This window comes from Parabacteroides sp. AM08-6 (assembly GCF_003473295.1).
In the GTDB taxonomy this organism is placed as follows: domain Bacteria; phylum Bacteroidota; class Bacteroidia; order Bacteroidales; family Tannerellaceae; genus Parabacteroides.
The window spans coordinates 346,029-403,699 of the sequence record NZ_QRMP01000001.1; the positions used below are offsets into that span (position 1 = coordinate 346,029).

51 protein-coding genes and 1 pseudogene (2 of these 52 cut by a window edge) are annotated in these 57,671 nt (G+C 40.6%); 25 read left to right on the forward strand and 27 right to left on the reverse strand.

Annotated features, from left to right (window positions below):
• From DW103_RS01335 to ppdK, 7 genes are all read right to left on the reverse strand, one after another.
• A protein-coding gene (locus DW103_RS01335; protein WP_122273861.1) for a serine/threonine-protein kinase crosses the window boundary here: on the reverse strand, positions 1-1,433 show its 5' portion. 424 nt of this gene lie to the left of the window's left edge; the window shows 1,433 of its 1,857 coding nt (coding positions 1-1,433); it begins with the start codon at positions 1,431-1,433; its stop codon lies beyond the left edge, outside the window.
• Positions 1,434-1,475: 42 nt separating this feature from the next.
• A complete protein-coding gene (locus tag DW103_RS01340; protein ID WP_122273862.1) occupies positions 1,476-2,279 on the reverse strand; it encodes a PP2C family serine/threonine-protein phosphatase in 804 nt (267 codons plus the stop codon).
• Positions 2,280-2,293: 14 nt separating this feature from the next.
• Positions 2,294-2,809: an FHA domain-containing protein gene (locus tag DW103_RS01345; protein ID WP_122273863.1), complete on the reverse strand. Its 516-nt coding sequence runs from the start codon at positions 2,807-2,809 to the stop codon at positions 2,294-2,296.
• A complete protein-coding gene (locus tag DW103_RS01350; RefSeq protein ID WP_122273864.1) occupies positions 2,806-3,045 on the reverse strand; it encodes a hypothetical protein in 240 nt (79 codons plus the stop codon). The genes DW103_RS01345 and DW103_RS01350 overlap by 4 nt, the downstream gene beginning before the upstream one ends.
• Positions 3,046-3,173: 128 nt before the next feature.
• Complete coding sequence (locus DW103_RS01355; RefSeq protein WP_122273865.1) at positions 3,174-3,830, reverse strand: FHA domain-containing protein; 657 nt, start codon at positions 3,828-3,830, stop codon at positions 3,174-3,176.
• A complete protein-coding gene (locus tag DW103_RS01360) occupies positions 3,820-4,218 on the reverse strand; it encodes a LytTR family DNA-binding domain-containing protein (protein ID WP_122273959.1) in 399 nt (132 codons plus the stop codon). Before DW103_RS01360 ends, DW103_RS01355 begins: the two co-directional genes overlap by 11 nt.
• A 185-nt stretch (positions 4,219-4,403) precedes the next feature.
• The gene (gene ppdK, locus DW103_RS01365) at positions 4,404-7,124 is read right to left on the reverse strand and encodes a pyruvate, phosphate dikinase (RefSeq protein ID WP_122273866.1); all 2,721 of its coding nucleotides are present in this window, start codon (positions 7,122-7,124) and stop codon (positions 4,404-4,406) included.
• A 362-nt stretch (positions 7,125-7,486) separates the two neighbouring features.
• On the opposite strand from ppdK, the gene rlmD reads away from it, so the two are divergent.
• Complete coding sequence (gene rlmD / locus DW103_RS01370; RefSeq protein WP_122273867.1) at positions 7,487-8,899, forward strand: 23S rRNA (uracil(1939)-C(5))-methyltransferase RlmD; 1,413 nt, start codon at positions 7,487-7,489, stop codon at positions 8,897-8,899.
• A 31-nt stretch (positions 8,900-8,930) separates the two neighbouring features.
• On the forward strand, positions 8,931-10,331 hold the full coding sequence (locus tag DW103_RS01375) for a transglycosylase SLT domain-containing protein (RefSeq protein ID WP_122273868.1): 1,401 nt from the start codon (positions 8,931-8,933) through the stop codon (positions 10,329-10,331).
• 4 nt (positions 10,332-10,335) lie between these two features.
• Here the strand turns inward: DW103_RS01375 and DW103_RS01380 are convergent, their stop codons facing one another.
• Positions 10,336-10,863 (reverse strand): sensor histidine kinase, encoded by a 528-nt coding sequence (locus DW103_RS01380; RefSeq protein ID WP_122273869.1) that lies wholly within the window; start codon positions 10,861-10,863, stop codon positions 10,336-10,338.
• 85 nt (positions 10,864-10,948) lie between these two features.
• On the opposite strand from DW103_RS01380, the pseudogene DW103_RS01385 reads away from it, so the two are divergent.
• The 13 genes and pseudogenes from DW103_RS01385 to DW103_RS01450 all read left to right on the forward strand — a co-directional run.
• Positions 10,949-11,172: pseudogene (locus tag DW103_RS01385) on the forward strand (MBL fold metallo-hydrolase); the annotation flags it as partial.
• 295 nt (positions 11,173-11,467) lie between these two features.
• Positions 11,468-11,932 carry a tetratricopeptide repeat protein gene (locus DW103_RS01390; RefSeq protein ID WP_122273870.1) on the forward strand — a complete coding sequence of 155 codons (465 nt, stop codon included), beginning with the start codon at positions 11,468-11,470 and terminating at the stop codon, positions 11,930-11,932.
• A 23-nt stretch (positions 11,933-11,955) separates the two neighbouring features.
• Positions 11,956-13,167 (forward strand): 6-bladed beta-propeller, encoded by a 1,212-nt coding sequence (locus DW103_RS01395; RefSeq protein WP_233545579.1) that lies wholly within the window; start codon positions 11,956-11,958, stop codon positions 13,165-13,167.
• Positions 13,168-13,321: 154 nt separating this feature from the next.
• The gene (locus DW103_RS01405) at positions 13,322-14,122 is read left to right on the forward strand and encodes a hypothetical protein (protein ID WP_147381159.1); all 801 of its coding nucleotides are present in this window, start codon (positions 13,322-13,324) and stop codon (positions 14,120-14,122) included.
• 53 nt (positions 14,123-14,175) lie between these two features.
• The gene (locus tag DW103_RS01410; protein WP_122273873.1) at positions 14,176-15,342 is read left to right on the forward strand and encodes a 6-bladed beta-propeller; all 1,167 of its coding nucleotides are present in this window, start codon (positions 14,176-14,178) and stop codon (positions 15,340-15,342) included.
• An 86-nt stretch (positions 15,343-15,428) separates the two neighbouring features.
• Positions 15,429-16,550: a 6-bladed beta-propeller gene (locus DW103_RS01415; protein ID WP_122273874.1), complete on the forward strand. Its 1,122-nt coding sequence runs from the start codon at positions 15,429-15,431 to the stop codon at positions 16,548-16,550.
• A 168-nt stretch (positions 16,551-16,718) separates the two neighbouring features.
• Positions 16,719-18,383 (forward strand): 2-succinyl-5-enolpyruvyl-6-hydroxy-3-cyclohexene-1-carboxylic-acid synthase, encoded by a 1,665-nt coding sequence (menD, locus tag DW103_RS01420; RefSeq protein ID WP_122273875.1) that lies wholly within the window; start codon positions 16,719-16,721, stop codon positions 18,381-18,383.
• Positions 18,384-18,390: 7 nt separating this feature from the next.
• Positions 18,391-19,362, forward strand: coding sequence for a hypothetical protein (locus DW103_RS01425; protein ID WP_147381160.1), 972 nt, complete (start codon positions 18,391-18,393; stop codon positions 19,360-19,362).
• A 6-nt stretch (positions 19,363-19,368) separates the two neighbouring features.
• Complete coding sequence (gene menB, locus DW103_RS01430) at positions 19,369-20,193, forward strand: 1,4-dihydroxy-2-naphthoyl-CoA synthase (protein WP_122273877.1); 825 nt, start codon at positions 19,369-19,371, stop codon at positions 20,191-20,193.
• A 3-nt stretch (positions 20,194-20,196) separates the two neighbouring features.
• Positions 20,197-21,228, forward strand: coding sequence for an o-succinylbenzoate synthase (locus DW103_RS01435; protein ID WP_122273878.1), 1,032 nt, complete (start codon positions 20,197-20,199; stop codon positions 21,226-21,228).
• A gap of 40 nt (positions 21,229-21,268) precedes the next feature.
• Positions 21,269-22,303, forward strand: coding sequence for an AMP-binding protein (locus DW103_RS01440; RefSeq protein ID WP_122273879.1), 1,035 nt, complete (start codon positions 21,269-21,271; stop codon positions 22,301-22,303).
• 12 nt (positions 22,304-22,315) lie between these two features.
• Positions 22,316-24,280 carry a DUF3857 domain-containing protein gene (locus DW103_RS01445; protein WP_122273880.1) on the forward strand — a complete coding sequence of 655 codons (1,965 nt, stop codon included), beginning with the start codon at positions 22,316-22,318 and terminating at the stop codon, positions 24,278-24,280.
• A 30-nt stretch (positions 24,281-24,310) separates the two neighbouring features.
• Positions 24,311-26,002 (forward strand): DUF3857 domain-containing protein, encoded by a 1,692-nt coding sequence (locus DW103_RS01450; protein ID WP_233545580.1) that lies wholly within the window; start codon positions 24,311-24,313, stop codon positions 26,000-26,002.
• Positions 26,003-26,089: 87 nt separating this feature from the next.
• Here DW103_RS01450 and dnaB read toward each other — a convergent pair whose 3' ends face one another.
• Positions 26,090-27,616: a replicative DNA helicase gene (gene dnaB / locus DW103_RS01455; protein ID WP_122273881.1), complete on the reverse strand. Its 1,527-nt coding sequence runs from the start codon at positions 27,614-27,616 to the stop codon at positions 26,090-26,092.
• Positions 27,617-27,815: 199 nt separating this feature from the next.
• On the opposite strand from dnaB, the gene DW103_RS01460 reads away from it, so the two are divergent.
• The 4 genes from DW103_RS01460 to DW103_RS01475 all read left to right on the forward strand — a co-directional run bounded on the left by DW103_RS01460 (position 27,816) and on the right by DW103_RS01475 (position 31,671).
• The gene (locus DW103_RS01460; protein ID WP_122273882.1) at positions 27,816-28,742 is read left to right on the forward strand and encodes a magnesium transporter CorA family protein; all 927 of its coding nucleotides are present in this window, start codon (positions 27,816-27,818) and stop codon (positions 28,740-28,742) included.
• Between the two features lie 374 nt (positions 28,743-29,116).
• Positions 29,117-29,362, forward strand: a complete 246-nt coding sequence (locus tag DW103_RS01465) for an RNA-binding protein (RefSeq protein ID WP_122273883.1) — start codon at positions 29,117-29,119, stop codon at positions 29,360-29,362.
• A gap of 181 nt (positions 29,363-29,543) precedes the next feature.
• Positions 29,544-30,962, forward strand: coding sequence for a sensor histidine kinase KdpD (locus DW103_RS01470; protein WP_122273884.1), 1,419 nt, complete (start codon positions 29,544-29,546; stop codon positions 30,960-30,962).
• 25 nt (positions 30,963-30,987) lie between these two features.
• Positions 30,988-31,671, forward strand: coding sequence for a response regulator transcription factor (locus tag DW103_RS01475; protein WP_122273885.1), 684 nt, complete (start codon positions 30,988-30,990; stop codon positions 31,669-31,671).
• On the opposite strand, the gene DW103_RS01480 is transcribed toward DW103_RS01475, so the two are convergent.
• Positions 31,661-31,930 (reverse strand): TIGR03905 family TSCPD domain-containing protein, encoded by a 270-nt coding sequence (locus DW103_RS01480; RefSeq protein WP_122273962.1) that lies wholly within the window; start codon positions 31,928-31,930, stop codon positions 31,661-31,663. The two genes, DW103_RS01475 and DW103_RS01480, sit on opposite strands and share 11 nt — an antisense overlap.
• An 87-nt stretch (positions 31,931-32,017) precedes the next feature.
• On the opposite strand from DW103_RS01480, the gene DW103_RS01485 reads away from it, so the two are divergent.
• From DW103_RS01485 to DW103_RS01500, 4 genes are all read left to right on the forward strand, one after another.
• Positions 32,018-33,325: a folylpolyglutamate synthase/dihydrofolate synthase family protein gene (locus DW103_RS01485; RefSeq protein WP_122273886.1), complete on the forward strand. Its 1,308-nt coding sequence runs from the start codon at positions 32,018-32,020 to the stop codon at positions 33,323-33,325.
• A gap of 23 nt (positions 33,326-33,348) precedes the next feature.
• Positions 33,349-34,788, forward strand: a complete 1,440-nt coding sequence (locus DW103_RS01490; RefSeq protein ID WP_122273887.1) for an MFS transporter — start codon at positions 33,349-33,351, stop codon at positions 34,786-34,788.
• A 124-nt stretch (positions 34,789-34,912) separates the two neighbouring features.
• Positions 34,913-35,722, forward strand: a complete 810-nt coding sequence (gene ispE / locus DW103_RS01495) for a 4-(cytidine 5'-diphospho)-2-C-methyl-D-erythritol kinase (protein WP_122273888.1) — start codon at positions 34,913-34,915, stop codon at positions 35,720-35,722.
• Positions 35,719-36,348 carry a class I SAM-dependent methyltransferase gene (locus tag DW103_RS01500; RefSeq protein WP_122273889.1) on the forward strand — a complete coding sequence of 210 codons (630 nt, stop codon included), beginning with the start codon at positions 35,719-35,721 and terminating at the stop codon, positions 36,346-36,348. Before ispE ends, DW103_RS01500 begins: the two co-directional genes overlap by 4 nt.
• Positions 36,349-36,424: 76 nt before the next feature.
• Here the strand turns inward: DW103_RS01500 and DW103_RS01505 are convergent, their stop codons facing one another.
• From DW103_RS01505 to DW103_RS01520, 4 genes are all read right to left on the reverse strand, one after another.
• Positions 36,425-38,680 (reverse strand): hypothetical protein, encoded by a 2,256-nt coding sequence (locus DW103_RS01505; protein WP_122273890.1) that lies wholly within the window; start codon positions 38,678-38,680, stop codon positions 36,425-36,427.
• A 30-nt stretch (positions 38,681-38,710) separates the two neighbouring features.
• Positions 38,711-40,087, reverse strand: a complete 1,377-nt coding sequence (locus tag DW103_RS01510; RefSeq protein WP_122273891.1) for a hypothetical protein — start codon at positions 40,085-40,087, stop codon at positions 38,711-38,713.
• A 20-nt stretch (positions 40,088-40,107) separates the two neighbouring features.
• Complete coding sequence (locus DW103_RS01515; protein WP_122273892.1) at positions 40,108-41,133, reverse strand: FimB/Mfa2 family fimbrial subunit; 1,026 nt, start codon at positions 41,131-41,133, stop codon at positions 40,108-40,110.
• Positions 41,134-41,243: 110 nt separating this feature from the next.
• The gene (locus DW103_RS01520; protein WP_122273893.1) at positions 41,244-42,797 is read right to left on the reverse strand and encodes an Mfa1 family fimbria major subunit; all 1,554 of its coding nucleotides are present in this window, start codon (positions 42,795-42,797) and stop codon (positions 41,244-41,246) included.
• Positions 42,798-43,197: 400 nt separating this feature from the next.
• Here DW103_RS01520 and DW103_RS01530 point away from each other — a divergent pair, with 400 nt between their 5' ends.
• Positions 43,198-44,175, forward strand: coding sequence for a helix-turn-helix domain-containing protein (locus tag DW103_RS01530; protein ID WP_122273895.1), 978 nt, complete (start codon positions 43,198-43,200; stop codon positions 44,173-44,175).
• Between the two features lie 98 nt (positions 44,176-44,273).
• Here the strand turns inward: DW103_RS01530 and DW103_RS01535 are convergent, their stop codons facing one another.
• The 3 genes from DW103_RS01535 to DW103_RS01545 all read right to left on the reverse strand — a co-directional run bounded on the left by DW103_RS01535 (position 44,274) and on the right by DW103_RS01545 (position 46,119).
• Positions 44,274-45,275, reverse strand: a complete 1,002-nt coding sequence (locus DW103_RS01535; protein WP_122273896.1) for a malate dehydrogenase — start codon at positions 45,273-45,275, stop codon at positions 44,274-44,276.
• Between the two features lie 183 nt (positions 45,276-45,458).
• The gene (locus DW103_RS01540) at positions 45,459-45,659 is read right to left on the reverse strand and encodes a helix-turn-helix transcriptional regulator (RefSeq protein ID WP_122273897.1); all 201 of its coding nucleotides are present in this window, start codon (positions 45,657-45,659) and stop codon (positions 45,459-45,461) included.
• Positions 45,652-46,119, reverse strand: coding sequence for a hypothetical protein (locus DW103_RS01545; RefSeq protein ID WP_147381161.1), 468 nt, complete (start codon positions 46,117-46,119; stop codon positions 45,652-45,654). Before DW103_RS01545 ends, DW103_RS01540 begins: the two co-directional genes overlap by 8 nt.
• 161 nt (positions 46,120-46,280) lie before the next feature.
• Here DW103_RS01545 and DW103_RS01550 point away from each other — a divergent pair, with 161 nt between their 5' ends.
• Complete coding sequence (locus DW103_RS01550; RefSeq protein ID WP_122273899.1) at positions 46,281-48,095, forward strand: YgiQ family radical SAM protein; 1,815 nt, start codon at positions 46,281-46,283, stop codon at positions 48,093-48,095.
• A gap of 204 nt (positions 48,096-48,299) precedes the next feature.
• On the opposite strand, the gene DW103_RS01555 is transcribed toward DW103_RS01550, so the two are convergent.
• The 10 genes from DW103_RS01555 to dnaN all read right to left on the reverse strand — a co-directional run.
• Positions 48,300-48,680 carry a RidA family protein gene (locus DW103_RS01555; RefSeq protein WP_122273900.1) on the reverse strand — a complete coding sequence of 127 codons (381 nt, stop codon included), beginning with the start codon at positions 48,678-48,680 and terminating at the stop codon, positions 48,300-48,302.
• Positions 48,681-48,705: 25 nt separating this feature from the next.
• On the reverse strand, positions 48,706-49,452 hold the full coding sequence (gene rlmB, locus DW103_RS01560; protein ID WP_122273901.1) for a 23S rRNA (guanosine(2251)-2'-O)-methyltransferase RlmB: 747 nt from the start codon (positions 49,450-49,452) through the stop codon (positions 48,706-48,708).
• Positions 49,453-49,643: 191 nt separating this feature from the next.
• Complete coding sequence (locus DW103_RS01565; protein ID WP_122273902.1) at positions 49,644-50,078, reverse strand: hypothetical protein; 435 nt, start codon at positions 50,076-50,078, stop codon at positions 49,644-49,646.
• 9 nt (positions 50,079-50,087) lie between these two features.
• Entirely contained in the window at positions 50,088-50,726 is a 639-nt protein-coding gene (locus DW103_RS01570) for a hypothetical protein (RefSeq protein ID WP_122273903.1), read from the reverse strand.
• A gap of 66 nt (positions 50,727-50,792) precedes the next feature.
• Positions 50,793-52,457 carry a DNA repair protein RecN gene (recN, locus tag DW103_RS01575; RefSeq protein WP_122273904.1) on the reverse strand — a complete coding sequence of 555 codons (1,665 nt, stop codon included), beginning with the start codon at positions 52,455-52,457 and terminating at the stop codon, positions 50,793-50,795.
• An 11-nt stretch (positions 52,458-52,468) separates the two neighbouring features.
• Positions 52,469-53,374 (reverse strand): DUF4835 family protein, encoded by a 906-nt coding sequence (locus tag DW103_RS01580; RefSeq protein ID WP_122273905.1) that lies wholly within the window; start codon positions 53,372-53,374, stop codon positions 52,469-52,471.
• Positions 53,371-54,573 (reverse strand): bifunctional phosphopantothenoylcysteine decarboxylase/phosphopantothenate--cysteine ligase CoaBC, encoded by a 1,203-nt coding sequence (coaBC, locus tag DW103_RS01585; RefSeq protein ID WP_122273906.1) that lies wholly within the window; start codon positions 54,571-54,573, stop codon positions 53,371-53,373. The genes DW103_RS01580 and coaBC overlap by 4 nt, the downstream gene beginning before the upstream one ends.
• A 97-nt stretch (positions 54,574-54,670) precedes the next feature.
• The gene (locus DW103_RS01590; RefSeq protein ID WP_122273907.1) at positions 54,671-55,822 is read right to left on the reverse strand and encodes an iron-containing alcohol dehydrogenase; all 1,152 of its coding nucleotides are present in this window, start codon (positions 55,820-55,822) and stop codon (positions 54,671-54,673) included.
• Positions 55,823-55,827: 5 nt separating this feature from the next.
• Entirely contained in the window at positions 55,828-56,598 is a 771-nt protein-coding gene (locus tag DW103_RS01595) for a 3'-5' exonuclease (protein ID WP_122273908.1), read from the reverse strand.
• Positions 56,599-56,609: 11 nt separating this feature from the next.
• Positions 56,610-57,671, reverse strand: the 3' portion of a protein-coding gene (dnaN, locus tag DW103_RS01600) for a DNA polymerase III subunit beta (protein ID WP_122273909.1). The gene runs 63 nt beyond the window's last position; only the last 1,062 of its 1,125 coding nucleotides appear in the window; the start codon falls outside the window, past its right edge; its stop codon occupies positions 56,610-56,612.

Genomic DNA, 57,671 nt, shown 5'->3' on the forward strand with positions numbered 1-57,671 from the left:
GCAGGCTGTGCGATTGTCTCGTCCGCATTCTCCTTCACTACCGGTTTTGTATTTGTCACCGGCTTACTAACCGGAGGTGTATCTACTTTTTTTTCCGTTTCTTTCTTAACTGATGAAGGAGCTTGTTTTTCCTCTGTCTTTTGAGTAGTAGTTACAGCCTCTTCAACCTTTTCAGAATCTATTTGAGAAGGTATAATCTCAAGTTTTTCCGGTATTTGCTCCGGAGCCATGCTTACCATATCAGTTTTATCCGACAAAGGCCTGTTTCCTTGAACAAAGAAAGCAACAGCAGAACCAACGCAGGCAAATATAGCAATAACTACAGATATAATGACTCCTTTTTTCTTCTTCTTTTTCTCTTTGCCTTTAAAAGAAGTATGAATTATTTCCGTATTATTATTTACAATTGTATTTTCTTCATCATCTTCCGGCTGTGATACCCGTCCGGAAGCATACAGAACAGTTGTATCTCCTTCATCCTGTGCATTCCGCACATCCGTATCCGGCAATTTTTTTTCAGCATTTTCATTATCTGCCGGAAAGTCCAGGGCTGCAAGCATCTCTGATACCGATTGAAAACGTTCCGCCGGAATAATCTGCATTGCTTTGATAATTGCAGCATCGGTTTTGGGGCTAATGGCCGGATTCAATTCTCTCGGATTAAGCAAAGGCCGGGTTGCCCGCAAAATGGATTCCGTCGGTATCTTACCGGTAAGCAAATTATACATGGTTGCCCCCAGTGAATATATATCAGGACAAGGTGAGAAATTCAGCGTGCCTTCATTGTCATATTGCTCTATCGAAGCAAATCCTTTCGATAAAGTCAACATGGTCGTACTGGTTTCCTGTTGCTCTATATCATACCGCTTGCTCACACCAAAGTCAATCAACCGTGCTTTTCCTTCGGCATCAATCAAAATGTTGCTCGGCTTGATATCCAGATGCAAGATATTATTCTCGTGAACAAACTGCAAAGCTTCCCCTATCTGGCGGACATACCTTAAAACGGTATTTTCCGAAAGCATTCCCTCCCTGTCAAGCAAATATTTCAGAGAGTTACCGGAAATATATTCCATTGCAATATAAGCCGTTCCATTCTCCTCGAATACCTCTAATACATTTACTATATGGGGATGATGAACCTCAGAAAGTATTTTAGCCTCTTTGATAAGTTTTTCCTTAAACTTGTCAAAAAGCACCCTTCCTGTTTCAGAATGTACCTGTACCACACATGAATCAGTATCCCTATAGCAATAATCCTTGAAGAAATACTCTTTTATACAGATCGGAACTTCAGTTTTCACTGTACCTAAAGCCCCTTTAACCTCTGTAAACCAGATGCCTTTGTAAGTTATACCAAAGCCGCCCTGACCGATTACACGAGTGATTCTATATTTTCCATTCTGAAGAATATGTCCGTTTGGCAAATTCATAACTACTTTCGCAATTCTATTAATCTGCCAAAATTACGTTATTTATATAAAAGAATAAAGGAAAGAAAGAATATTTTGCTTAAAACCTGTAGAATCTAACACATTTTGTATCGGTATTATGTAAAAAGAGAAGTTATCCCGGGTTTTACCGCTACAAGAAACCATCAAATCGTTTTTTATATTTTCCGGTGAACCGTTTTTTCTAAAAATAGAGGTTAATTCCTGATTACTGACACGTTCCAATACGCCATCCGTACACATAAACAAATAATCACCGGCTTGAATATTATCCAACAGAACGACATCTGCCTCCGTTGGATGTTCCGTTCCCTGAATAGCGCGTAAAATCACGTTTTTTTGAGGATGATGGGCAGCTTCATCTCTGGTTATTTTGCCTAATCTTACTAAAGAATTAACAAGCGAATGGTCTTCCGTTTGATAGAGTATTTCTCCTTGTCGAAGATGATAAATCCGGCTGTCCCCAACATGTGCCAACGTAATACCATTTTTTCCCACCGATACCATTGTCAGAGTTGTAGCCATACCTTTAGCTTCCGGATGAACCGAGACATAATCGTCGAAACGGGCCTCCGTATAACGAATCGCCTTATTAATAAAATCTTCGGTAGCTTCGCCGTTCAGAAAAGTTGAAAAATAAGTTTGGAAAGACTCACAAGCCAAAGCGCTGGCAATTTCGCCTTTTTCCGCTCCGCCGACTCCATCACAAACCAAAAACAATTGCTGATTGGCATTTATCCTTTCCGGTAAGGGGTAGATGGAATCTTCATTATTCTGTCTGCCTCCCTTTTCACATACAGCCCAAGGTTTACCAATTGTTATATTCATAGCATAACTGACTTTTATTCATTAAAACGAAGAACTGTGTGACCAATAACGATTTCATCATTATTACTCAACACAACTATTTCTCCATGCTTTAAGTAATTGCTATTATATAACGTATTATTTTTACTATTATTATCAGAAAGATAATGTTTATAGCCTCCTTTTGCATCTTTTTTCACTTCTATCCGAATATGTTCCCGGCTCATTGATTTGTCGGCTGTAACAATACCGAACTGCGCTTTGGATGCATTGGATTTCCGGCCGATAATTATAAGTCCCTCATAAAGAGAAAAGACTTGTTCCGGCGTATCGTCATTTGCGATGACAGAAAGCCGGCCGGTTGTGGTTTTGATAGGTCGGATAAGCACAGTATCGGATTCCGGCATATTTTGCCCCTTACCCAAAGAAAGCATGGAAACCGGTATCGGCTGCTTACATTTGGGACAATTAAAAAAGGTAATATCGAGGGGAATTTTCCCCTCGTCTACCTTTAACCCTACATGGCAATGTGGACATTTTACGGAAATCATATAATGAATGATATGTCAGAACCATCCATGTCCGTCGAGTATGTATCCAGCATATCTGCATCGGACAGCATAATCGTATCGTCAGATAAAGTAATAAAATCCGAAACATCCAGATTTTCGTCAATCATCACAACATCTGCCAAATCGTTTCCTCCATCCACATCCACTACCACGACATCCGACAACATCGCATCATCGGTGTCCAGAGTTACGAATGTGTAATCCTCTTCTTGCATTGTATTGTTTGTTTAATAAATTTGTAGCAAAAATAGAGAAAGTAATTGATTAGGAAACATAGAATTGTATCTTATAATCAAAGGTTTGGAGTTTCTGTACGAAAGTATTACTTTTACATACAAACACACTATTCACTCACCCATTTTGCCTTACAAGATGAAACAGGACATTGTTTTCTATTTCGTAACGATTCCCATGGGATTTCACCCAGAAAGGTACCGCATTTCGGACATACATAATCTATCTTGAACTGATTGGCAATATCTTGTAGCAACTGAGGCGTCTTAGCCGACTGTTTTGCACCCAGGTAAATACCGACGGTCGGGGCACAAACGGTAATGAACAAACTCAAGCCAAACAGCTCGGGACTACCCTTTCCTAAAAAACCAATCACAACCCCGACAACTCCCGGTATCGCAAAAGGAAGCGATTGGAATAGCCTGGTTTTAAATTGATTAGATGATTGTATCTTAATCTTTGCTTGAATATAATTATCATATACTTTTTTCAAAGCAGCAAACTCTTCGCTATAATCATTATTATATTTCAGTACTTCCGACACATCCAGCACATAGTTGTCACCCAACGTAATCACGTCTTTCAACGCCACACGCTTTTTTACTATCTGTACACCATTCACGAAAGTCCCGTTAGTAGAGCCTAAATCTTCCAATAGCCAACAATCGTCATCTTCACGAATCAGACGTGCATGATGTCTGCTTACATGAGGATGCTCCCTGACTACAAAATCGTTATCTTCCGCTTTTCCTATTTTAATTACCATCCTTTACTTCTTTTGGTTCTTCCGGTTTACCCATTTCCTTTTCGAGTGTGTCTTTCAAGACCTTCAAAGGATCTTTCGATATGACCAATTCCCTGGGTTTTCCATCAGCCGTAAGCAATAACAGTTTTTGCTTCGGCAAATTAATTTGCAAAATATGGTTCTTATTAATGATATGGCTTTTGCCTACACGCATAAGTATCGCATTACATCCGGCCACTTGTCTTTCCAAAATTTCTTCGATTTTTCCTATATTTATTGCAAACGTAAATTGAATCCCGTTGGATAACAACAATCTGGTATAATTTCTGTCGGCTTCAAAATATAGGATTTGCCCTATTTTGATACGCAACAACTCATCTCTTGTCTTAATTATTAAATACCGCTCCATACGTAGATATTGTTTTTTTGTTTCTCTTTCAAAACAAATATACATGATTTTATCTTTAAACCGAATACTTTTTATAAAGAATTTACCCTTTTAACAGAAAAGAGAGATATCTAAAAAGCCAAAAGAAGGATTCCCTATTAAGGAAATCCTTCTTAAGTAGCTTAAATTCTTATTATTATCGGGAATCAATCTTCAATCGCTGCCTGGGCTGCCGCTATACGTGCGATAGGCACGCGGAACGGGGAGCAGGATACGTAATTCAGGCCAACTTTATGGCAGAATTTAACAGAAGAAGGTTCACCGCCATGTTCACCGCAAATACCGCATTTCAAATCCGGACGGACCTTACGACCTTTTTCCGTAGCCATACGGATTAACTGGCCGACACCATTCTGATCTAAAACTTGGAAGGGGTCTACTTTCAGGATTTTCTTTTCCAGATAAACCGGCAAGAAAGAAGCAATATCGTCACGCGAGTAACCGAATGTCATCTGTGTCAAGTCATTTGTCCCGAACGAGAAGAACTCTGCTGAAGAAGCGATACGGTCGGCAGTCAAAGCCGCACGAGGAATTTCAATCATTGTACCAATCTTAAAATCAATCTTGTCGCCCATTTCGTCGAATAATTCCTTGGCTGCCTTACGGATAACCTTTTCCTGTTCTTGGAATTCATACAAAATACCGGTCAGCGGAACCATAATTTCCGGTTTGGCTTCCACACCTTCTTTCTTCAATTCCAATGCTGCTCCCAAAATAGCACGTGTCTGCATTTCTGTAATTTCCGGATAAGTATTACCCAAGCGGCAACCACGATGGCCCAGCATCGGGTTATGTTCGCAAAGCGATTCTACACGCTTTTGGATTTCTTTCACAGACACACCCATTGCTTCAGCCATCTCTTCCTGACCTTTCAAGTCGTGAGGAACGAACTCATGCAAAGGAGGATCGAGTAAACGTACAGTTACAGGACATCCGGCCATTGCCTTGAATATACCCTTAAAGTCTTCTTTCTGATAAGGTAAAATTTTTGCCAATGCCAATTTGCGACCTTCCGCATTTTCTGCCAAAATCATCTCACGCATGGCCTTAATTTTCTCACCTTCGAAAAACATATGTTCCGTACGGCACAGTCCGATGCCCACAGCACCAAAACCACGGGCGATAGCAGCATCATGAGGAGTATCCGCATTTGTACGAACCTGTAATTTGGTATATTTATCTGCCAACTTCATCAATTCGGCAAAATCACCGGACAATTCGGCGGCACGGGTTTCAACCTGGCCGACATAAACTTCACCGGTCGTACCGTTTATAGAAAGATAATCACCTTCTTTCAATGTAACTCCGTCAACATCCACCGTTTTATTCTTATAATCGATTTCCAAAGCACCGGCACCGGATACACAACATTTACCCATACCACGAGCCACAACCGCAGCATGAGAAGTCATACCTCCGCGGGCAGTCAGAATACCTTCGGCTACAGCCATACCGGCCAAATCTTCCGGAGAAGTTTCAATACGCACCATCACGACTTTCTTTCCGTCGGCATGCCATTTGGCGGCATCATCAGCGAAAAATACAATCTGTCCGGTAGCAGCTCCCGGAGATGCGGGAAGACCTTTTACCCAAACTTTCGCATTTTTCTGAGCTTGTTTGTCGAATACCGGATGAAGCAGTTCGTCCAATTTGTTCGGCTCGATGCGCTGCAAGGCCTTTTTCTCATCAATCATACCCTGGCGGAGCAAATCCATGGCAATCTTAACCATCGCCGCACCGGTACGTTTTCCGTTACGGGTTTGCAGGAACCACAATTTACCTTCCTGAACCGTGAATTCCATATCCTGCATATCGCAATAGTGGTTTTCCAGCTTCGTCTGGATAGCATCCAACTGTTTGTAGATTTCCGGCATTGCTTCTTCCATGGACGGATATTTCGCTATACGTTCTTCTTCCGGAATACCGGCACGTTCAGCCCAGCGCTGAGAACCGATTTTTGTAATCTGCTGCGGAGTACGGATACCGGCTACCACATCTTCACCCTGTGCATTAATCAGGTATTCACCATTAAACAAGTCTTCACCGTTTCCTGCATCGCGGGAGAAGCAAACACCTGTAGCGGAAGTTTCACCCATATTTCCGAATACCATTGCCTGGACAGATACGGCCGTACCCCATTCGGCAGGAATACCTTCCATTTTACGATAGAGGATAGCACGTTCGTTCATCCAGCTATCAAATACGGCACAAATAGCACCCCAAAGCTGTTCGTAAGCAGAAGTCGGGAAATCACGACCGGTTTGCGCCTTAACGGCTGCTTTAAATTTAGCAACCAATGTTTTCAGGTCGTCAACATCCAGTTCGTTATCCAGTTTCACACCTTTTGCTTTCTTCACCTCTTCAATGATTGCTTCAAACGGGTCGATATCCTCCTTGTTGGTCGGTTTCATGCCTAGCACTACGTCGCCATACATCTGAACAAAACGACGATAAGAATCCCATGCGAAACGCGGGTTATTCGTCTTAATGCTCAAACCTTCCACCACTTCGTCATTCAATCCCAGGTTCAGGATTGTATCCATCATACCCGGCATGGAAGCGCGGGCACCGGAACGTACAGATACCAATAGAGGGTTTGCCACATCTCCGAATTTGGAGTTCATCAGCTTTTCGATATTGCCTATAGCCTTCTCTACATCCGATTTCAGCAACTCAACCACTTTGTCTTTGCCTAAATCGTAATATTCGGAACAAACTTCTGTGGTAATAGTGAAACCCGGAGGAACAGGAACACCTATTAAATTCATTTCAGCAAGGTTTGCACCTTTTCCACCCAGCAGATTTCTCATATCTGCTTTACCTTCGGCTTTTCCATCTCCGAACGTGTAAACTCTTTTTCTTTCCATTTCCATATTCGACAGTAATTTATTCAAGTGTCATTATTCGTATTTTCAATGTCAATTTTGCAATGTAGAGATTGCAATGCTGCAAATATATTGTATTTACGGCTTGTTGATACAATTGAGGTTAAATATTTTTACATGTTTTATAACCATTCTTTACTTTAGTATCAAATTAATAAGTATATTTGCGTGGCGAAAATTTTAAAAGAGAGATTTCTTATGATTTAACAACGATTTTTCCCGGAAACTCCCGCTCCTTGATTCTCCTTTCCCACAGGCAACTCTCCTCCTCTACCCGGCAAACATTTTTTATTTAAAAGAATTGTCTGTATTTTTGCCTCACAAAAATTTAAATATCAACGACATTGGCAAGAAATAAAAAGCAATTACCTTTATTGGAAAAGGTAACGATAACGGATGTGGCCGCCGAAGGCAAGGCTATCGCAAGAGTGAACGATATGGTAGTATTTGTTCCCTATGTAGCTCCGGGTGATGTAGTGGACATTCAGTTAACCCGTAAGAAACACAGTTATGCCGAAGGTAAAGCCGTTTACTTCCATGAATATTCTCCCGAACGAACAACTCCTTTTTGTGAACATTTCGGTGTTTGCGGCGGTTGCAAATGGCAACATCTGCCTTATGAGGCGCAAATCCGGCACAAGCAGAAGCAGGTGATAGATAACCTGACACGTATCGGGAAAATCGAAATGGAAGAAATTCTTCCTATTAAAGGTTCCGAACATACGACATTCTACCGGAACAAGTTGGAGTTTACTTTTTCCAATAAGAAATGGTTGACGGAAGACGAAGTCAAATCGGGAGCCAAATTCGACTGTATGAACGGAGTCGGTTTCCATATACCAGGCATGTTCGACAAAGTGCTGGATATAAATAAATGCTGGCTGCAAAACGATATTTCGAATCGTATCCGGCTATGTATCAAGGAATATTGCCTCACGCACGAAGGTTATCCGTTTTTCGACCTGCGCAATCAGGAAGGTTTTGTCCGTACTCTGATGGTCCGTACGGCATCTACCGGTGATTTGATGATTGTCGTCGTGTTTTTCTATGAAGACAAAGAACGTCGTGAAGCCCTCCTTTCGCATGTGGCCGGACAATTCCCGGAAATCACCTCTTTATTATATGTAATCAACGAAAAATGCAATGATACGATTACGGACCAGGAAGTATTGACATTCTGTGGCAAAGACCATATAATAGAAGAGATGGAAGGATTGAAGTTTAAGGTCGGCCCGAAATCTTTCTATCAGACAAACAGCGAGCAGGCTTACGAATTATATAAAGTAGCCCGCGAATTTGCGGGATTGACCGGAAAGGAAATGGTGTACGACCTGTATACCGGAACCGGAACAATTGCCAATTTCGTGTCCCGTCAAGCCAAAAAAGTAATCGGCATCGAATATGTACCCGAAGCCATTGAAGATGCGAAAGTCAATTCCGCCCTGAATAATATTGAGAACACCTTGTTTTATGCCGGAGATATGAAAGATATCCTGACACAAGACTTTATCAACCAACATGGTCGTCCGGATGTTATTATCACGGACCCTCCACGTGCCGGCATGCACGATGATGTAATCAATACGCTCCTGTTTGCCGAGCCTGAACGCATCGTTTACGTAAGCTGCAACCCGGCTACCCAAGCTCGCGACTTAAGTCTGTTGAGTGTAAAATATGCGGTAAGGAAGGTTCAACCGGTAGACATGTTCCCCCATACGCATCATGTGGAGAACGTCGTCCTGCTTCAAAAGAAATAAGATGAAAACAAAAGCATAAAAAGCTATCAAAATGAATAAGAACATCATCCCTTTCTTTCTGCTGTTTCTTCTTTTATCCGGTTGTACCCCCCATAAAAAGGAAACCCGGGAAAGGGATGATGTGACAATGGACTTGCCCCAACTGAAAGCAGCAGGCGAAATCACGGCCGTGACCCTTTACAGCTCAACTTCATACTTCCAATATAAGATGCAGCCTATGGGGTACGAATATGATTTGATTAAAGACTTTGCACGTTCGGAAGGCCTGAAATTAAACATTAAAGTCGCAGAAAACCCGACTCGCCTGATAGAAATGCTCGAAGCCGGAGAAGCTGATGTCGTGGCCTACCCCATCCAAATCAACACCAAACTGAAAGACCGGGTTCTTTATTGCGGACGCGAAGAGCAAGATTGCCAGGTTTTGGTTCAACAGGCCAATAAAGGCGATACCATTATTAAGGATGTAACGCAGCTGATTGATAAAGAGGTTTATGTAAAACCCGGAACCAAGTATTTCGAGCGGTTGAAAAACCTGGACACCGAACTGGGCGGCGGCATCAAAATCCATGAGGTAGAACAGGATTCTATTACAACCGAAGATTTGATTGGCATGGTTTCGCAAGGTCAAATCCTTTATACAGTCAGCGATGAAAACATCGCACGCCTGAACAAAACTTATTTCTGGAATATCAACGTGGCCTTAAAAATAAGTTTCCTGCAACGTTCTTCCTGGGTGGTACGCAAGACCAGCCCCAAGCTGGCTGAAGCTATCAATACCTGGGTTTCCGATAAAGCCGGGACACACGTCTACAAAGCTGTCACGAAAAGATATTTCGAACTGAGTAAACAGCCTTTCAGTATCGAGATGCCGGAAATAAAAAACGGACATATTTCTCCTTACGATGACTTATTCCGTAAACATGCTAAAAATATCGGTTGGGACTGGCAACTGTTAGCATCCATAGGCTATCAGGAATCACGCTTCAATCCGAATGTCGTATCGTGGGCCGGAGCAGAAGGACTGATGGGCATCATGCCAAATACGGCCAAGGCATTGGGCGTCACCCCCCACGAATTGAAAGACCCGGACACCGGTATCCGTACCGGTGTGGACTGCCTGCGACGGTTTCGTCAGGGTTTCAACAAAGTGACAGACCCGACAGAAAAGATTAAATTTACACTGGCCGCCTACAACGCTGGTATCGGGCATATTTATGATGCCCAGCGCCTGGCCGAGAAATATGGGAAAAACCCGAATGTATGGGACGATAATGTAGCCGAATATATTCGCCTGAAGAATGATCCGGTATACTACAACGATCCGGTTTGTAAACACGGATACTTACGCGGTTCGGAAACATATAATTATGTACGTGAGGTCATGGAACGATATAAATATTACGAAGAAAAAACCGGACACAAAAAATCCTGACAACTTATTTCCCAATATTCCCGCTTATCATCTCTTTCAGCAATAACATGACTTTCGGATGGCTTACCGGTATTCCGTACATCACTTCCCGGACAGCCTCCGTACTGATTGCATACGAATAGTCATCAGACAAATAGGAAAAACGGAGATTTATTTCCGGATTACCGGAGATTAGGAGTGCAATCGTTTCAGGTAAATCCCCCCACGGCGGACAATCGATATGAGAGGCATTAAAACAAGCTGTCACTATCGTTCCCTTCCCCGGTTCAGACTGAATCGAAACCGTTCCGCCTGTCTGTTCGGCATTTTGTATCAGAAAAGGAAGCCCCAACCCCACTTTGCGGGTAGTACGGGTGGTATAAAAAGGATTTGTAACCCTCGCCAATGTTTCTTTATCCATCCCGCAACCATCATCAGAAACACGTATCATTATACGGTCAACCTTTTCTTCAATCGATATTTCGATATCGGAAGCCCCGGCACGTACGCTGTTTCCGGCAATATCCGTGATATGAAAAGATAAATTATTCATACTTGCTCATTCTTTTTCTTATTTTGCAAATATGGGAATTTATTATTTTTGCAGCATAATATAAATGAAAATATTCAAGAATGGACAACAGAAACAATTCAGTTTCCGCGCACTCCTCCCCGACGGACAAGTACTGGTTTGCCTCGGTGACGAACCATATAATGAAGTTTGCAGAAAGTATGTCGTTCCTTGCGATTGGCTTCTATCTGAGCTTTTTGCCTTTATGCAGAAAAAGAAATTTTCAAACCATACGAAAAGCATCACAGTACTGTCTTGGATGCCGGCAAACTGGCAAAACAATTAGATGTCCCGGACGACTTGGAGAAAATAAAGCTGTAACCACATAAAATCCATCCCAATCTTTCCCCGATTCACTACCGACGTATTTGCAATTTTCATGGCAGCTATTTTAATGTTGATAACCGTCGGCCAGCTGGCTGATAATTATGAGCCACCTGGCTGACGGTTATGAGCCACCTGGCCGATAATTATCAGCCAGTAAAAATGTAGGCAACAAATCAACAAAAGATAGGGAAAAAATATTGGTGCTTTAGGACGTTTTCCACAGAAAATACCTATATTGCCGTCCAAATGCTGAGACACCATGAAAATACTTGCTTCCATATTGTTGGGGATTACTTTATTTACTCTATTAGCTTGTCACCGGACAGAATCTCGGCAGCAGCCCCTTTTGCAAGCAAAGAATTTGATGAAGGAACATCCGGACAGTGCACAAATATTGTTGGAAACAATACCTTCCCCGGAAAAGTTACCTATAGAAGAATATGCTACTTGGTGCTTGTTAGTGACGCAAGCGCAAAATAAAAATTACGTGAAGTGCATGTCTGATTCTGTGATTAATATAGCGGTTGAGTATTTTGGAAAAATAAAAAATCCGCTACATTATGCGAAAGCACTATATTATATAGGAAGAGCTTACGGAATGCAAAAAGACTGGCAAAGAGCAATTGAATTCTATAAAAAAGGTGAAGATATTGCCTTATTGATAAACGACAAATCAGCATTATCTCTGTCATTAAGTGAATGTGCGACTATTTATAAGCAGTAAACGTAATATTAAAAGGGAAGTATATGAAACAAATGTTAGCGTTAAAACGAGCATTTTTTAATTTAATAGTCATCCTGTTAATAATACCAGGATGTGGAGGTAATAAACAATCAACAGATGATATCATCATGGTTGACATTACGAAAACTCCTTCTTCCAAAAAAGAATTGATACTTCAGGACTTTATGGATGTGGAGTATATTCCGTTGGAAACAAACGATGAGTTTATTAATCAAGGTTATATAAGAGATATAGGTGAACATCTCATATTGGTGACAAACCGAGGTGTTTATGATGGGAACATTTTTGTTTATGACAGGACAGGGAAAGCTTTACGAAAGATAAAACGTAAGGGACAAGGAGGTGAAGAATACACATGTATCACTGATATTATTTTGGATGAAGATAATAATGAAATGTATGTTCATTGTCATTATACAAAAAAATTCATGGTATATGATTTGTTCGGAAACTTTAAAAGAAGTTTTCAATATAAGGAAAATACGAATGGGATGCTTTACTCCGATATTAATAATTATGACAAAAATAATTTGATTTGTTTTGATGAATACAATAAAAAGAGAGCTTTTGTTCTTATATCCAAACAAGATGGGAGTATTACCAAAAAGATTGAAATTCCGGTTAAAGAGACTAAGATTGCGATGAAATTTTTAATAAACAAAGAAGAAAATAGTGTGATTTCAGTAGGTCCTACTCCTTATCATACAATAATCCCATTTAATGGCAATAAGTTGTTGTTGGAACTTTCCTCTGATACTATATATGCACTCTCACCGAATCATGATTTGCGTCCTTTTATCGTAAGGACTCCATCCGTTCAATCTATGAATCCAGAAATCATGCTGGTTTTAAGGTTATTATCCAATCGTTATTATTTTATGGAAACTTTCAAAAATGTGTACGACTTTGAGAAAGGAGAAGGGTTTCCCCAAACATTTTTTATGTATGATAATCGAGAAAAGGACTTTTTTGAATATCGTGTTTATAATGGAGACTATTCAGTAAAAAAAGAAATATACATGAACATTTTGAGACCGGTAGATTACGAAAATGAATTATGGCAACGTTTAGAAGCCTACCAACTTGTTGAATCTTACAAGAAAGGAGAATTGAAAGGCAAACTAAAAGAAATTGCTGCAACATTGGATGAGGATTCCAATCCGGTGATTATGTTGGTGAAACACAAGGATGCCCAAAATGTCAGCTCCTATTAGTGCTAATGAATTTGCATCAGAATTGATTAAGCATGATTATCGTACCGGTTGGGAACTTCCGGTAATGCCATTTTAGTGTATAAGTATTTTATTTTCTGTTTAGGACATTTTTCCACAGAAAATACCTATATTGCCGTCCAAATGCTGAAGTACCATGAAAAGAGTTATGTCATTTCCATATTTGCTTCTTGTATTATGCAGTTTAATGACTGCATGCAATTCTCCTGACCCCTCTTTTCCTCACGAAGCAACTTTAACCCCTGAAAAAAAGCCTTTACAAGACATTAATAACCCTGTAAAAATAGAGGTGAAACCTCCTTTTCTAATTCTTCAAAAGATGCTGCCGCAAACCGACAGTCTTTCTCATATTCATAAACATGCTTGCGATACGTTGAAAAACACCATTGACGAAGCCGTCTTCATAAAAGATTCGTTATACATTGCAGATGCGATGAGTGCAACTTCCGGCTTAACCCCTTATACAGTAGATTATTATGCTGATATAGACATGAAACGTGTGTATGCCAATGATAGCCGTGTCATATTCTGTTATGGATATAAAAAACAGATTGATTTTATGGATTTCAAGTTTAACCTTATTAATAAGGTACAGTTTAAATTTGAAAATCCCACGTATATTGACTCCAAAAATCAAGGAGAAGTGAATTTTAGTTATGTCTGCAGTTATTTAGGCAAGCATTATTTTTATACGCTATTTGTAGGAACACCATCGGACAAGCAACGCACTCTTTCTTCTAAGGGTAATTTTCTTGAAGTATATGATTTAAACGGGAATCCGATTACCAGATACCATTTGAAAGGAAAGCTTCCGGTTTACTTTGCTGTAGATGAAAAGACCTTTACATTATATGGACCTGAAACATGCGACGAGCCTGAGAAACATTTGCTCATTTACAAATTGAAAGGGCTATCCCATAGCTCCGAAGATTTATAATAAGAGATTAATTTTCCATTAAACATCAAATAAAGAATTATAAATTATCAATTATGAAACACACGAATACAATTTTGGCATTTATCTTAGCTATAATGATAGCCGGATGCGAAGAGAACAAGCAAACAACAGATGATCTCATCACAGTTGACGTAACGAAAACTCCTTCTTCCAAGAAGGATCTGATTCTTCAGGACTTCATGGATGTGGAATATATCCCGCTGGAGACAAAAGATGATTTTCTTAACCAAGGTGTTGTACAGGCTGTAGGTAAAGATGTCATATTAGTAAAAAACAGGAACGATGACGGGGATATTTTTGTCTATGACCGAACGGGAAAAGCCTTGAGAAAGATAAACCGTAAAGGTCAAGGAGGTGAAGAGTATATATATATTTATAACATTATCTTGGACGAAGATAAGGGAGAGATGTATATAAATGATATTTACGCAAAGAAAATCGTTGTATATGACTTATATGGAAACTTTAAACGAAACTTCAAGCATAAAGAAGGTGGCGGCTCTATATTTTATACCGACGTTTTCAATTACGACAAAGACAATCTGATTTGCTATGATGAATACAATGAAGAGATTCCATTTGTCCTTATATCCAAACAGGATGGAAGTATTGTCAAAGACATTAAAATCCCATATAAAAAGAAGATAATGTTGCAGCAACAATTACAAGATGGAGATATTATTTATACGACAAGTCCCGGCCCACATCGTACTATAATACCTTATAAAGGGAATTGGATGCTATCAGAACTTTCATCCGATACCGTTTATACATTATTACCGGACTACAGTTTGCGCCCATCCCTTGTCAGAACTCCGCCCATTCAATCGATGGAGCCTGGTATTTTTCTTTTGTTAAGGCTGTTTTCCGACCGTTATATCTTTATGGAAGCCATAAAAAATGTATATGACTGGAATGCAAAATCAGGATTCCCGAGAACTTTTTTCATGTACGACAAGCAAGAAAAGAACTTTTTTGAATACAGAGTGTACAATGGCGACTATACGACCCAACAGGAAATATACATGAATATGTTGAGACCTGTCAATCACGAAATCGAATCATGGCAAAACCTAGATGCTCCCAGACTTGTGGAAGCCTATGAAAAAGGAGAACTAAAAGGAAAATTAAAAGAAATAGCTGCAACATTGGACGAAGAAGCCAATCCGGTGATTATGTTGGTGAAACACAAGAAATAAACGAACATACAAGCTATATGAAAAATTACAAATTATCAAACATTAAATGGATAAATACAATTTGGATATTTATCTTAGCAATAATAATGCCAGGATGTGGAGGGAATAAACAACCAACAGATGATATCATTATAGTTGATATTACGAAAACTCCTTCTTCCAAAAAAGAATTGATACTTCAGGAGTTTATGGATGTGGAGTATATTCCATTGGAAACAAACGATGAGTTTGTTAATCAAGGCTTTGTGCAAGCTGTAGGCAAAGAAGTCATATTAGTAACAAACTATAGGAATGATGGTGATATTTTTGTGTATGACCGGACTGGGAAAGCCATCCGTAAGATAAATCGTAAAGGGCAAGGGGGAGAAGAATACATATCTTGTAGAGGTGTTACATTGGATGAAGAAAACAATGAAATGTTTATAAACGATCATTTTGCTAAAAAAATAAAGGTTTATGATTTGGAAGGACATTTTAAACGAAGTATTAAACAAAAAGAGGATGGCGATACCCAGTTTTATTGGGAAATATTTAATTATGACAAAGAGAATCTGATTTGTTACGATGAATGCAATGAAGAGATACCATTCCTGCTCGTATCGAAGCAAGACGGGAGTATAACCAAAGAGATTAAAACCCCATTTAAAGAGAAGAAGATATTTTTACAAATCTTAAGAAGTGAAAAGGGAACAAAAGCTGCCGGACCAGGAAATTATAGCAGAATAACTCCATTTAATGGTAATTGGATACTATTAGAGCCATCGTCAGATACTATATATACTTTAATGCCCGATTACAGTTTACGTCCATTTATTGCGCGAACACCACCTGTCCACACCATGTATCCGGAAGTTTTTTTGATTTTAAAGTTGGTTTCCAATCGTTATTATTTCATGGAAAGCATAAAGAATGTATATGATTTTAGTAAAGAAGAAGGTTTTCCGAAAACGTACTTTGTGTACGATACACAGGAAAAGGATTTTTTTAGGTATATCATATACAATGGTGATTATTCTTATAAAAAAGAAATCTATCTGGTTGCCCTCACTCCTATAAATCAAAAAGGCGAATCATGGTCTTCTATAAATGCTTTCGATCTTCGCAAGGACTATAAAAAAGGAAAGCTGAAAGGCAAACTAAAAGAAATAGCTGCAACATTGGAGGAGGATTCCAATCCGGTGATTATGTTGGTAAAACACAAGAAGTAGTGAATATCGTTCCTATGGACGAGGGAGTTTCTCCTGCTATCCCACATTTTCACTGAAGCGAATATGAGCATTCGAGATTTATCTTGTATCTTTGCTTGGATAATTATCCGGACAGGGCTTGGAACCTGGAAGATTAAAAATCGTCAACAATAAATTATTCTATACGATATGTATTCAGACAAAAGAAACATACTTCAACTCGTTGCTCTGCTTAAAGCACATAACGTAAAAAAAGTCGTATTATGTCCCGGAAGCCGGAATGCGCCGATTGTACATACATTGGCCAATCATCCGTTTTTTACTTGCTATCCGATGACGGACGAGCGGAGTGCCGCTTTTTTTGCGATTGGCCTTGCCCTGCATGGCGGACAACCGGCTGCCGTGTGTTGTACGTCGGGAAGTGCATTGCTGAATATTCATCCGGCGGTATCGGAAGCTTTCTATCAGAAAACATCATTGGTGGTCATATCGGCTGACCGTCCGGGGGCTTGGATCGGACAAATGGACGGACAGACTTTGCCACAGCCGAATGTATTCGGAACATTGGTGAAAAAATCCGTTAACTTGCCCGAAATCCATACGGACGAGGATGAATGGTATTGCAATCGTCTGATAAATGAAGCATTACTCGAATTGAACCATCACGGCAAAGGCCCGGTACATATCAATGTACCCATCTCCGAACCTTTATTCCGGTTCACCACGGAAAAATTGCCTGAAGTTCGTGTCATTACCCGTTATCAGGGGCTGAATGTATATGACCGCGAATACAACGAACTAATTGAACGGCTGAACAAATACAACAAACGGATGATTATCGCCGGACAAATGAGCCTGATTTATCTGTTCGAAAGAAAATATGCCAAACTTCTATACAAACATTTCACCTGGCTGACGGAACATACCGGTAATAAGACAGTTCCTGGCATACCGATAAAAAATTTCGATGCAGCCCTTTATGCGTTGCCGGAAAATACAAAAGAAAAGATGGTTCCCGAACTGGTTATTACATACGGTGGACATATCGTGTCGAAACGGCTTAAAACATTCCTCAGACAGCATCCGCCCCGCGAACATTGGCATGTATCTCTGGATGGTGAGATTGCAGATCTCTATGGTTCGCTGACAACCGTTATAGAAATGGACCCTTTCGAGTTTCTTGAAAAAATAGCTTATCTGCTGGAGAATAAGCCGACTGAATTTCCAAGACTTTGGGAAAATAATGCACGTGAGCTTCCACTACCGGAGTTCCCCTACTCCGAAATGGGTACTATCGGAATGTTGCTCAAATCGCTTCCGACTCCTTGTGCGCTGCATTTGGGTAATAGTTCGACTGTTCGTTATGCACAGTTATACAATCTGCCGGATGGTGTGGAAGTTTGTTGTAACCGGGGAACAAGTGGTATCGAAGGTTCTCTTTCCACCGCTATCGGTTATTCGGTCTGTTCGGATAAACTAAACTTCGTCGTATTGGGTGATTTGAGCTTTTTCTACGATATGAACGCACTTTGGAACAGTAATTATGGTTGCAATCTGCGTATCCTGCTGCTTAACAATGGTGGAGGAGAAATATTTCAAGCATTGCCGGGACTGGATATGTCGGATAAATCACATAGATTTGTGACAGCCAGTCATCATACTTCAGCCAAAGGTTGGGCTACGGAACGAGGATTTGCATATTCCGCCGTCCATAATGAAGAAGAACTGACTGAGGCTATGAAAACATTTATACAACCGGAGCCATTCGCACAACCTATGTTGATGGAGGTATTCACGGATAAAGACGAGGATGTACGGTTATTAAAAGAATATTATCACCAATTAAAAAAATGAGAGAACCATGAGAAATGTTATTTGCACAGTCAGCTTTATACTATTGTTCCTTTCATGTCAAAATAAATCTCAGAAGATATTGGCCATTACAGAAACGAATACTTGGTCCGACACAGTCAACTATCGCTTGGCTACTGCCGAAGAAGCCAGAAAATTACTGGTTGTAGAGGATCATTATATACGCAATCGGAGTCCTTTCGATATTGCTTCCAGGCTGGAAAATCCGGAAGGTAAAAAGGAAGATTTGATGAAACTGATGACGGAGGAAGTACGTGACTGGACAGACAAAGAAAAAACGCAAATCGACCAGTTAAGGACGGCCATCAACGATTCCATACGGAAACATCAATACCACCTTCAATTCCCGAAAGAAATCATCTTGGTCAAATCGACTCTGAAAGATGAAGGAGAAGCCGGAGGATATACACGCAAGAACTTTATCGTTCTGATGGGAGGAGATATCCGGCAAACATTGCTTCTACATGAAACATTCCACGTATTGACACGTAACAATCCGGAATTCAAAAAAAAGATGTATGAAACAATCGGTTTCACTGTCACTCCCGAAGAATTGGAATATCCGAAAGATTTGTGGGACATGCGTATTTCCAATCCGGATTCCGAACGCTTCGACAGCTATGCAACATTTACCATCGATGGAAAACAACAAAAATGCGCAATGGTTCTATATGCCAACAGGCCCTATACAACCGGGAAATTCTTTCATTACATTACCATTGGCATGGTTCCGCTGGACGAACAATTAAAGCCGATACAAGAAAACGGAAAGACAATCGTCTATCCGTTGGAGAAAGTCTCGGATTTTTATGAAAAAGTTGGAAGGAATACCGGCTACATTATCCAGCCGGAAGAGATATTGGCAGACAATTTTGTCATTGCTTTCCTGAACTATCCAAAGGTACCGACACCTGAGTTGAAAGATAAAATACGGAATTTATTAAAACAATCACCAAAATAAAGAGATATGGAAACAAAGAGAGAATGGACTCCTATCAAACAATACGAAGATATTATATTTGATTTCTATAAAGGTATCGCCCGCATCACAATCAACCGCGAACGTTACCGTAATGCCTTTACTCCCACCACTACTACCGAAATGAGTGACGCGCTTTACATTTGCCGGGAACGTCAGGATATCAACATTGTCGTTCTGACCGGAGCCGGAGATGTGGCATTTTGCGCGGGAGGGGATATGAATGTAAAAGGTCATGGCGGTTATGTAGGTAAAGACGGTGTGGCACGGCTGAATGTATTGGACGTACAAAAGCAAATCCGTTCTCTTCCGAAGCCGGTAATTGCGGCGGTAAACGGTTTCGCCATTGGCGGCGGACATGTGTTGCATGTTGTATGCGACTTGACAATTGCTTCCGAAAATGCGATATTCGGTCAGACAGGGCCGCGTGTAGGTAGCTTTGACGCAGGTTTCGGTTCATCATACCTTGCTCGTATCGTCGGCCAGAAAAAAGCACGTGAAATATGGTTTCTCTGCCGCAAATACAATGCACAGGAAGCTCTGGATATGGGATTGGTAAATAAAGTGGTTCCTTTGGAAAAACTGGAAGACGAATATGTGCAGTGGTCCGAAGAGATGATGTTGCTCAGCCCGTTGGCACTCCGCATGATTAAAGCCGGCCTGAATGCGGAATTGGACGGCCAGGCAGGTATTCAGGAACTGGCCGGTGATGCCACGATGCTTTATTATATGACTGACGAAGCACAAGAAGGAGGAAAAGCCTTCCTGGAAAAACGCAGACCGAGATTCGAGGACTATCCTAAGTTTCCGTAAAAGATGTCAATCCTCCACTATAAACTTCGAATCATTCCCAAAGTTCTGCATTTCAAACAGCCGGCCGGAACTTCGCGAGGTATCTATACCTTGCGTAAATGCTGGTATCTGCATTTGACATCAGAAGAAGAACCCGGACGGATAGGTATCGGCGAATGTGCTCCTTTACCCAATCTGAGTTGCGATGATTTACCAGACTATGAAAAGATACTGGAACAATCCTGCCGCAAAGTTGAACGGGAAGGGACATTGGATACCGAAAGTTTGCGCCCTTATCCCTCTATCCTTTTCGGATTGGAAACAGCATTCCGCCATTACGAAAGAAATAGTTTTGCCTTATGGGAAACTCCTTTTTCCCGTGGTGAAAAAGGAATACCCATCAACGGTCTTATTTGGATGGGTGATTACCGGAAAATGCTGGAACAGATAGAGAAGAAGATGCAGGCCGGTTTCCGTTGTATCAAACTGAAAATAGGTGCAATCAACTTTGATGAAGAATTGGCTTTGCTCCGTCATATACGCGCACATTTTTCAGCAAAAGAAGTCGAATTGCGAGTGGATGCCAATGGAGCCTTCCCGCCTACTGATGCAATGGACAAACTGAAACGGCTGGCTGAACTTGACCTGCATTCCATCGAACAGCCAATCCGTGCCGGACAATGGGAAGAAATGGCACGTCTCACCGCTTCTACTCCACTGCCGATAGCACTCGACGAGGAATTAATCGGTTGTAATACGGTTGAAGGGAAAAAAGCATTGATATCTGCCATCCATCCCCAATATATTATCCTGAAACCGTCTCTTCACGGAGGTGTCAGTGGTGGAAACGAATGGATTGCAGAAGCCGGATTACAAGGGATTGGTTGGTGGATAACTTCCGCATTGGAATCGAACATCGGCCTGAATGCTATCGCACAATGGTGTGCTACATTTGAGAACTCTTTGCCACAAGGATTAGGAACCGGTGCACTCTTTACGGACAATATAGAGATGCCGCTGGAAATACGGAAAGACTGCCTTTGGTACAATGTTTAATTAAAGGACAAAACTAAATAATTCTTTTTGCAACATCTTTATGTCACCCATAGAAGAAGAACTACAAACATTTCTTGCCGAATGGCAAAATGATTCACCCTATATAGAAGTGCAGACTTCCGGCTCGACAGGCACACCCAAGCAGATGAAAGTCCGTAAAGACCAAATGCTGCAAAGTGCCCGTCTTACTTGCGAGTATCTGGGATTAAAAAAAGGCGACAAAGCCCTGCTCTGTATGCCGCTTCGATATATTGCCGGAAAAATGATGGTAGTACGTTCCCTGTATGCCGGTCTCGACCTTATTGTGCGAGAACCATCCGGTCATCCACTTGCAGATATAGAGACACAACTCCGTTTTGCCGCCATGATTCCACTTCAGGTATATAATACGCTGCAAATACCGGAGGAAAGGGAACGACTTTGCCGGACAGACATTTTGATTATCGGAGGAGGTGCCATCGATACAGCCTTGGAAGAAAATATAAAGGAATTACCTAATACGATTTACTCTACTTACGGCATGACGGAAACGCTCTCCCATATTGCCCTCCGCCGGCTAAACGGACCGGATGCTTCTCCGTGGTATCACCCGTTTTCTTCCGTCCGGCTTTCTCTGTCCAAAGAAGATACGCTGGTAATAAACGCTCCACTTATTTGTGATGAAATACTGGAAACAAACGACATAGCCTGTTTGCTCCCCGATGGTCGTTTCCGTATTCTCGGTCGAAAAGACAATATCATCAACAGCGGAGGAATAAAAATACAAATAGAAAGCGTGGAAGCGCTATTGCGTCCCGTTATTTCTGTTAACTTTGCAATAACATCAATTCCAGATACGAAATTCGGAGAAAGGGTTGTTTTATTAATAGAAAAAAATAAACAAGAAACAGATGCATGCAGTCAGCTGATACAAGCAGATACAACCGTTGAATGTAAGCACTTCGATTTTCTACCCAAATATCAGCGTCCGAAATATGTCTGGGAAGTCAATGCCATTCCCATGACAGGTAACGGTAAAACAAACCGGGTCGCTTGCCGGGAATTGGCAATAAGTATATTAAATAAAATATCATAAAACGCTATATATATGAAGTTTATATCTATCACTATTTTATCATTCCTGACTTTGACCTCCACGTATGGACAAAGCCGGGAAAGTTGTCAGTTTGCTCCGGATCCGACATTACAACATCCGGAGACTTATGCAGGTTACGACTGTGTGAACTTGCTGGATAGTACCCATGTCAATGTACAATCTACCGGCTCCGGTTCGTTTGCTGTTTGCAAAATCATTAAAATAATGACACCGAAAGGGGCACTCGCGAACCGTGTTCTTAAATACGATTACGACCCGCTGACAGCTCATGCGGAATTTCACCGGGTCACACTTTATAAAGCCAATGGCGATGTACATAATCTGGATATCACTCAACAATACGATTATGCGGCTCCGGCACGTGCCATCTATTGGGGAGCACGGCAAATCATGATGGAAGTCGGTCCGTTGGAGCCTGGAGATATTATCGACTATCAAATCGATAAAAAAGGTTTTACTTATGCTCTGTTGGCTGGTGACGGTGAGGATGAATCACGTTTTATCCCTCCCATGCGCGGACAATTCTATGATATTGTTCCTTTTTGGGCAACCGAACCGACCATCCGTAAAGTCTATAAAGTATCCATTCCCATGGAAAAAGAGATGCAGTTCCAGTTCTATCAGGGTGAATGTACCTCTTCCATGCGTTATGAAGACGGACGAAAGGCCTATACGTTTGTGAGCACAGACATCATGCCGGCTAAACGTGAACCGAATATGGTCGACCTTTTTGACGCAGCTCCTAAATTAATGATGTCCAGTACACCGAAATGGCAGGATAAATCACTGTGGTTTAATAAAGTAAATGAAGATTATGGAAGTTTTGCTTCACTACCCGAAGCACAGAAAAAAGTGGATGAGCTGATAAAAGGGAAAAAAAGCGAGATGGAAAAGATTGCCGTTCTCACCCATTGGGTTGCCGACAATATCCGTTACTCCGGTATCTCGATGGGAAAAGGTGAAGGTTATACCCTCCACAACACAAAAATGAATTATACCGACCGTTGCGGTGTCTGTAAAGATATTGCCGGGACATTAATATCTTTCCTGCGTATGGCCGGTTTCGAGGCTTATCCCGCCATGACTATGGCCGGAAGCCGTGTAGAAAGCATTCCTGCCGACCATTTCAACCATTGCGTTGCCGTAGTAAAACTTTCCAGCGGGACCTATATGCCACTTGATCCGACCTGGGTTCCTTTTTGCCGTGAACTATGGAGCAGTGCCGAACAACAGCAGAATTACCTGCCGGGGGTTCCCGAAGGTTCAGACCTTTGCCTGACACCGGTCTCCGCTCCCGAGAACCATTATGTACGTATCAATGCTGTCAACAAACTGGATGCGAAAGGTACATTGACGGGGCAATTCACTATCACGGCCGAAGGACAATCCGACAGTAATATCCGGGGAATATTCACTCGTGGCTGGCAGTCTACATGGCAAAACATGCTGGAAAACCAGTTACTTGCCGTTTCCCCCAAAGCCCGTCTGATTAGCGTGGATTACGGGAAAAATCCGAAAGACTACCAAGCAGCTCCTATCAAAATGACATTTCGCTATGAAATTCCGGAATACGCTATTCCCGGAGAAAAGGAAATGCTATTCAAGCCCTTGGTTATGAACAATCTGTACAATCAGGTAAAAAGCTATCTGCGCATTAATACGGAACTGGAAGATCGCCGGTATGGTTTTAAAGATGCTTGTTCCCGGTTGGTAGAACTGGACGAAAGTATTCAGCTTCCTTCCGGATATACTCTGGTAAATGCCGATAGAAACGATAACACAGAGAGTAATGCGGCCGATTTTGAAGGTTCTCTCCGTCAAGATGGCAACAAGGTAGTACTCCACCAGAAGCTAGCTCTCAAGAAACGTGTTTACGAGGCCACCGATTGGGATGGTTTCCGTTCCGCAGTCAATGCGCATAAAAGCTTCGAAGATTATTTGGTAATCAAAAAATAATGACCACTTCTAAAAAAGACAATGAAAATAATGAACAAAATAAACAAATCCACGCTCCTCATTTGCCTCTTGCTGATGGCAACATCGGCATTTGCCGCTTCGGAGGCCGAATATAAGAAACTGGCTAAAACGTACACATTAAATGCCGACGGTAGTCAGGAATATCGTTGCAATATGGAATTGACACTCTTTACGCATACGGCTATGAACGGAACTTACGGTGAAAGTTTCATCGTTTACAATCCGGAATATCAGGAATTGAAAATTCACTCTTCTTACACGAAACAGAAAGACGGAAATATCATTAAAACACCTGACAATGCATTTGTTGAGGTATTACCACATAGTGCCGCAGACGCTCCAGCTTATAATCATTTAAAAGAAATGGTAGTTGTACACACAGGACTGGAATTAGGTGCTACTATTTATCTGGATTATTCTATCCTTACTAAACCCGGCTATCTGCCGGCACTGGACATATACGATGAGCCGTTACAATCTTCACCGGTAAAGGAGTATACGTATACAATCGTATTGCCGGAATCCGTACAATTGTCCTATACCCTACAAAACTATAAGGCCAAACCGGCAACGCAGGTTTCAAACGGAACAAAAACAATGAAATGGACTTTACAGAATCTTCCGGCAGCTTCACGCAATCCGTTTGTTTCTGCCATGAATGGAGATATACCCTTCTTTACAGCAACCACATTCGTATCGGAAAAAGAAGCATTGAATGCTTTATACAAACAGTTTAATCCGCAAAACGACCCACAATTGGAAGGAATAGCCGAAAGTATCTGTGAAAACAAGAACAAAGATACGGAAAAGTTGGAAGCCATTCTTGATTATGTCATCAACAATCTGGACAACAGCCAGCTCTCACTTGCAGAAACAGGTTTTCGCCTGCGTCCGGTCGATGATGTTATCAATACGGCATATGGTACTGCTGCCGAGAAAATCAATATACTTTCCGGCTTGTTGAATGCTGCCGGTATTCAAGCTGAACCGGCTGCTTTGTATCGTGTAAATGCAGAAAAAGGCTGTGGCTTAAATGCCATTAGCGAATTATTTGTCATTGCCCAAGCCGATGGAAAAGAGTATTTGCTTACTCCTACTTCCAAACGAATGGCGACAGCTGGCTCTCTTGGAAACATTGTCCCCTCTTTCAAGTTGGCAAACGGAGAAAGACTCACCTTCGATGCTCCTGATACCGATATTAATTATAAGGTGGATATCACTTTAACACCCGAAAAAGCAGAGAATCAAATCACATCTCAAACAGGAAATGCACAACGTCCGTATTTCAGTGAAGATAAAGCTTCCGGTAGTTCCAGCCAATCTTTGAAGGTGAAAAACGGATATGTTTTAGTCAACCTGCCGGATGCCCCTGTTTCCTTAGCAAACAGTTCTTTCTGTCGCATGAATAGTACACGGAAAGAAAATTTACGGATGCCTTGTAAAGCCAACGAACAATACACGTATACCGTTCATATTCCGGAAGGGATGGAATTGCGTACACCTGCTGTAAACAAAACAATTTCCAATGCTGCCGGTCAAGTAATCTATTCTATCGAAAAGGATGGTAATACAGCTAAAATCACTCGTAGTCTCCAACTGAGCAAACAACTTTATACTCCTGCTGAATACAAGGATTTACGAACATTATTGACAGAATGGGGAAGTACGGATAATAAGATTTTATTGTTATCAATCTTATAAATCAAATTATTCCGATTTCTATTGAGGACAATAAAAAAAGAAAGCATTGATACTTTCTAAATACTGATTTGAAGTTCCGTTTTTATTCTAAAACGGAACTTCATTACTACTACCCTGACTCAGAAAGTCAGCACCTGCGGGAGGAATCGGCGGCATGGAAGCCATTGAATCCAAACCATCATTCATGTTAGACGAAAATTCTTTGACAGCCATATCTTCATCGATATTCATGAATTTCGCAAAATCACTCTTGAAGCGTAAACGTACATCGCCCGTTGCACCGTTACGATGTTTAGCGATAATAATTTCGGCTAAACCGATTAATGAATTACCTCGTTCATCCTCCGTAATTTTGTAATATTCAGGACGATGGATAAAACAAACCATATCCGCATCCTGTTCGATGGCTCCGGACTCACGCAAATCGGCCAGTTGCGGACGTTTTCCTTCTGCTCCCTGACGACTTTCCACACCACGGTTCAACTGAGACAAAGCAATAATCGGAATATTTAATTCTTTTGCTAATCCTTTTAACGAGCGGGAAATAGTACTCACTTCCTGTTCACGACTACCAAAATTCATTCCACTTGCATTCATCAACTGAAGGTAGTCGATAATAATACATCTGATACCATGCTCACGAACCAGACGACGAGCTTTGGTTCGTAATTCAAATACCGAAAGACTGGGGGTATCATCTACATAAATCGGAGCATCGTATAATTCTTTTATTTTGAAGTCCAATTGTTCCCATTCATAACTTTCCAGTCGCCCACTTTTAATTTTCTCACCCGGAATTTCGCATACGTTGACAATCAAACGGTTCACCAACTGAACATTACTCATTTCAAGTGAAAACAAAGCAACAGGTGTATTATGATTCACTGCCATATTCTTGGCCATTGAAAGTACAAATGCCGTTTTACCCATAGCCGGACGGGCTGCAATAATAATCAAGTCGGAATTCTGCCATCCGGAAGTTATTTTATCCAAACCATTAAAGCCGGAACGAATACCACTCAGACCTTCTTTTTGGTTGGCAGCCTTTTGAAGCATTTCCATCGCGTCTTTGATGACCGGATTAATCTGTGTAACATCTTTCTTTACGTTACGCTGGGATATTTCAAACAATTTACCTTCGGCTTCCTGCATCAAGTCTTCCACGTCAATTGTTTCATCGAACGCTTTTCCTTGTATCATGGCTGTGAAAGATATTAATTCGCGTGCCAGGTATTTTTGAGCAATAATACGAGCATGGTACTCAATATGAGCACTACTGGCTACTTTGCTGGTCAGTTGTGAAATGTAGAACGGACCACCTACCTGGTCCAGTTCTCCCCGTTTTTTTAACTGTTCGGTGACGGTAAGCATATCCACCGGACGCTGGCTGATTGCCAAATCGACAATAGCCGCATAAATCATTTCATGTGCTTTTTCATAAAAACACTCCGGTTTCAATATCTCGCTAATAATGGAATAAGCATCTTTCTCCAGCATTAAAGCACCTAATACAGCTTCCTCCAACTCACGCGCTTGTGGTTGCAACCGCCCCATATCAGGTACAACAATCGTTTTCTGCTTTCCTCTTCCAGTATTTCTTGTTCCTTCTGCCATTTTCTCGTTTTATTCTTATCGGGCATCAAAATTACTATTTTTATTTGGCATTCGTTTCTTTTTTCTACCTTTACGGCCGTAAAAAGTATTTCAATTATGGACGACAGTATTCCGCGAGAAACAAAAACAGGTAATAATTAACGCTGCAGGGGCGAAACGGCAAGGCCTCTGTACGTATAAAAAACGAAAGGAGGCAATAATGAGAAAATTTCTTTATTGTGAAGCCGGTTTTGTAGAAAAAGACAAATGGCTTCCAAACTGCTGGGTAAACGTAGAATGCCCGACACCGGACGATATCCAATATCTTATAAATGAATTGAATGTTCCCGAATCTTTTTTAAGCGACATTGCCGATACCGACGAACGTCCTCGTATCGAGTATGAGGGAAATTGGCTGCTTACCATCATTCGTATTCCGGTGCAAAGTAAAGAACAAGGCATTCCGTTCACGACTATCCCGATAGGTATTATGACTAACAACGAACTTATTATTTCCGTTTGTTATTATCAGACAGAACTTATTCCCGATTTTATCCGCTATACCCAACGTAAAGAACTAGTTGTACGTCATAAGTACGATTTGATATTACGCCTGATATACTCATCGGCTGTCTGGTTTCTAAAATACCTGAAACAGATAAATAATGAAGTAGGACGTGCAGAAAAGGCACTCGAAAAAAGTATTCGCAACGAAGATTTGTTACGTTTGATGAAACTTGAAAAAAGTATGGTCTATTTCAACACTTCTATCCGTGGCAATGAGGTAATGTTGAGTAAATTACAAAGTATTTTTCAAGACCCGATGTATATGGATAAGGAGTTGGTCGAAGATGTTGAAACCGAATTAAAGCAAGCACATCAGACCGTAAATATCTATAGCGATATTCTCACCGGGACAATGGATGCATTCGCCTCCATCATTTCCAACAATGTAAATATCATCATGAAACGTATGACTTCCATATCTATTATATTGATGGTACCTACATTGATTGCCAGTTTTTATGGAATGAATGTTCCTATTTACGGGGAAGATATGCCACATGCTTTTGCAATCATTTTTTGTGTATCTATTGCCCTGTCCGCATTATCTTTCTGTATTTTCAGAAAGATTAAATGGTTTTAATTTCCGGGTCATACTTATTTGTATTGCATATATATGCTTATTTCATTCCACGAAGTAAGCATATATATCGGCATAATATGTTCATTCCCTGTTCTTTCAAGTATATGGCAGTGCTATTCAAATAATATTTGAGGCCCACAACCGTTAAGTATTGACCTTTTATACGCAAAAAGTATAATAAACGGAGAATAAAGGATAAACATAGTACTTTATCCAAATAGAATGCTTTCCTTTGCATCAACAAACAATAAGAGATTTATTTAGCTCTCATTCTTACATGTATCTTCTCAGTTTCCATATTGAGTATTTCCATCTCTGATTAAGAACCTCCTAAATTTCATTGTTGAATTATTAATTTTTTATATTTATATTTTATGAACATGTATGTAGGTAACCTTAGCTATAATGTTAGGGAATCAGATTTAAGAGAAGTTATGGAAGAGTATGGAACAGTTGAGTCTGTAAAACTTATTACCGACCGTGACACAAGAAGATCCAAAGGCTTTGCATTTATTGAAATGCCTGAGCAATCAGAAGCTATCAATGCCATTAAAGAATTAAACGGAGCTGAATATGCAGGCCGTCCGATGGTAGTGAAAGAAGCACTTCCCAGAAATTAATTAACTGCATTATAAAAACAGTTGAAAAGGGTATCCGAAATCGGGTATCCTTTTTTATTATATCTTTCTCCTTCTCTTTTTATACGCTCAGATGTCAAAACAGTAGTGTTATTTAGTCTTACCATTTTTGCCATATATTCAAACATATCATTTACATTTGCCCGTAAGAAATTTGAAATATATGAATACTCGTTTTCGTTTCAAAACAATAGCACTTTTAATAAGCCTTTCTTTATTAGGTTTACTACTATCACAAGGGTATTGGTTGAAAGGTTTGTATCTATCCAATAAAACCACAACAATGGAACATGTACGGGAAGCGATGAGAATGGCTGATTACAGAGAAACATTCACTCGTATGGACACGCTTAAAAGTAAAGATTATCATGAGGAAGTAAAATATGCCATTTCCGCAGGTGATGACTCAGCCAGCAAAGACTCCTCTGTAAAAGTATCAACAATAGATACTACAATCCAATTTCGTAATTCAGAAGAGACTTTAAAAGATTATTTATCCCAACTTAGTATCATGGAAATGCAAATACAGGCAGCTATACATCAAAAGATAGACTCTTTAATGCCTATAAATTATAGACAGTATGAAATATATCTGTCGGAAGAATTACAAAACAGAGGTATATCAGCCCCTTACCAATTGCAGGTAATCCAACCGGATGCCACCGACTCCGTTCTCTATGCCAGTCCGGACACAATTAATGTTGTCCGGCCATGGAGGAATGCCGCTCAAATAGAATTTCCTTTCGGTCTGAACGGCAGTTTTTATAAAATATCACTATCGCCGGATAAGATTGTTTTGAAACAGATGGCCGGAATACTGATATCCTCTCTCCTGCTTGTCGTTGTTATTTTAGGCGCTTTTATTTATCTTCTTTATACAATCCTCCGACAAAAAACAGTAGAAGAACTAAAAACTGATTTCACCAATAATATGACACATGAGCTGAAAACACCTATATCAGTAGCTTATGCCGCCAATGATGTTTTACTAAATCATAACCACAATGTCAGTGAAAAGCAGCAAAAATACTTGACTATTATCCGCGAACAACTCACTCATCTTTCCGGATTGGTCGAACAGATATTAACCCTATCCGTTGAAAACCGCAAATCGTTCCGGTTGCATCCCGAAACGATTTACGTAGCTAAAATACTCCCGGCTCTAATCGAACAATATAAATTAAAGACCGGCGAGCCTCTCAGTATAACGACTGAAATACCTGACGACCTGCATATTATAGCCGATCCAACACATTTATATAACATGCTTAGTAATCTTATAGAAAATGCGATTAAATATTCCGGAGAAAAGCCTTGCAGCATTTCCATAAAAAGCGTAAGACTTTCTGATGAAACCTGCCTAACTGTTTCCGACAATGGTATAGGTATCAGCGAAACCAATCAGAAACGAATATTCGATAAGTTCTTTCGTGTTCCTAATGGAAACCTGCATAATGTAAAAGGATATGGCCTGGGACTATATTATGTAAATGATATGATGTCCAAACATGGAGGATATGTCAGTGTTAAAAGTACGTTAGGAAAAGGTAGCACTTTTACCTTACATTTCAAAAACAAATAGTCTGTTTCAAGTAAAGAATAGAAAAATGGAAAAGACAAAAGTATTATTAGTTGAGGATGAACCCACACTCGCCATGATAATAAAGGATACGCTAGACGGTGATGAATTCGACATTATCCTAGCTTCCGACGGTGAAGAAGGCTTGGCACGTTGTAAAGAAACAAAACCGGATATTATCGTATCCGACATTATGATGCCTAAAATCGACGGTTTCACAATGGTACGCCACATACGGAAGACGGACTCGCAAATTCCCGTTCTCTTTCTCTCTGCCCGTTCCGCCGCAAACGATGTAGTGGAAGGCTTTGAACTGGGAGGCAACGATTACCTGAAGAAACCATTCGGTATGGCGGAACTAATTATCCGTATTAAGGCTTTATTAAAGAAAATAACGATTAATAAAGAAGAGACAAGTACTTTTACTTTGGGACAATATTCCTTCGACTCCATCACGCAAACACTAAAACATCAAGGAAATAAACAACTTCTAAGTAATCGGGAGTCTGAAATATTAAAACGTTTGTGTGCAAACAAGGACAATGTACTTCCTATGAAAGATGTTTTACTGGAACTGTGGGGCGATGACTCGTTTTTTAACGCTCGCAGCCTGCATGTCTTCATTACGAAACTACGACATAAGCTATCCAAAGACGAAAGTATAAAAATATTGAATGTACGGGGTATCGGTTACAAACTGATTATAGATTAAAATCAGTTTGTATTTTCTTTAAAGCCTGCGCCAACTGGTCAGGACAGGAAGTTCCCCGTTCACGACAGTTGATTCCTTCCAAGCGCCGAATAGCTTCCTGAATATCCATACCAACCAGCAGTCGGGACAATCCTTGCGTATTACCTTGGCAGCCACCAATAATTTGAACATTTCTGATTATATTATCTTCCGAGTCAATAATCATCATCTTCGAACATACTCCCCCTTCCGGAGTATGGCTAATACGTTGCTTACTCATATTGCTTTCTTCCTTTTTATTTTCTTTAACGAAGCGCAAAGGTATAAATAAAATTGACTACTTTTGCGAAATATAAATTTCAAAAGCATGACTTACGAAGAAACGCTACACTATCTATATACCAGCATTCCGGTCTTTCAACATAGCGGTGCATCCGCATACAAACCGGGGTTGGATACCAGTATAGCACTAGATAATCATCTCGGAAATCCGCATCAAGCATACAAAACAATCCACGTAGCCGGTACAAACGGTAAAGGCTCTGTCAGCCATCTTTTGGCAGCAATCCTACGCCAGTCCGGATATAAAGTCGGACTTTACACCTCCCCCCATTTAGTGGATTTTCGTGAACGTATCCGCGTAAACGGGAAAATGATACCCAAAGAATATGTGATTCGGTTCATTGAACGCTATCGTACCTTCTTCGAGTCGTTACAACCCTCCTTTTTCGAGTTGACTTCTACATTGGCATTCGATTATTTTCGTACCGAAAAGGTGGATATTGCGGTTATCGAAGTCGGGATGGGAGGACGTCTGGATAGTACGAATATTATTACCCCAATCCTAAGTATAATTACGAATATCAGCCTCGACCATACCCAGTTTCTGGGCGACACTGTCGAAAAGATAGCCGCAGAGAAAGCAGGAATCATAAAAAAAGGCATTCCGGTTCTGATTGGCGAGGTTGACCGTCACAGCGTAGCACAGGTATTCTCAGATGCTGCTGTCAAAAACGACACATTAGTCTATTTTGCACAGGATGAAGGATTGTTGGGAGAATCTTATCTGATGGATACAGGAGAATGGTTCTTTGATTCGACTGAATACGGACAATTGTTAGGAGAATTGGGAGGTGTTGTACAGTTCAGAAATGCAACAACTGTTTTGGGTGCGCTCAACTTGTTAAACACACAAGGTATCGACATACCAAAGAAAGCTGTCCGTGAAGGATTTGAGCATGTAGTTGAACTCACAGGTTTAATGGGGCGCTGGCAGTTATTACAGGAAAACCCGAAAGTAGTATGTGATACCGGACATAATGTTGGAGGTTGGGAATACATCAATATCCAACTTAGTGATGAACAGAAAAAGCACAAACTTCTCTATATGATTGTAGGCATGGTGAATGATAAAGATATCAACGGCGTATTAGAACTTATGCCGAAAAATGCATTTTATTTTTTCACCCAGGCATCCATTCCCAGGGCTATGCCGGCAAAAGATTTCGCGGAAAAAGGAATGGCACACGGATTGTCCGGTACCATTTGTGAAAATGTAGGGGAAGCAGTCCAGAAAGCTTTGGCGCGTGCTGGAAAAGATGATTTTATTTTTATAGGGGGCAGTACTTTCATTGTAGCGGATGCCCTCCCCCTTTTCAGTAAAGAAAAAGAATAACATAATTCAATAAAACAAATATCATGAGAGAACAGATTCAAAGAAAACTAAGCGAATCCAAAACGGCTCGATGGTCCGTATTGGCGCTTGTTGCATTCACAATGCTTTGCGGATACTTCATCACAGACATGATGGCCCCGCTTCAAGACTTACTTCAAACTCCCGTCGAAGGTGGCGGTCTTGGATGGACCGCCAACGAATATGGTAAGTTTACCAGCGCCTACGGTTGGTTTAATGTATTCTTCTTGATGCTTATTTTCGGAGGTATGATACTGGACAAAATGGGTGTACGTTTTACCGGATTAATGGCCACAAGTATTATGCTTATCGGTGTATTTATCAAATGGTTCGGTGTATCCCATGATTTCGGTGGCGCAACTGTTTCCGTTTTCGGTACGGAATGGGGATATCCGTTGCTGGTAGCATCATTAGGATATGCTTTATTCGGGGTCGGGATTGAAATAGCAGGTATTACCGTTTCTAAAATCATAGTGAAATGGTTTAAAGGTAAAGAAATGGCATTGGCCATGGGATTGGAAATGGCCTGTGCCCGTATCGGAACGGGATTAGCTATCGGTATTACGCCGTTGTTGAGCCGTGCTTTCGGTAATTCTATCAGCATGCCTATTTTTATTGGTTTGATACTACTTTGTATCGGTTTGCTATCCTTCATCGTATTCGTTATCATGGATATCAAACGAGATGCCGAAGACGCTGCCTCCACTACGGAAGAAGAGCCGGAAGAACCGTTCCGTATCAGCGACATTTTTGATATTATTAAATTAAAAGGATTTTGGTATATGGCGCTTCTTTGCGTGTTGTTTTATTCCGCTGTCTTTCCTTTCCTTAAATATGCCCCCAGCCTGATGATTAACAAATTCGGCATAGACCCGGAACTTTCCGGTATCATTCCGGCTTTGTTACCGTTCGGTAATATTTTGTTAACTCCATTTTTCGGAAATCTTTATGATCGGAAAGGGAAAGGAGCTACCATCATGATTATTGGGGCCATCATGCTAATATTTGTCCATCTGATGTTCTCCATTCCTATGTTAAACAACTGGCTTATCGCATTGGGATTAATCATTCTACTGGGTGTTGCCTTCTCTTTGGTCCCTTCTGCTATGTGGCCTTCAGTTCCGAAAATTATCCCGGAAAACAAACTAGGTACTGCATATGCCTTGATTTTCTGGGTACAGAACTGGGGCTTAATGGGAGTTCCTTATATGATTGGCCTTGTCTTGGATAAATATTGCGTAACAGGTCTTGTCGACGGCAAACCGACATACGACTATACTATTCCGATGATGATTTTCACAGGATTCGGTATTTTAGCGCTCCTCATTTCTTTATTGTTGAAACGCGAAGACCGCATCAAAGGTTATGGTCTGGAATTACCAAATATTCAGAAAGACGCAGATGTTGTACTTGCTGAAGAAATGATTGGTGAAGGGCAAAGATAATCAGGATTATTTTGCGTGTACCTCTCAACAGCTCAAACCGGGTAATTATGCAAGTTTACATGCAAAAAGAAGAATATAATCGAACAGATTTATTACTTTTGTCTATAAACAATATTTATTTAGTATGATTTGTTTTCCAAATGCCAAAATAAACTTGGGATTAAACGTTGTCAGTAAACGTCCTGATGGTTATCACAATATTGAAACCATCTTCTATCCTGTTCCTGTGAAAGATGCGCTGGAAATAGTGGACGCTCCAGCTTTCTCATTTTCACAAACAGGTATTCAAATAGATGGACCGACAGAAAAAAACCTGGTAATTAAAGCATTAAATCTACTAAAAAAAGAATTTGAAATCCCTGCTCTGGAAGTGAATCTGCTAAAAGCGATTCCTTCCGGAGCAGGATTAGGAGGAGGTTCGTCTGATGCCGCTTTTATGCTTCGTTTGTTAAATGACTACTGCAAACTGGGAATAGCCCAAGATAAACTAGAAACGTTAGCCGCCTCCATAGGGGCTGATTGTCCGTTTTTTATTCGTAATACACCCGTTTTTGCTTCAGGCACGGGAAATATATTCGAACCGGTTCAATTATCCTTACGTGGTTATTATCTTTGCCTGATAAAGCCGGATGTTGCAGTTTCTACCCCTGAAGCTTATTCAATGGTAAAACCTGCATTTCCTTCTATTTCTCTAAAGGAAATAATACAAACACCTGTTTGCGAGTGGAAAAAGGCCATGGTAAATGATTTTGAACAAAGTATATTTACTAAACATCCTGTTATTGCAGAGATTAAAGAAGCACTTTATCAGAATGGAGCAGTATATGCCTCTATGTCCGGCTCCGGTTCATCAGTTTTCGGGTTATTTAAAAAATCAACGAATCTGAAAAAGTTGTTTGAAGATTGTTTCGTTTGGGAAGGAGAACTGCCATGAAACACATTGCCGACTTTTTTGATGCATTAGCTGATCGCTGGGATGAACTTTGTTATCACGATCCCCAAAAGCTAAATTATATTCTAAAACAATCCGGACTTCGTCAGAGCATGCGTATCCTTGACGTGGGGTGTGGAACCGGTATTCTGGAAAGCTATTTGCTGGCGCATGCTCCTTCTAAGATTGTTGCAGTAGATCTCTCACCCCGTATGATAAAACAGGCACAACTAAAATATCATACACCTTTGGTTGATTTTCGTAGCATGGACGTATTGGATTTGAAAAATGAAATATTCGATTATATTATTGTTTATAGTGCATTCCCTCATTTTGAATATCCGGAGATACTAATAGCTCACTTGGCTGAATTAACAAGCCCGGGAGGAAAATTGATAATTTGCCACAGTGAAGGACGAGTACAAATAAATGGTCATCATGACAAGCAAGCCAAAAGGATATCTTTTCCCCTTCTTAAAATAGAACAGGTAAAGTCTATAATGCGCCGCTTTTTTACTATTGATAAAGCTGAAGATACCGATCAACTTTATCTTATCTGTGGTACCCGTAAAGAAACGATTATTCGGCGCAATTCTAATAATTCGGAGAACAAAAGATACCGAGAATAAATTTCTTCTACCCTGAATCTAGAGAATCCCGCAGGAATTTTCCTGCGGATTTATATCTGAAAAACATAAGTATTACTCAATAATCCCTGATACAGCGTACCGGAAATGCACATGAACGGTCCACATCGTAAAACATAACCTCATCATGTTTGAAAAAAAAGCAACTGGCGGTTTCATTATTATCAAAAACACATGGTGTTGAAGACCAGTAAATGCCTATTTCTCCAATATATTCGACTTTGCCATTCGAATAACGGTCACCGGAAGCCGGAAGGATAATAGCTCCGGGAGGCGGAAGCCTTGTATCGTTAATAGATTCTTTTGCTGTGATTCCTAATTGCAATCCACTGAAAAGAGTATAAGCTCCTGTCGTAAGTTTTTCGAGTAACTCGGAATCAGATGTATTATTGAGGGTATTCGTCATATTTGAAAAATTACCAAAGCGATATATGGCAGGGTCGTTTGTCGTTTCTTCATACAGTAACTTCAGTTCCTCATAGGTCGGCAAGCGCCATTTACCACCGGCCCAAGTGTTCCGGCTTGAAAGATAGCGGCATATATCGCCAATATCAGCTTCCTTCTTGAATCCCAGATTGTTGTTGTATGTTTTGAAAGCGTCTGTATCATCTTTGCCTGTCAGGGCTGTCGTGAAATTATAACTCTGGTGGGCATAAGGAATATTCTCCCAATTTCCATATTGGGGCGATACATAAGGATTGCCAATCGGTTTAATCGGATAGAGAGAACCCCATTTGAAGAATAATCCTTGCGCAGTCGGCCTAAGTCTCACTAAATCTTCTTCAGAAGTAGCAAACGTCATGCTATTGTCGAGAATCATGATATTACTGTGTGCAAACGTTTCTGCCATCGTGACTCGCCGAATCGTAAGGGTATCGCGGAGTCTTCCGTTTGAGAATGCGATTTGCCCGGTTGCATAACGGTTGTTAGTAGGTGGTGTTGCCTTTGCTATCCGGAGATTCAGGCCGGAGAGATTCTCGCCTCTGTCGGTAGTCGTGCTGTTTGCAAACTTAAGCCAGCCTGCTTCTCCCGGGTTGAGGACTTGTGCTTCCCAACTTCCCTGATAATCGGAAATAATCCTAAGTCTTAGCTCTTTGTTTGCGTTCCAAGGTACATCGACTACCTTTTTTTCGGTTCCCATGAAATATTGCCCGTCGTAAACAATATTATTTATTCCCGTCATATTTATAATCAGGATGGATGTTTTCAGGTTTGACAGTACGGATGATGCGTTAATTGCTTCCTCAAAACTCGGATAACCAATCCCTTCGGCAGCTGTTATTGTTACGATATATTTATGGTTACGATATAGTGGGACATCGTCTCCGCGAAAGACTTCGTAATCTTCATGCATCTCTATGTCGGAGGTGAAATCGACACGATAGTAGTTGCGTTTTCCTTCATAAATACCCTCCAAAACGAGGCATACTTTTTCGTTGGGCGCCGCTTTTGGTGCTTCGTACGTATATATTAGCCCTTCCATAAGCGGTCCCGGAGAATAGTCGCCTTGTGAATAGAGGTATTCGATAGGTGTATTCCGTGTAAAACCGGACGGTATCATCGGATTCTCGTTTCTTGAATAAGGATATCTGTTATCCCATTCTCTTATTATATCTCCGCTCGACTCATCCCAGGCCGGAGCGATGAATCCGCTTGTACGGTAATTTGCCAGATATATTTTCTCCAGCTTGAAGATATTGCTGTTTACTCTATTCTGCACATCAATCCGTGCCAGCATGCGTTTCAGTTCGATTCCTGGAATTGTCATACCTTTATAAACGCCATATACAGATACTTCACCATACATAGGCATAGGGGTAAAGCCCGGGACGGATGTGTTCCATTCATGGGAGCTCTGAAATGTCAGATGTTCCAATAAAAGTGGTTTTTCTATATAATAGGGACCATAGCTCCATGCATCTAATACTTCTCGATGAGCGTTGGCAATTGCGACAACACTGCGGGCACGACTAAGGTCATCATTTTCTCCTATGGCCAATTGGAATAAGACCAGGTAATCATCACTCCATGTTTCTTCTGATAAATCAGTTATATGGAAATGCTCGAGTAATACGGCCGGATACGAATCGTCGAAGAACATCAAGTCTATATCCTTTATTTTTCTTTCCCATATTTTGTCTTCTCCTGAGCGGGTCAGCATAGGGATTTCCAAACCGGGAACAGTCATTTTTACCGTTATTTTATTTTCTGCAGGTATAGTGCCACCGATTATGGACTCATCGGTACATCCCATCATGCACAGCAACAGGATGGTTGCGCTAATTATTATTGTCAGGATGTTATATTGTTTCATACTGTTATATGTATTTAATTATAAATCATTTTAGCGGTTGATCCTAATTAGTTTTGTCAGGTTACCGGCTTTGACTTCTGCTATTGCATAGCAACCGTTATGCTCTGGAATTTTTATCTCTTGCATATTCGAGTATTCTATTTCCCGGCGGAGATAGCCCTCCTTCTCGTCAAGAGCTACCCGCAGCCAACCATATAAAAGGCTGTTGGTGTCGGTGACCGGTTCGCCTGTTTTAGTATAATATCGTGTTTCTCCAATACAGATGCCATCCGGGTAATTCCGATCGCTATGGTCATAATTGGTTATGGCAATCACATCGGCCCTGTCTTGGTAATTCGGCAAGTAAAGGTTATCTTCACTCACGGTCAGGAAATATTGCGGATCGAGAATAACGTCTTGCTTGACATTTGTCCATGGACTGATAGTGGTGTAAAACTCTATCTTTTCCCTATGTATATTTGCGGTTGTTTTATAGACATAGTTACGCCTTACCTCTCGCATGGTCAGGGGTTCTAAGTTGGTCATGTCGGCAAAGTCCAACAAGGTCGTAACGGCTCTTCTTTGTCCTTCTTCGGTGTCTATACCTTCAATGGTCAAGATTAGTTTATCGTTATGGTTTGCCGCGTCGCAGGTTCTCTCCGGCGTATAGAAAGAACAATACCGGCTTGATTCATACCCGATTTTCAAAGGAACTCCCGTATGCTGCCAGACAACCTCCTTATTGGGTATGACAGTCTGCATATCGGAACCGAAAAATATGTCGGGACCAACCAGATAGCCTTCGTCGTATGACCTCGACAAGGTGATTTTAGTATTCTCTGTAACAGCTGCTTCAAACCACGGATAGGTTTTGAACCAAATATCGACCCGTGCGACTGCACGTTCGACCCTTAATTCTTGTGCAAGGGCGCTGTTTTCGTCTGCATGACTTTCTGTTATGGAGATGTTATGGACGATGCCTGTCATCGGTATTCCTTTTGTCCCGATAGCTGTATGGTTTTGATTGAAAATATCTGCCATTTGGAATTTTATCGTGTTCAGATCGTAAGGAGAGCTTACCGACTCTAATGTCCTGGTTAATGCATCCGGTTCGTTCAGGATGACGATGAGCGCTTTGTCCTGGTTATGGCGAACTTTCAAATAGGTATTGAATGACCAGACGTTGTTTTTGTCCAGTATTACCATTTGGTTGATATCAACAGTGGGATAAGTCGATACGTTATCGAATACAATAAAGCGGGCGGAATATACATACTCATCGACCTGCACATCGCCTGTAATGATATTTATAGCCATCATCCCCTTTGTATCTTGCAGGACAGGTTCGCCTATTGCGTGCTCTGCTGTGCAGGCATAAAGGGTTATGGTCGCAATAACTATGTATATCAGGTTCAATATCGTTTTCATAAAATTCCTTTTTCAAATATTCAAATTCCTATGTCGTTGAGCCATATGATCCAGTCGTTGACAATCACTTTGACAGCGACAAAGTTCTCAGGACCACCCGGCTCATCTCCTTTATATATAACTACAATATGCCATTCGCTTTGCCTGTCCAGATATTCCTGCATGGGCAACGGGCTGCCGTCAGGGCGCGAAGCGGGTTTGGTATGTTCCAATAATCTCATCAGGTCGTAATCCCATACGACCTTTCCGGTTTCCGTACTGCAGACGGTGAGCCGGTAATCATATTCTTCTTCATGAAGTAGCCGCCCGGTATTGATATGGGCTTCCGCTATTGCTCCGGATGCGGCATCGCCGGCTGTCAGGGAATAGGGGGTGTACTTCACTGTTTCTTTATTTTTCGGGCTGTTGTCATGTCCGTAGACTGCGCCTTCGGGAGTAATGATCTCAAACGTATAGGCGGCAGCTTTCGTATCGGCCTTTGTCTCTTGCCCGTAGTCCGAACTTGCCAACACCAGATTGAAGAGATTGGTTGCTTTTATGAGGTGTATGGGATGAACGGTCTCATTTGCCTGGTAATCGATTTCCTTTGTTGTCCCGATCCATAACGGCGGAAATTCATGGGAAACGGTATTCGAGTTACGTGCCAGTGCTATTTGTGTTTCGTATGGCGTTGTTTCTCCGGGAATAAGCCGGCTTCCGTTTTTTCCTGTGACACGGAAGTTGTCGGAAAGTCCGCCGACTGTCAATATCTTATATTTCCCGAAAGGGAGGTTGTAGCCAAAAGGCATTCTTTTGTTTCCAATAAGTTCTTCCTGCGAAGATTGCATGGTGAACAGGTATTTATCCTGCGCATCGAAGATAAACAGGTCGACGGAGCCGACATGCGGATCAAAAGAGTCCGTGTACTCCATATTATGGTCGTAGATAAACTCGAGGTATGTCCTGCATTCATCTATATACTCTCTGATGCAAGACAACAGGAAGACAGACACGAAGACTGTCAAGGCCAATGCACTAAAATTCCGATATATTCTGTTCGTGTTCATACTCCTGTGTTATTATTAAAAAGTACTTTCGGAAGAAACCTTTGTTTCATGAGGGTGGAACTAAAGTTTCTTCCGAATGAAACTATTATTACATCAAGGACTTGACAGTCTTAAATATCAATTTCATTTTCCCATACAATCCATGGAGCAACCGATACGGTGATGCCCAGATAACCTGCTGCTTCATCGATAGGATCTTTCGGGTCCGGATCACCCGGGCCGGGGTTGTTTGCTTCCGGATACCAGGGGCTGCCCGGTCCGCCAACGGAATTCAATGTCAGCGAATACCAGTTGTTGCGTACAACACCGTATTTTCCGAAAACCATTTCTTCGTCTAATGTATTGTCATGACGGACCATATAGTAGTAGTAACAGAGGCCTTTCTGATACCAGCGGATCACGTCGTTCTTATTATCTTTGATCACTTGTCCACCGTTAGGTATCCCATTTAAATCTTCCTCTGTAAGACTGACGAAATTAACTCCGGAGATGATAATTCCGGGATGTTCGCTTGCATACTCTTTGATTTTAACAAACATATTGTCACAAGCTTTCTTTAAGTTTGAGTCCTCACCGGCTTCTCTATAAGCCTCTTTCAACTCGTCGAGACCGTTATAATTCTTACCGGCATAGTTGAACCAGTCGCCATCGGTATTGAAACCCGGTGGAAAATAGGTCGCTTTTATCACCAGACGGGTTGCATTTCCGAATAGCTGATGGTCAGCATCCATTGTGTTTTCGATGCAATAAGCGGTTGTTCCCTTATCCTGCCAGTTATAAGTTTCAGCCAGCAACGGGCTATAATCGTTGTTTGTATCAATTGTTGCAAATACAAGTCCGGAAGCTCCGTTGAAGTTTGGATCGTATGTATAGAAATTCTTTTTATAAATATTCTGGGCATGCGTACTTCCAAGTATGTATTTTTCGGCGCATGGGTAGTAGGTCGAATTCACTGCGTCGAGTGTCCATCGACCGAACGTAAAAGAGGCTCCTTCTTGTTTTGTTGTGGCTCCATCCTTTTTTTCCTGCAAGTCGAGTTTGGCTGCCAGACGCTCAAGGCTGACAGGCACTCTCTTGTCTTCAACACCAGCCTCATTATCTGCAAGACTGTTTGAGATGTCGATGAGCAGGTTGCTTACTTTACCCACTATCTCTTCATTGGGGCCACTGTTGATCATCGTGAAACCTTTGCTGATACTGCCGGTGTTATCTATAACCTCGTCTTTTGTCGTACCGGTGATTGCAGCATTGATAGAGCTGAAACTCGATGTCACGCTGATATTGTTGATTGCGTTTTTAAGCATTCCGTCAGGATTGGCAATCACCAATAGTTGTTTTGCGTTTTTCGACACTTTGATCGCTTCTGGTGTTGTCGAGGATGTAGAGAGCATCGTGAAATAATTTGTTGTTCCGGGGATTCCCACAACCATGCCATGTTCATCAAAAGTAATCAGGTAAAGAGTTTTCAAATCGCTCTCGTTTTCCCCGGGTTTTTCGGCGGAACCGGAAGCGCGGGTCGTCGGCTGCGTTTCGATTTTGATGGAAAGATACGCCACGTCTACGTCTGCCATCTGCGGACCGCCGTGATGATCTACGTCATCATTGTTACAACTGGTCAAGGCGGCTATCACCAACATTGACATAAAAATAGTTCTCAGTTTCATTGTCTTGTTTTTTTAATTGTGATTAAGTAAATGATAATATAACTTTTTGCATACGCATAAAATTCTTTTTGTTTTCAACGGCAAAGTTCAACCATTATGAAGTACGAAAAAAGACAACTTTATCGGGTGAAAATGAAGGGTTAGAACCTTTTTTGAGGAGGAAGATGTTTGAGCATAGATTATTCTGCAAAACGATGGGAATAACGATTTTGTTTGTGGACTTTTCGGAGGAATCCTGTCCGGATATTGACAGAAAAGGAGAAAAACTTAGGGTGATGGGGCTAAGTTTGAAACTCTGTCTTTTTTTAGCAGTTTAGACCCTGTGTCTTTTGATAATTTTTCTTACATTTCGATACCCGTAATTTTGTGTTTTCTATTCATATATAATAATGTAACAAATATGAAAAAGAAAGATCTACATGATATATTTATCGAAGAATTGCAGAATAGGGGAATTAAGAAAGCTGATCTTGTCTACCTCATATCTGACATTCTCAAACTGGAGAAGGAGTCTGCCTATAGAAGGCTGGCAGGAAAAGTGAACTTCTCTGTCAGGGAAATGGGGATTCTGGCTAAAGCTTTGAACATTTCCTTGGACAGTCTTTTGTACCAGGATTTGGGACTTCAATGGGTGCCAGTTATATTGGGGTTACCGTCAGCCTATCATTCTATGGATTCATTGTATGACTTGATGGAATCCAATATAGCGAAAGTCAAAGAAATCAGTCTGGATGAAGTTAATGAAACAGGAAATGTGTACCATGCTTTGCCTTTGGAATGCTATGTACACTCTCCAGTTCTTATGAAGTTTATGTTTTTTAAATGGGGCAGTTACTTTGTGCAGTCGGAAGAGTTCAGTGATTTTGCCAGTTGGGAACCGCCAAGTAGGCTATTTAAAATTGCAGAGAATTTTTATAATATATATAATTTCCAGAAAGGATTTTACGTTTGGGATAATGCCTTAATATGGAATATAAGTAAAGAAATACTTAATTTCTATAAGATGCGTATCATCAATACACAAGAGAAAAACGAAATTAAAAATGAACTTAAAGAGTTCCTGTTAAAGCTGGAAATGTTTTTGAACGAGACTTATACTCCGAAATTTGCTTTGCCGCCGGATTATAAATTTTACGTTTCGGCTATGAATTTGGGATTTTCAACAAGCTATTTTACTTCCAGTAAGCAGTCTTTAGCTCTGTTTCAAACAAATTTCAGCTTTTCCATGATTACTGATTCGAATGATAAATTCAAAAAGATGCAAGAATGGATTCGGTCATTCTGTAAACTTTCTACCCTATTTTCCGAAGGAGGACGTATCGAAAGACGTTTATTCTTTAATAAACAACACAAAATAATAGATGAGATATTAGAATAAAGGGTGTGCCTATTGCCCCTAAAAGTTTTTGTCTAACTGTAGGGACACTTAACAGACACACCCTATGCTTAATTAACCTAAATCTTTTTGCCTGTAAATTATTTCATATGCTCATTGAGTGTATGCCACAAATGTATTTCGGGAATAATCCCCATACCAATTACTTCATCACGTAATTTGCTCAAATGCTCATAACTACGTACCAACTCCGCATTTTCCGCCGAAGTTCCCTCTACCTCTTTATAAAAAATACCTTCTTTTGTGATTTCTGTTTCCATAGCCATCATTATATGATTGAACTTACCGGTATGTACATAAGTCCCGGCCGGCCAACGAAAAGCTTCGCCTCCCATAGCTGCGCGTATCATTTCAATCGAAAGATAGGAAGGACTCTGAAAAGAAGAACGTCCGCGTAAATCAATAATTTCTTTTCCTCCTTGGATAACGTGCTGTTTAATGTCTGCCCATTGTTCATCGGTCAGTTCAGGGGTACCTATAAGCTTTAATAAAGGGCGATTATCAACAGTAGTAGTAGAAGCAAAGACAGCCATTTGCTCACCATGTCCACCATATGTACGACAGTTGCGAACTAAATTTTGACGAATACCGAAGTGTTGGGCTAATGCGCTTTGCAGACGAGTACTGTCCAAAGCAGCCAATGTACTTACCTGTGAGGGTTTCAGACCGGAATAAAGTAATGTAATCAGACCGGTGATATCAGCAGGATTGAAAATAACAACAACATGCTTCACATCTGGACAATAAGTACGCAAATCTTTACCGAACTGAGCTGCAATTTCAGCATTTCCTTTTAGCAAATCCTCACGCGTCATACCGGCTTTACGGGCAGCACCACCTGATGAAACAACATATTTTGCACCTCTCAACGCTTCGCTGATATCAGACGTGTATGTAATATTGGCATATTCAAAGCCGGATTGATACATCTCTGCAGCAACACCTTTCAAGGCCGGTGCAAAAGGATCGTAGAGACAAACTTCCGTGCTAAGCCCCATCATCAGAGCTGTCTGCGCCATATTAGAACCAATCATACCTGCTGCGCCTACAATTGTAAGCTTTTCGTCTGTTAATGTTTTCATACTAATTATTTTAATTGATATATTTTATTTCCAAAACATTTACCTCACAAATAAAGTTGTTATCTTAACTATAAGATTTCTTTATGGATACAAAAGTAAGGGATAGAAATTGATTATGCCAATCATTAATTTCTATCCCTTATAATTAAAAGTTATAGCTTGAAGTTCAAAAGCTCCATTCCTTTAATCCGTATTCTCTAATACGAAAATATCATCTACATGCTTATCGAATATTTTTGCCATTTTCAATGCTAAAACGGTAGAAGGCACATACTTACCAGATTCAATTGCATTTATAGTCTGGCGGCTCACTCCTATCGCCTCGGCTAATTGCTGTTGAGTCATCTTCATAACAGCTCTCTCTACCCGAATTGTGTTATTCATCTTCCAAAGTATTTTTCCTGAATCGGTTCAATTCCCACTTATATTTTGCAATAAAGAAAATCAGCACCGTAAACATACCGACGAATGCAACACTCAAATAAGCCACTTCATATATAAATAAAGTTGCGAGGATCAGTAGCAAATAATTAACCAATATTGCCCACACTAATGAATTCATACGGATTTTCGCAATACATTCATCTTCGTCTTTTTCTTTTGAAAAACCAACAAGCAGCAGGGATATAGCTAATCCTATCGTCGCTATTTCATCTAAGGCACTTCCCGCTCCCACACCAAGAAATTTAGGAAGAAACAAGATTGCTTTGGATGAAACCTGGACGGGATTCATTCCCTCATAATTAAACTCAAATAAACAATAAATGCTGAGTAAACCGAACGGGATCAGCAAAATCCAACCAATCTTTTTACAGATTGCAGGAAAAAGATAATTCATTTCCATCTTGATAAATTTTAAGTTACGCAGCAAAAGTAAAGTAAACTTTACAAACAAACAAATAAACAAGACAAAAAGTAAAATAAACTTTACACAATTAAGATGTTCATTATCGAATATATCAGCATATATCCAAACATTAGATATATAATTTGTACTTTTGCAGTATGAATACATACAAACTGTCGGACTGGTTGCCAACTACTAAAAAAGAAGTTGAAATTCGTGGATGGGACTATCTAGATGTTATTTTTTTTAGTGGAGATGCTTATGTGGACCACCCTTCGTTTGGGGCTGCCGTTATCGGTCGTACTCTCGAATCGATGGGTCTGCGTGTAGCTATTGTACCTCAACCGGACTGGCGGGGTGATTATCGCGATTTCAAAAAACTGGGAGTTCCTCGTCTCTTTTTCGGTGTCTCCGCCGGAGCGATGGATTCGATGATTAATCATTATACAGCCAACAAACGATTACGTAGCGATGATGCTTATACACCGGATCGCCGGGCCGGTATGCGCCCTGATTACCCCAGTATTGTCTATACCCGGATATTAAAAGAAATATATCCTGAAGTTCCTGTTGTGCTAGGTGGTATTGAGGCATCCTTGCGACGTCTGACACATTATGATTACTGGCAGGATAAACTGTTACCCGGAATTTTGGTCGATAGCCAAGCTGATTTACTGATATACGGGATGGGAGAACTACCCATCAAAGAGCTGGTAACCCGTTTGCAGGCCGGCATTCCGTTTCACAAGATAACCAATATATGCCAGACAGCCTACCTGGCTGATAAAATAGAAGTTACCTCCGAAGATATTGAACTTTTCCCCCACGAAGAATGTCTGCGTGATAAGCTCAAACAAGCAAAGAATTTTCGGCATATAGAAGAGGAATCAAACAAATATAACGCTTCCCGTATCCTACAGCGGGTTGGTAAAAAGATTATTGTAGTCAATCCCCCCTTTCCCCCTATGTCGGAAAAAGAGATTGATACTTCTTTTGATTTACCTTACACCCGTCTGCCGCATCCCAAATATAAAGGAAAGGTGATACCAGCATTTGAGATGATTAAGTTTTCAGTCAATGTACATCGGGGATGTTTCGGAGGTTGTGCCTTTTGTACAATTTCCGCACACCAAGGTAAGTTTATTGCTTCACGGAGTAAAGAGTCTATCCTCAAAGAAGTAAAGGCTATAACTAAAATGCCTGATTTTAAGGGATATTTGAGTGATTTAGGCGGACCATCTGCCAATATGTACCGAATGAAAGGAAAAGAACAGTCCATTTGTGCCAAATGTAAAAAACCTTCATGTATTTCGCCTGTAGTCTGCAAAAATTTGAATGCCGATCATACTCCGTTGCTGGATATTTATAAAGAAGTGGATAGTCTGCCGGAAATCAAACGTTCGTTTATTGGAAGTGGCGTCCGTTATGATTTGCTGCTGCACCGTTATGAGGATGAAAATCTAAATAAAGCGACTCACATTTATATGGAAGAACTAATAGCCCACCATGTTTCCGGGCGTCTGAAAGTAGCACCTGAACATACGGAAAACAATGTCCTGAAAATGATGCGTAAACCTCCGTTTGAGCAATTCGGTCAGTTTAAGAAAGTTTTTGATCGTGTGAATAAGCAGTATAAACTCAACCAGCAACTTATCCCCTATTTTATTTCCAGCCATCCCGGATGTACGGAAGTCGATATGGCGAATTTGGCTATCCAAACAAAACAACTGCATTTCCAGTTGGAACAAGTACAGGATTTTACTCCGACTCCTATGACCTTAGCTACAGAAATATATTATACAGGTTATCATCCTTACACTCTCGAAAAAGTCTATACTGCACGTACGAAAGAACAAAAGCTGGCACAAAGGCAATTCTTCTTCTGGTACAAACCGGAGTTCCGTAAGCAAATAACACAGGCATTACAAAAAATCGGAAAGAAAGATTTAATTAACAAACTATTCGGACGATAGTTAAACGGAGTAATCTGAAAATTTAAAATACATCTTCCCCGTCCTGTATACTGGGCTTATTTATATCTCATCAAGTACGCTTCTTTTGTTTTACGAACGTGAAATAATAAATGAAGAACGAGGAATGAAAAAACAGGTTCGTCGTTTATACATTTCACATTCGTAGAACGAAGCATAGATAATATCCTTTTCAAGGAGCATTATCTATGCTTTTACAGCAATAACTTCTATTTCTACCAAACCATTCTTCGGTAATGTTTTTACTGCAACAGCCGAACGAGCCGGAAAAGCACCGTCAAACTGAGAAGCATACACTTCATTCATCGTTGCAAAATCACCCATATCCGAAAGAAATACAGTTGTTTTTACAACATCCGCAATACTGTATCCGGCTTCTGCCAGAATAGCATGAACATTTTTTAAAGCTTGTACAGTCTGTTCTTTGACTCCGCCTGGTACAAAATCACCGGTTACCGGGTCAATTCCTAATTGACCGGAAGCGAAAAGCATATTACCAACTTGTACTGCCTGGCTGTAAGGACCGATAGCGGCTGGTGCATTTTTTGTTGCGATAACTTTTTTCATTTTATATACATTTATTATATTGTGATTACGCTTGTTCGTTCATACGTTGCCGGACCACTTCGTATACCAAGACAGAAGTAGCAACCGAAACATTCAACGAACCGATAGTTCCAAATTGCGGTATCTTCACCATACTATCACAAATACGAAGATTATCCATAGAAACACCGTTATCTTCCGCACCCATTACGATTGCAACAGGGCCGTCATAATTGATTGCCGTATAATTTTCGACCGCCTTTTCACTTGCAGCATATACTTTCACTCCGCTCGCCTGTAAAAAACGAATGGCATCCGTTATATTCCTTTCTTTGCAGACAGGCAATACATGAAGTGCACCCGCCGATGTTTTAATGGCATCCGCATTAACAGTTACACTTCCTTTGGACGGAATCACAATAGCATCCACTCCTGCACATTCGCAAGTGCGAGCAATTGCACCAAAGTTCCTCACATCGGTAATACCATCTAGCAATACGATAAAAGGGTTCTTTCCCTCTTCATACAGAAATGGGATAATATCCTCCAAACGTTGATAAGTGATAGCCGGAATGAAAGCAATTACTCCTTGATGATTTTTGCGGGTCAAACGGTCCAAACGTTCTGTCGGGACACGCTGCACAGGAATATCACGTCCGCGAAGCACTTCGAAAAGCTCGCGGGATAAATCACCCTGCAATTCTCGTTTCACCAATATTTTATCAATCTCTTTATCAGCCTGAATAGCCTCTATAACGGCACGTATGCCAAATACCATTTCGTTTTCTTTCATTTCGTTTTATATCATTACTGCATTTCTCCGGCTCGCATGTAATCACTTCCAAGCTCTTTTTACAAATCAACCGAACTATAAAATCTAATTATTCTACAAAAATAGTGATAATACCCCGTTAGATAAATTAATTTGTTTCCTATTTTACAAACCTGAACGAATCCAAGCGACATCCGGCATCTTTTATTCCTTCATCCATTCATTAATTCCTTTTTCATCTTAAAACTTTGGCGGAGAAACAATACACCGGTAATAATCAAAGCAGAAGACAACCCCGTATAAAAGACGGAAATAAATGAATTAGGCAACAAATGGAAACGTCTGGCCGTTACACCAAATGTTATCATAACAATCATAACAATCCAACCTTTGACATCAAAAAAAGAAAACGGGCAGTTTTTTTCTCCTTTACGGGAAATGCGAGTTGTATGCTTATCAAACAAACGACGAAATACAAAATTGAAAAAAAGCAGAAAGACGATAATTGCTTCTCCAACTTTAAACATCCAGTAATGGGCATCATGTATCCAAGTGATAATGCCGATGCGCAGGATATTCGCTCCCGCTATTATCCAGACGCATCCCGCTATCAAAAGCAAAGCCTTTTTACTGACCCGAAATCCCATATCAACCTTTTAGTTTCTCCGTCTTTCCCTATCACGTTCTTTTCTATTTCTGTCTCTCTCCCTGTCACGTCCATTATTGTTAGGGCGAGATGGCGTACCGGGACGATAATGTCCGTTGTTATTGGGATGCGGACGGTCATATTTACCTGGATACCATCTACTTTCGTCAAAACGGTCGACCCATCTTTTACCAGCATATTCCCATTGACAATGCCAGTAATGATCCTCATACCGATAACATACGTTCGAAGGACGGTAATGTGAATATCGCGGATTATTAAACCATCCCTGCCAATCATGGATACGTGTCGGTTCTTCACGAACAAAGCGAACATATAAACGAAATTGCTCAGGATTTAGAATGCGTTGTAGTTTTCTGTCCCGTTCCATGCGCAACCGATAGATATTTTTAGCAGATTGGTCCCAATAACGATAATGTTTTTGAGCTTCTTTTTCTATTTTCTGTCCATATTTATGAATGATTTTATGATACTCGGCAGCTTGCCTATTCGTCATGCGGATGGCTTGTTCCATCCAAAGACAATTCTGGCAATGAGGTTCATTCCAACCGAAGCTAATCCAGAATTGTGCGTGTCCCTGCAAACTGCATAAAAGGACTAACATTACTATAATACTCACTCTCTTCATGTCTTTCAGTTTTTAAATTAACAATTAAGTGATGTTGATTCTATGACCCGGCAAAAATGCAAAGGTTTAATCTTTCGTTTTCAAAAGTTCTTTCGCATTTGCAATAGATGCACTGGTCAAAGAAGCACCGCTTAACATACGCGCAATCTCTTTTACACGTTCTTCCTTACTTAGTTTTTTTATCTTGGTAACAGTACGTTCCGGCGTATCTTCTTTGTACACAAAAAAATGTTCTTTCCCTTTAGCTGCAATCTGCGGTAAATGAGTAATCGTGACCACCTGCATTTTCCGGCCAAGTTCCTGCATAATATCCCCCATTTTATCAGCAATATCACCAGAAACTCCTGTATCCACTTCATCAAAAATGATTGCAGGCAAAGCTGTAAAACCAGCTATCATAGCCTTTATACATAACATCAAACGAGAAATTTCACCACCCGATGCTGTTTGTGCAACAGGTTGAAGTTCTCCACTCTTATTAGCAGAAAACATAAATCGAATTTCGTCCATTCCATCGCTTTCCGGCTCCTGTTTAGCGACGAAATCTATTTCAAAACGAATATTCGGCATTCCCAAAGGTAACACCATCTCCACCAACTGGGATTCGACTGTTTTCGACGCAATCTTACGATGTCCGCTTAATACGGCTGCTTGCCGGAGCAATTCTTTATATGAGAGGGTTACTTGTTCCTTAAGTCGCTCGATTTGTTCGTCAAAAGAGTCCATCTCTCTTAACTGTTCCGTATATTTATGTTGCAACTCCATTAATTCTTCGACTGTTGAAACACGATGTTTCTGTTCCAACGAATAGAGAATATTTAATCGTTCATTTACCCAATCCAACCGTTCCGGATTAAATTCTATATCTTCTTTTTGTACATCTGTCTCTGAGGCCAAATCATTCAAATCCAAGAAAGCAGAACGAAGACGTTCCGCTATTTCCTTTGCTTTCGGGTAATAACGTTCCAGCCCGTCTGCTGCAGAAAGAGACTCTTTGATAAGTTGTACAGCCCCTTGCTCCTCTCCATCCAGCAATTGAGTAATTTTATAAAGAGAACTTTTTATTTCTTCAGCGTGCGATAAAGTTTCCAGTTCTTGCTCCAACTCAACCTGTTCACCGGCAAACAAACCGGCCTCCGTCAATTGTTCAAGCTGAAAACGGACATAATCTTCTTCTTGTTTGTTTTGTACCGATTTTTCAGTTAGTTCTTTCAGTTCTCTTTTCAGAGACTGATAACGACTATATTCTTTTCTGTACAAAATCAACAAAACCTCATTTTCAGCCATTACATCAATTACTTTCAACTGAAAACGATTATCGCCTAATAATAAGTTCTGATGTTGCGAATGAATATCAATCAAACGTCCACCAAGCTCTTTCATCACAGTCAACGATACCGGAGAGTCATTTACAAAAGCACGTGATTTACCGGAAGCATACAATTCACGACGAAGAATACAAATCGCGGAATCATATTCTAAATCATTCACCTGAAAAAATTCTTCTAACCTATATTCAGAGATATCAAATACCGCCTCTATCACACATTTATCGGCACCACTTTTTATACTTTTTCCATCGGCACGCTGTCCTAACACCAACGACAAAGCCCCCAATATAATAGACTTTCCCGCCCCTGTTTCGCCGGTTATAACAGAAAAACCTTTATCAAACCGAATGTCCAGACTGTCTATTAAAACAAAATTCTGTATAAATAACGATTTCAACATACTTGTCTGATTTACTTTTTTAGTGGCTCCAGGCGGGTACTCAAAGCCGGATATAGATTTGATAATTCTTTATAGCCTTCTTGTTTCTCCTGAGTAGTGGCTTTTGAATAAATACTGACTACTTCGTCAAGTTTAGAGTCGGCAAACAATTGTAATAACGGAGAGGTAGGACGGGCACTCTTTATCTGATTCAATGTTGGTAATAAAGAAATGATTGTCGTACGTCCCCGATCCGGATTTGCAGCCATTTCATCGAGTCCTTTACGATGATAGTTGTACCACATTTCACGAAACATTGCAGAAGTATTATCCGTTAAAGCCGTAGACAAAGCATGCCGGTTCCGGTCATTCTCAAAAGCTTTCCAGCCATTCCAGGAAGGTTGTGCCTGAGCAAGACTTACAATCTGTTGTGCCTGTTGCAAGAAACTATTTCCCCCGTTCGGAGCAAAACTATCGAAATCGAGTCCGAGAATTGTATAAATATAAAAGACAACAGTTGCTATCAAATTACTATTTAATGTATTTTCCGTATATTCCAACGGTTCGAACTCCGTATAATCAAAATCCAATTGTGTATCACGATAATTAAATAAGGTTGTCGTATAGCTTGAATTGTAGACCGGGCGACGGGCCTGGACTTGTATTTCCGACTTAAAACTGTTATCCGAAGGCATTTCGTTCACAATAATCGTCATTGAACAATCAATACGTTCATTAACAGCAAAAGTAGCATCTGTCCACTTTTTATTGTTTACAAATTCATTAAGAGCATTTTGTAAAGTAGTAAATACCTGTTTGTTGGTAGCTTGCACCTTATCACTATTAATCGTGATACGCGCATTCAACTCCTGCGCTTTCCCCCAGAAAGGAGTAGCCCCCAATAAACAGATAAACAATAATCTTTTAATCATTCTCATTTCAGTAATGTTGCCAACTTATTTACAATATCGATAGCTACTCCTTGTTTACTCTTCAAAGGAAAAACGCGGACTTCTCCTTCTTTGTCTATAATGGAAATCTTATTGGTGTCGCAACGAAATCCGGCTCCGGCGTCACGCAAAGAGTTAAGAACGATGAAATCGAGATTTTTTCGCTTTAACTTACTTTCTGCGTGTGCAGCTTCGTCGTTTGTTTCAAGGGCAAAACCGACCAATACCTGTCCATCCCGTTTAATGGCCCCCAAAGAGGCTGCGATGTCTTTATTTGAAACAAGCTTCAAGGTCATTTCGCCTTTAGTTTCACGTTTGATTTTCTCCGAAGCCTGAACTTCCGGACGATAATCGGCCACCGCCGCACATAAAATCGCAGCATCCGAAACCGGAAAAGCTTTCATTGCAGCCTGATACATTTCCTCTGCCGACTCCACATCTATTCGCTTAATATTCGGATGATTCGTCTTTAATGACACAGGGCCGGCAATTAATGTAACTTCCGCACCTTGTCCGGCACATGCTTCAGCTAATGCAAATCCCATCTTTCCGGAGGAATAGTTTCCTATAAAACGTACAGGATCTATCTTTTCATATGTCGGACCGGCAGTTATTACAATCTTTTTTTTTTGAAGCTGTGTTTGCGAGGTAAAAAAATCACTCAAAACCTCAATAATTTTGTCCGGCTCTTCCATGCGTCCTTTGCCAACCAGATGACTGGCCAACTCTCCTTCACCTGGTTCTATAATATGGTTGCCGAATGAACGAAGACGTTCCAGATTTTGCTGAGTCGTCGGATGAGCAAACATGTCCAAATCCATTGCCGGAGCAACAAATACAGGAGCCTTGCAAGAAAGATAAGTCGTTACCAACATATTATCGGCTATACCATTTGCCATTTTCCCGATAGTAGAAGCTGTAGCTGGCGCTACCAACATGGCATCCGCCCAAAGTCCCAAATCAACATGACTATGCCAAGAGCCGTCTCGATTGGAAAAAAACTCACTGATAACCGGATTACTACTCAACGTAGACAAGGTTAGCGGAGTAATAAACTCTTTTCCGGCAGGTGTAATAACGACCTGTACCTCCGCTCCTTTCTTCACCAACCCCCGAATAATATAAGCAGCTTTATAAGCAGCTATACTCCCCGTTATTCCTAAGATGATATGTTTACCTTCGAGCATATATTTCTAATCATTTTGCCCTGTTTTTCAGTCATCCATGTTAAATATTTGAGAACATCGATGTTAAAAAAACAGGGCTATATTTATTCTAAAAACATTACAAACGGAGCATCATGATTTCGCGCGTCACGCGACTGTCTATGTTATGGTGTTCACCCAGTTTCCAACTTTGCTTATCGACCGGAGCGGCCAATGCATCCAAATCTTTCTCTGTAATACCACATTCCCCAAGCCGGGTTTTCAATCCCATCCGACGGAAGAAATCTTCACAAGCTATAATCGTCTGACGGGCACGCTCTTCTTCCGTACCTTCGGTGATGCCAAAAACAACTTCACCCATACGTGCCAGCTTGGCTTGTTTTTCTTTAAACATATATGTCATCACACCCGGTAAAAGTATAGCCAAAGTCTGAGCATGATCCAAACCGAATAAAGCTGTCAGCGAATATCCCATCCGATGTGACGACCAATCCTGCGGGACTCCTTGTCCTATCCAGACGTTCAAAGCATTGGTAGCTGCCCACATCAAATTGGCACGAATATCATAATCATAGGGATTATCCAGAACTTTCAAACCTTCTTCATGAATCACTTTCAACAACCCCTCGGAGAATGCATCTTGTACTTTAGCATTTACCGGATAAGTCAAATATTGTTCGATAACATGAATAAAAGAGTCCACCACTCCATTCGCAACCTGCCGGGCCGGCAACGAATAAGTTACTTCCGGATCGAGAATTGCAAACTTCGGAAATATCAAAGGATTGGCAAAGTTCAGCTTTTCACGCGTGGAAACACGTGAAATAACAGAGCGTTCATTCATTTCCGAACCTGTAGCAGCCAAAGTCAAAACAACACCTAAAGGCAACGCTTTCCGAATGATGCCGCCTTTCGACAAAATATCCCAAGGCTCACCTTCAAAATCGACAGCCACAGATATAAATTTTGTAGCATCAATTACAGAACCTCCTCCGACAGCCAAAAGGAAATCTATATTCTTCTCCTTCACGACCTCCACTGCTTTCATGCATGTTTCATAATGAGGATTAGCCTCTATACCAGAAAATTCAGTCACATCGAAGTCTTTCAATGCCGCCATTACCTGATTGTAAATGCCGTTTTTCTTTATACTACCGCCACCATAAACCATTAACACCTTACTTCCATTCGGAATCAAAGCCGACAAACGGGCAATAGAACCTTTACCGAAAACAACCTTTACCGGGTTGCTAAACTCAAAATTATTCATCTTGCTTATTTTGAATTAAAACCTCTCAATTTGATTTCGGTCAACATTTTCTTTGTGTTCAACGGGAAATCTCCATTCATAATCCATGAATAGTAACCGGGATCATTTTTCAACACTTCCGAAACCAATTGACCTTTATATTTACCAAAATTAATCACCTCTTCCCCTTTATCATTATAAATCATACGACCGGCAAAATCCACATTATTACTGAAGCTGGAGTATTGGGATAGGAAATTAATATCATTTTTCAGTTCCGGATATCTATCTAATTGTGCCTTCAACACCTCATAAGTAGCCATTGTATCGGCTTCTGCCGTATGCGCATTTTCCAGACTTTTATCGCAATAAAATTTATATGCGGCCGAAAGCGTACGTTGTTCCATCTTATGGAAAATAGTCTGAACATCTACAAATTTGCGTTTATTCAAATCTATATCCACGCCTGCGCGGAGAAATTCCTCTGCCAACAAAGGAATGTCAAAGCGGTTCGAATTATATCCGGCTAAATCGCATCCTTCAATTTGGGCAGCAAGCGATTTGGCTATTTCTTTAAAAGTAGGACAATCTTTTACGTCCTCGTCCGTAATACCGTGAATGGCCGTTGCTTCCGCCGGAATTGGCATTTCCGGATTGATACGTCTTGTTTTGGACTCCTCTTTTCCATTAGGATGAACCTTCACAAAGGAAATTTCAACAATACGATCTTTCACTATATTAATACCAGTAGTCTCCAGGTCAAAAAAGACTAACGGGTTCTTCAGGTCTAACTGCATTTTTTTATATATTAATCATTCAACATCATCGGCATCAGCAACATCAGCAAGTCCTCATTCTCCTCATTTTCAGAAGGTATAATAAGACCGGCACGGGAGGGGTCCGCCAATTCCAATATGACCTCTTCCGAATTTATATTACTCAATATTTCAATCAGGTAAGTCGCTTTAAAACCAATGCTAAGCTCGCTTCCATCAAAATTACACATAATCTTTTCTTCTGCAGATGTAGAAAAGTCTATATCCTGGGCAGAAACAAGCATTTCACTGTCTTTCAACTGCAATTTAACCAGACTACTTGCCGGATTGGAAAATACGGAAACACGTTTAAGGGCATTCAGAAACGATACACGATCAATTGTCACTTTATAAGGATTTTCCTGAGGAATGACACTGTTGTAATTCGGATAACGTCCTTCAATCAGACGGCAAATCATCTCAAAATTAGAGCAATTTAGATAAGCATTGTTTTCGTCAAATCTAACACTGACATTCTCCGTTTCTTTTGCCAGCAAGCCTTTCAATAAATTAGCCGGCTTTTTAGGTAAGATAAAAGAAGCTCTTTCCGGTGATTTTACTGCAAGATTACGTAGTCGAACCAATTTATGCCCGTCGGAAGCGACAAACGTCAAATCGTCAGTATGGATATCAAAATAAACACCATTCATCACCGGGCGTAACTCATCGTCGGCTGTAGCAAACAACGAACGGCTAATTCCATTCAATAACATTTGTGCATCCATTACAATCGATATCGCATTATCGTTCAATGGCTTCTGCTGCGGATAAGTATCTCCTTTCTGTCCAATAAAATTATATTTACCATTTTGGAAATGAATAAAAATTTCCAGGTTTTCATCATTGATATCGAAAGTCAACGGCTGTTCGGGTAATTCTTTCAACGGATCGAGCAGAATTTTTGCAGAAACAGCGAACAAACCTGTACCTTGCGCATTCATCACTTCAACGGAAGTAACCAAACGCGTCTCAGCATCCGAAGCTGTTATGGTTAGTTTGTTTCCTTCCAGATTGAACAGGAAACTGTCCAAAATAGGTAATGAGTTCTTAGAAGC

Coding starts and splice junctions, on each gene's coding strand:
- DW103_RS01340 (WP_122273862.1), bottom strand. CDS start 2,279: ATGAATATAACAATTGGTAAACCTTGGGCTGTATGTGAAAAGGGAGGC.
- DW103_RS01345 (WP_122273863.1), bottom strand. CDS start 2,809: ATGATTTCCGTAAAATGTCCACATTGCCATGTAGGGTTAAAGGTAGAC.
- DW103_RS01350 (WP_122273864.1), bottom strand. CDS start 3,045: ATGCAAGAAGAGGATTACACATTCGTAACTCTGGACACCGATGATGCG.
- DW103_RS01355 (WP_122273865.1), bottom strand. CDS start 3,830: ATGGTAATTAAAATAGGAAAAGCGGAAGATAACGATTTTGTAGTCAGG.
- DW103_RS01360 (WP_122273959.1), bottom strand. CDS start 4,218: ATGGAGCGGTATTTAATAATTAAGACAAGAGATGAGTTGTTGCGTATC.
- ppdK (WP_122273866.1), bottom strand. CDS start 7,124: ATGGAAAGAAAAAGAGTTTACACGTTCGGAGATGGAAAAGCCGAAGGT.
- DW103_RS01375 (WP_122273868.1), top strand. CDS start 8,931: ATGAATAAGAACATCATCCCTTTCTTTCTGCTGTTTCTTCTTTTATCC.
- DW103_RS01380 (WP_122273869.1), bottom strand. CDS start 10,863: ATGAATAATTTATCTTTTCATATCACGGATATTGCCGGAAACAGCGTA.
- DW103_RS01390 (WP_122273870.1), top strand. CDS start 11,468: ATGAAAATACTTGCTTCCATATTGTTGGGGATTACTTTATTTACTCTA.
- DW103_RS01395 (WP_233545579.1), top strand. CDS start 11,956: ATGAAACAAATGTTAGCGTTAAAACGAGCATTTTTTAATTTAATAGTC.
- DW103_RS01405 (WP_147381159.1), top strand. CDS start 13,322: ATGAAAAGAGTTATGTCATTTCCATATTTGCTTCTTGTATTATGCAGT.
- DW103_RS01410 (WP_122273873.1), top strand. CDS start 14,176: ATGAAACACACGAATACAATTTTGGCATTTATCTTAGCTATAATGATA.
- DW103_RS01415 (WP_122273874.1), top strand. CDS start 15,429: ATGCCAGGATGTGGAGGGAATAAACAACCAACAGATGATATCATTATA.
- menD (WP_122273875.1), top strand. CDS start 16,719: ATGTATTCAGACAAAAGAAACATACTTCAACTCGTTGCTCTGCTTAAA.
- DW103_RS01425 (WP_147381160.1), top strand. CDS start 18,391: ATGAGAAATGTTATTTGCACAGTCAGCTTTATACTATTGTTCCTTTCA.
- menB (WP_122273877.1), top strand. CDS start 19,369: ATGGAAACAAAGAGAGAATGGACTCCTATCAAACAATACGAAGATATT.
- DW103_RS01435 (WP_122273878.1), top strand. CDS start 20,197: ATGTCAATCCTCCACTATAAACTTCGAATCATTCCCAAAGTTCTGCAT.
- DW103_RS01440 (WP_122273879.1), top strand. CDS start 21,269: ATGTCACCCATAGAAGAAGAACTACAAACATTTCTTGCCGAATGGCAA.
- DW103_RS01445 (WP_122273880.1), top strand. CDS start 22,316: ATGAAGTTTATATCTATCACTATTTTATCATTCCTGACTTTGACCTCC.
- DW103_RS01450 (WP_233545580.1), top strand. CDS start 24,311: ATGAACAAAATAAACAAATCCACGCTCCTCATTTGCCTCTTGCTGATG.
- dnaB (WP_122273881.1), bottom strand. CDS start 27,616: ATGGCAGAAGGAACAAGAAATACTGGAAGAGGAAAGCAGAAAACGATT.
- DW103_RS01460 (WP_122273882.1), top strand. CDS start 27,816: ATGAGAAAATTTCTTTATTGTGAAGCCGGTTTTGTAGAAAAAGACAAA.
- DW103_RS01465 (WP_122273883.1), top strand. CDS start 29,117: ATGAACATGTATGTAGGTAACCTTAGCTATAATGTTAGGGAATCAGAT.
- DW103_RS01470 (WP_122273884.1), top strand. CDS start 29,544: ATGAATACTCGTTTTCGTTTCAAAACAATAGCACTTTTAATAAGCCTT.
- DW103_RS01475 (WP_122273885.1), top strand. CDS start 30,988: ATGGAAAAGACAAAAGTATTATTAGTTGAGGATGAACCCACACTCGCC.
- DW103_RS01480 (WP_122273962.1), bottom strand. CDS start 31,930: ATGAGTAAGCAACGTATTAGCCATACTCCGGAAGGGGGAGTATGTTCG.
- DW103_RS01485 (WP_122273886.1), top strand. CDS start 32,018: ATGACTTACGAAGAAACGCTACACTATCTATATACCAGCATTCCGGTC.
- DW103_RS01490 (WP_122273887.1), top strand. CDS start 33,349: ATGAGAGAACAGATTCAAAGAAAACTAAGCGAATCCAAAACGGCTCGA.
- ispE (WP_122273888.1), top strand. CDS start 34,913: ATGATTTGTTTTCCAAATGCCAAAATAAACTTGGGATTAAACGTTGTC.
- DW103_RS01500 (WP_122273889.1), top strand. CDS start 35,719: ATGAAACACATTGCCGACTTTTTTGATGCATTAGCTGATCGCTGGGAT.
- DW103_RS01505 (WP_122273890.1), bottom strand. CDS start 38,680: ATGAAACAATATAACATCCTGACAATAATAATTAGCGCAACCATCCTG.
- DW103_RS01510 (WP_122273891.1), bottom strand. CDS start 40,087: ATGAAAACGATATTGAACCTGATATACATAGTTATTGCGACCATAACC.
- DW103_RS01515 (WP_122273892.1), bottom strand. CDS start 41,133: ATGAACACGAACAGAATATATCGGAATTTTAGTGCATTGGCCTTGACA.
- DW103_RS01520 (WP_122273893.1), bottom strand. CDS start 42,797: ATGAAACTGAGAACTATTTTTATGTCAATGTTGGTGATAGCCGCCTTG.
- DW103_RS01530 (WP_122273895.1), top strand. CDS start 43,198: ATGAAAAAGAAAGATCTACATGATATATTTATCGAAGAATTGCAGAAT.
- DW103_RS01535 (WP_122273896.1), bottom strand. CDS start 45,275: ATGAAAACATTAACAGACGAAAAGCTTACAATTGTAGGCGCAGCAGGT.
- DW103_RS01540 (WP_122273897.1), bottom strand. CDS start 45,659: ATGAATAACACAATTCGGGTAGAGAGAGCTGTTATGAAGATGACTCAA.
- DW103_RS01545 (WP_147381161.1), bottom strand. CDS start 46,119: ATGGAAATGAATTATCTTTTTCCTGCAATCTGTAAAAAGATTGGTTGG.
- DW103_RS01550 (WP_122273899.1), top strand. CDS start 46,281: ATGAATACATACAAACTGTCGGACTGGTTGCCAACTACTAAAAAAGAA.
- DW103_RS01555 (WP_122273900.1), bottom strand. CDS start 48,680: ATGAAAAAAGTTATCGCAACAAAAAATGCACCAGCCGCTATCGGTCCT.
- rlmB (WP_122273901.1), bottom strand. CDS start 49,452: ATGAAAGAAAACGAAATGGTATTTGGCATACGTGCCGTTATAGAGGCT.
- DW103_RS01565 (WP_122273902.1), bottom strand. CDS start 50,078: ATGGGATTTCGGGTCAGTAAAAAGGCTTTGCTTTTGATAGCGGGATGC.
- DW103_RS01570 (WP_122273903.1), bottom strand. CDS start 50,726: ATGAAGAGAGTGAGTATTATAGTAATGTTAGTCCTTTTATGCAGTTTG.
- recN (WP_122273904.1), bottom strand. CDS start 52,457: ATGTTGAAATCGTTATTTATACAGAATTTTGTTTTAATAGACAGTCTG.
- DW103_RS01580 (WP_122273905.1), bottom strand. CDS start 53,374: ATGAGAATGATTAAAAGATTATTGTTTATCTGTTTATTGGGGGCTACT.
- coaBC (WP_122273906.1), bottom strand. CDS start 54,573: ATGCTCGAAGGTAAACATATCATCTTAGGAATAACGGGGAGTATAGCT.
- DW103_RS01590 (WP_122273907.1), bottom strand. CDS start 55,822: ATGAATAATTTTGAGTTTAGCAACCCGGTAAAGGTTGTTTTCGGTAAA.
- DW103_RS01595 (WP_122273908.1), bottom strand. CDS start 56,598: ATGCAGTTAGACCTGAAGAACCCGTTAGTCTTTTTTGACCTGGAGACT.